At 40.7% G+C, this 57,671-nt stretch carries 49 protein-coding genes and 1 tRNA gene (2 of these 50 cut by a window edge); 20 read left to right on the plus strand and 30 right to left on the minus strand.

What is annotated here, in order from left to right:
* Positions 1-827: the 5' portion of a NarK family nitrate/nitrite MFS transporter gene (locus DABAL43B_RS04270; RefSeq protein ID WP_079691219.1), read on the minus strand. It extends 553 nt beyond the left edge of the window; only the first 827 of its 1,380 coding nucleotides appear in the window; its start codon is at positions 825-827; its stop codon lies off the left edge, out of view.
* Positions 828-1,196: 369 nt separating this feature from the next.
* Between DABAL43B_RS04270 and DABAL43B_RS04275 the strand changes: the two genes are divergently transcribed.
* Both DABAL43B_RS04275 and narL read left to right on the plus strand, forming a co-directional pair.
* Complete coding sequence (locus DABAL43B_RS04275; protein ID WP_227516768.1) at positions 1,197-3,236, plus strand: histidine kinase; 2,040 nt, start codon at positions 1,197-1,199, stop codon at positions 3,234-3,236.
* A gap of 100 nt (positions 3,237-3,336) precedes the next feature.
* Entirely contained in the window at positions 3,337-3,996 is a 660-nt protein-coding gene (gene narL / locus DABAL43B_RS04280; protein WP_079691221.1) for a two-component system response regulator NarL, read from the plus strand.
* Between the two features lie 118 nt (positions 3,997-4,114).
* Here narL and DABAL43B_RS04285 read toward each other — a convergent pair whose 3' ends face one another.
* Positions 4,115-5,596, minus strand: a complete 1,482-nt coding sequence (locus DABAL43B_RS04285; RefSeq protein ID WP_079691222.1) for an MFS transporter — start codon at positions 5,594-5,596, stop codon at positions 4,115-4,117.
* 372 nt (positions 5,597-5,968) lie between these two features.
* On the opposite strand from DABAL43B_RS04285, the gene DABAL43B_RS04290 reads away from it, so the two are divergent.
* From DABAL43B_RS04290 to DABAL43B_RS04305, 4 genes are all read left to right on the plus strand, one after another.
* Complete coding sequence (locus tag DABAL43B_RS04290; protein WP_079691223.1) at positions 5,969-6,370, plus strand: DUF1971 domain-containing protein; 402 nt, start codon at positions 5,969-5,971, stop codon at positions 6,368-6,370.
* A 606-nt stretch (positions 6,371-6,976) separates the two neighbouring features.
* Positions 6,977-9,091, plus strand: coding sequence for a nitric-oxide reductase large subunit (locus DABAL43B_RS04295; RefSeq protein WP_413771841.1), 2,115 nt, complete (start codon positions 6,977-6,979; stop codon positions 9,089-9,091).
* Positions 9,092-9,353: 262 nt separating this feature from the next.
* Positions 9,354-10,382 carry a hypothetical protein gene (locus DABAL43B_RS04300; RefSeq protein ID WP_079691224.1) on the plus strand — a complete coding sequence of 343 codons (1,029 nt, stop codon included), beginning with the start codon at positions 9,354-9,356 and terminating at the stop codon, positions 10,380-10,382.
* A gap of 294 nt (positions 10,383-10,676) precedes the next feature.
* Positions 10,677-10,913, plus strand: a complete 237-nt coding sequence (locus tag DABAL43B_RS04305; protein ID WP_079691225.1) for a hypothetical protein — start codon at positions 10,677-10,679, stop codon at positions 10,911-10,913.
* Positions 10,914-11,010: 97 nt separating this feature from the next.
* Here DABAL43B_RS04305 and DABAL43B_RS04310 read toward each other — a convergent pair whose 3' ends face one another.
* Positions 11,011-11,526, minus strand: a complete 516-nt coding sequence (locus DABAL43B_RS04310; RefSeq protein ID WP_079691226.1) for a hypothetical protein — start codon at positions 11,524-11,526, stop codon at positions 11,011-11,013.
* 326 nt (positions 11,527-11,852) lie between these two features.
* Here DABAL43B_RS04310 and recJ point away from each other — a divergent pair, with 326 nt between their 5' ends.
* Positions 11,853-13,679, plus strand: a complete 1,827-nt coding sequence (gene recJ / locus DABAL43B_RS04315) for a single-stranded-DNA-specific exonuclease RecJ (protein ID WP_079691227.1) — start codon at positions 11,853-11,855, stop codon at positions 13,677-13,679.
* A gap of 104 nt (positions 13,680-13,783) precedes the next feature.
* Here recJ and DABAL43B_RS04320 read toward each other — a convergent pair whose 3' ends face one another.
* From DABAL43B_RS04320 to DABAL43B_RS04405, 18 genes are all read right to left on the minus strand, one after another.
* On the minus strand, positions 13,784-14,605 hold the full coding sequence (locus tag DABAL43B_RS04320; RefSeq protein WP_227516739.1) for a trimeric intracellular cation channel family protein: 822 nt from the start codon (positions 14,603-14,605) through the stop codon (positions 13,784-13,786).
* Between the two features lie 73 nt (positions 14,606-14,678).
* The gene (locus DABAL43B_RS04325; protein WP_079691228.1) at positions 14,679-15,314 is read right to left on the minus strand and encodes a trimeric intracellular cation channel family protein; all 636 of its coding nucleotides are present in this window, start codon (positions 15,312-15,314) and stop codon (positions 14,679-14,681) included.
* A 15-nt stretch (positions 15,315-15,329) separates the two neighbouring features.
* Positions 15,330-16,499 (minus strand): multidrug resistance efflux transporter family protein, encoded by a 1,170-nt coding sequence (locus DABAL43B_RS04330; protein ID WP_079691229.1) that lies wholly within the window; start codon positions 16,497-16,499, stop codon positions 15,330-15,332.
* Between the two features lie 86 nt (positions 16,500-16,585).
* On the minus strand, positions 16,586-17,308 hold the full coding sequence (gene queE / locus DABAL43B_RS04335; RefSeq protein WP_079691230.1) for a 7-carboxy-7-deazaguanine synthase QueE: 723 nt from the start codon (positions 17,306-17,308) through the stop codon (positions 16,586-16,588).
* Between the two features lie 277 nt (positions 17,309-17,585).
* Positions 17,586-18,407 (minus strand): 2,3,4,5-tetrahydropyridine-2,6-dicarboxylate N-succinyltransferase, encoded by an 822-nt coding sequence (gene dapD / locus DABAL43B_RS04340; protein ID WP_079691231.1) that lies wholly within the window; start codon positions 18,405-18,407, stop codon positions 17,586-17,588.
* 215 nt (positions 18,408-18,622) lie between these two features.
* Positions 18,623-18,910 carry a hypothetical protein gene (locus DABAL43B_RS04345; protein WP_079691232.1) on the minus strand — a complete coding sequence of 96 codons (288 nt, stop codon included), beginning with the start codon at positions 18,908-18,910 and terminating at the stop codon, positions 18,623-18,625.
* 2 nt (positions 18,911-18,912) lie between these two features.
* A complete protein-coding gene (locus tag DABAL43B_RS04350; protein WP_079691233.1) occupies positions 18,913-19,854 on the minus strand; it encodes an alpha/beta hydrolase in 942 nt (313 codons plus the stop codon).
* A 693-nt stretch (positions 19,855-20,547) separates the two neighbouring features.
* A complete protein-coding gene (locus tag DABAL43B_RS04355) occupies positions 20,548-21,522 on the minus strand; it encodes a hypothetical protein (protein WP_145952492.1) in 975 nt (324 codons plus the stop codon).
* 91 nt (positions 21,523-21,613) lie between these two features.
* Positions 21,614-22,195, minus strand: a complete 582-nt coding sequence (locus tag DABAL43B_RS04360) for a hypothetical protein (protein WP_079691235.1) — start codon at positions 22,193-22,195, stop codon at positions 21,614-21,616.
* Positions 22,196-22,384: 189 nt separating this feature from the next.
* On the minus strand, positions 22,385-23,062 hold the full coding sequence (locus DABAL43B_RS04365) for a hypothetical protein (protein WP_079691236.1): 678 nt from the start codon (positions 23,060-23,062) through the stop codon (positions 22,385-22,387).
* A gap of 121 nt (positions 23,063-23,183) precedes the next feature.
* Positions 23,184-23,366, minus strand: a complete 183-nt coding sequence (locus DABAL43B_RS04370; RefSeq protein WP_079691237.1) for a hypothetical protein — start codon at positions 23,364-23,366, stop codon at positions 23,184-23,186.
* A 183-nt stretch (positions 23,367-23,549) separates the two neighbouring features.
* Positions 23,550-24,242, minus strand: coding sequence for a hypothetical protein (locus DABAL43B_RS04375; protein WP_079691238.1), 693 nt, complete (start codon positions 24,240-24,242; stop codon positions 23,550-23,552).
* A 9-nt stretch (positions 24,243-24,251) separates the two neighbouring features.
* On the minus strand, positions 24,252-25,628 hold the full coding sequence (locus DABAL43B_RS04380) for a hypothetical protein (protein ID WP_079691239.1): 1,377 nt from the start codon (positions 25,626-25,628) through the stop codon (positions 24,252-24,254).
* Complete coding sequence (locus DABAL43B_RS04385) at positions 25,628-25,888, minus strand: hypothetical protein (protein WP_145952493.1); 261 nt, start codon at positions 25,886-25,888, stop codon at positions 25,628-25,630. The genes DABAL43B_RS04380 and DABAL43B_RS04385 overlap by 1 nt, the downstream gene beginning before the upstream one ends.
* The gene (locus DABAL43B_RS04390) at positions 25,888-26,463 is read right to left on the minus strand and encodes a DUF2345 domain-containing protein (RefSeq protein ID WP_079691241.1); all 576 of its coding nucleotides are present in this window, start codon (positions 26,461-26,463) and stop codon (positions 25,888-25,890) included. Before DABAL43B_RS04390 ends, DABAL43B_RS04385 begins: the two co-directional genes overlap by 1 nt.
* A 117-nt stretch (positions 26,464-26,580) precedes the next feature.
* Positions 26,581-27,687 carry a hypothetical protein gene (locus DABAL43B_RS04395; protein ID WP_079691242.1) on the minus strand — a complete coding sequence of 369 codons (1,107 nt, stop codon included), beginning with the start codon at positions 27,685-27,687 and terminating at the stop codon, positions 26,581-26,583.
* Between the two features lie 113 nt (positions 27,688-27,800).
* Positions 27,801-28,841 carry a DUF2515 family protein gene (locus tag DABAL43B_RS04400; RefSeq protein ID WP_145952494.1) on the minus strand — a complete coding sequence of 347 codons (1,041 nt, stop codon included), beginning with the start codon at positions 28,839-28,841 and terminating at the stop codon, positions 27,801-27,803.
* Positions 28,834-30,174: a DUF2345 domain-containing protein gene (locus DABAL43B_RS04405; RefSeq protein ID WP_079691244.1), complete on the minus strand. Its 1,341-nt coding sequence runs from the start codon at positions 30,172-30,174 to the stop codon at positions 28,834-28,836. Before DABAL43B_RS04405 ends, DABAL43B_RS04400 begins: the two co-directional genes overlap by 8 nt.
* A gap of 683 nt (positions 30,175-30,857) precedes the next feature.
* Here DABAL43B_RS04405 and DABAL43B_RS04410 point away from each other — a divergent pair.
* Positions 30,858-31,610, plus strand: coding sequence for an IS5 family transposase (locus DABAL43B_RS04410; RefSeq protein WP_079690684.1), 753 nt, complete (start codon positions 30,858-30,860; stop codon positions 31,608-31,610).
* 18 nt (positions 31,611-31,628) lie between these two features.
* Here DABAL43B_RS04410 and DABAL43B_RS04415 read toward each other — a convergent pair whose 3' ends face one another.
* The 7 genes from DABAL43B_RS04415 to DABAL43B_RS04445 all read right to left on the minus strand — a co-directional run bounded on the left by DABAL43B_RS04415 (position 31,629) and on the right by DABAL43B_RS04445 (position 43,934).
* The gene (locus DABAL43B_RS04415; protein ID WP_079691245.1) at positions 31,629-32,105 is read right to left on the minus strand and encodes a hypothetical protein; all 477 of its coding nucleotides are present in this window, start codon (positions 32,103-32,105) and stop codon (positions 31,629-31,631) included.
* Positions 32,105-33,349: a hypothetical protein gene (locus tag DABAL43B_RS04420; RefSeq protein WP_079691246.1), complete on the minus strand. Its 1,245-nt coding sequence runs from the start codon at positions 33,347-33,349 to the stop codon at positions 32,105-32,107. Before DABAL43B_RS04420 ends, DABAL43B_RS04415 begins: the two co-directional genes overlap by 1 nt.
* 9 nt (positions 33,350-33,358) lie before the next feature.
* The gene (locus tag DABAL43B_RS04425; RefSeq protein ID WP_079691247.1) at positions 33,359-36,055 is read right to left on the minus strand and encodes a DUF2345 domain-containing protein; all 2,697 of its coding nucleotides are present in this window, start codon (positions 36,053-36,055) and stop codon (positions 33,359-33,361) included.
* Between the two features lie 78 nt (positions 36,056-36,133).
* A complete protein-coding gene (locus DABAL43B_RS04430) occupies positions 36,134-36,925 on the minus strand; it encodes an OmpA family protein (protein ID WP_171996322.1) in 792 nt (263 codons plus the stop codon).
* Between the two features lie 179 nt (positions 36,926-37,104).
* Positions 37,105-38,085 carry a type VI secretion system-associated protein TagF gene (gene tagF / locus DABAL43B_RS04435; RefSeq protein ID WP_079691249.1) on the minus strand — a complete coding sequence of 327 codons (981 nt, stop codon included), beginning with the start codon at positions 38,083-38,085 and terminating at the stop codon, positions 37,105-37,107.
* Entirely contained in the window at positions 38,082-42,152 is a 4,071-nt protein-coding gene (tssM, locus tag DABAL43B_RS04440; RefSeq protein ID WP_079691250.1) for a type VI secretion system membrane subunit TssM, read from the minus strand. Before tssM ends, tagF begins: the two co-directional genes overlap by 4 nt.
* A gap of 102 nt (positions 42,153-42,254) precedes the next feature.
* Entirely contained in the window at positions 42,255-43,934 is a 1,680-nt protein-coding gene (locus tag DABAL43B_RS04445) for a hypothetical protein (RefSeq protein ID WP_145952495.1), read from the minus strand.
* 401 nt (positions 43,935-44,335) lie between these two features.
* On the opposite strand from DABAL43B_RS04445, the gene DABAL43B_RS04450 reads away from it, so the two are divergent.
* From DABAL43B_RS04450 to icmH, 4 genes are all read left to right on the plus strand, one after another.
* Complete coding sequence (locus DABAL43B_RS04450; RefSeq protein WP_197684669.1) at positions 44,336-45,292, plus strand: M15 family metallopeptidase; 957 nt, start codon at positions 44,336-44,338, stop codon at positions 45,290-45,292.
* A gap of 41 nt (positions 45,293-45,333) precedes the next feature.
* On the plus strand, positions 45,334-46,056 hold the full coding sequence (locus tag DABAL43B_RS04455; RefSeq protein WP_079691252.1) for a hypothetical protein: 723 nt from the start codon (positions 45,334-45,336) through the stop codon (positions 46,054-46,056).
* 9 nt (positions 46,057-46,065) lie between these two features.
* Entirely contained in the window at positions 46,066-47,412 is a 1,347-nt protein-coding gene (gene tssK, locus DABAL43B_RS04460) for a type VI secretion system baseplate subunit TssK (RefSeq protein WP_079691253.1), read from the plus strand.
* 184 nt (positions 47,413-47,596) lie between these two features.
* Complete coding sequence (gene icmH / locus DABAL43B_RS04465; RefSeq protein ID WP_079691254.1) at positions 47,597-48,409, plus strand: type IVB secretion system protein IcmH/DotU; 813 nt, start codon at positions 47,597-47,599, stop codon at positions 48,407-48,409.
* A 155-nt stretch (positions 48,410-48,564) separates the two neighbouring features.
* On the opposite strand, the gene DABAL43B_RS04470 is transcribed toward icmH, so the two are convergent.
* A tRNA-Asn gene (locus DABAL43B_RS04470) sits at positions 48,565-48,640 on the minus strand.
* 403 nt (positions 48,641-49,043) lie between these two features.
* Here DABAL43B_RS04470 and DABAL43B_RS04475 point away from each other — a divergent pair.
* The 8 genes from DABAL43B_RS04475 to DABAL43B_RS04510 all read left to right on the plus strand — a co-directional run bounded on the left by DABAL43B_RS04475 (position 49,044) and on the right by DABAL43B_RS04510 (position 57,313).
* Complete coding sequence (locus DABAL43B_RS04475) at positions 49,044-49,781, plus strand: SDR family NAD(P)-dependent oxidoreductase (RefSeq protein ID WP_079691255.1); 738 nt, start codon at positions 49,044-49,046, stop codon at positions 49,779-49,781.
* Positions 49,782-49,850: 69 nt separating this feature from the next.
* Positions 49,851-51,509 carry an NAD(P)/FAD-dependent oxidoreductase gene (locus DABAL43B_RS04480; RefSeq protein WP_079691256.1) on the plus strand — a complete coding sequence of 553 codons (1,659 nt, stop codon included), beginning with the start codon at positions 49,851-49,853 and terminating at the stop codon, positions 51,507-51,509.
* A gap of 80 nt (positions 51,510-51,589) precedes the next feature.
* The gene (locus DABAL43B_RS04485) at positions 51,590-52,675 is read left to right on the plus strand and encodes a DUF1365 domain-containing protein (protein ID WP_079691257.1); all 1,086 of its coding nucleotides are present in this window, start codon (positions 51,590-51,592) and stop codon (positions 52,673-52,675) included.
* 114 nt (positions 52,676-52,789) lie between these two features.
* Positions 52,790-54,181, plus strand: a complete 1,392-nt coding sequence (locus DABAL43B_RS04490) for an SAM-dependent methyltransferase (RefSeq protein WP_264753834.1) — start codon at positions 52,790-52,792, stop codon at positions 54,179-54,181.
* Between the two features lie 83 nt (positions 54,182-54,264).
* The gene (locus DABAL43B_RS04495) at positions 54,265-54,675 is read left to right on the plus strand and encodes a DUF2177 family protein (RefSeq protein ID WP_079691259.1); all 411 of its coding nucleotides are present in this window, start codon (positions 54,265-54,267) and stop codon (positions 54,673-54,675) included.
* 96 nt (positions 54,676-54,771) lie between these two features.
* Positions 54,772-55,320: an acyl-CoA thioesterase gene (locus DABAL43B_RS04500; protein WP_079691260.1), complete on the plus strand. Its 549-nt coding sequence runs from the start codon at positions 54,772-54,774 to the stop codon at positions 55,318-55,320.
* A gap of 156 nt (positions 55,321-55,476) precedes the next feature.
* Complete coding sequence (locus DABAL43B_RS04505) at positions 55,477-56,577, plus strand: cation diffusion facilitator family transporter (RefSeq protein ID WP_079691261.1); 1,101 nt, start codon at positions 55,477-55,479, stop codon at positions 56,575-56,577.
* 25 nt (positions 56,578-56,602) lie between these two features.
* Positions 56,603-57,313, plus strand: coding sequence for a DUF2059 domain-containing protein (locus tag DABAL43B_RS04510; RefSeq protein WP_079691262.1), 711 nt, complete (start codon positions 56,603-56,605; stop codon positions 57,311-57,313).
* A 154-nt stretch (positions 57,314-57,467) separates the two neighbouring features.
* On the opposite strand, the gene dps is transcribed toward DABAL43B_RS04510, so the two are convergent.
* Positions 57,468-57,671: the final stretch of a DNA starvation/stationary phase protection protein Dps gene (gene dps, locus DABAL43B_RS04515; protein ID WP_079691263.1), read on the minus strand. The gene runs 294 nt beyond the window's last position; the window shows 204 of its 498 coding nt (coding positions 295-498); its start codon lies off the right edge, out of view; its stop codon occupies positions 57,468-57,470.

Genomic DNA, 57,671 nt, shown 5'->3' on the forward strand with positions numbered 1-57,671 from the left:
GGGAACGCTGCTGAAAAGCCAATGAATGACCCAAACGTCGCCATATAAAGAATACACATGATCCAGTTGTGTTTACGTTTAAAGATAATGGATTGGTCTTTAAAAGAGGCTTTTGCGGTAGCAATGTCATTCATGCCAAACCAAGCTAATGCTGAAAATAGCAGGATAAAGGGCACCCAAATAAAGCCAGCGTTTTGCAGATAAAACAATTTGCCGCTTGCAGAAACTTGTGGATCGCCGCCCAAGCTACCAAATGCGGCAACCAGTATAATCATCGGTACGACAAACTGCATCACCGAGACACCAAGATTACCAAGACCCGCGTTTAGCCCAAGCGCAGTGCCTTGCTCAGCTTTTGGATAGAAAAAAGAGATGTTAGACATGGATGACGCAAAGTTACCACCACCGAAGCCGCAAAGTAGCGCAATAATGGCAAATATCATAAATGGCGTATCAGGATTTTGAACGGCAAAGCCCATCCACAGTGCTGGAATTAATAAAGAGGCTGTCGATATCGCTGTCCAACGTCGTCCACCGAAAATAGGCACCATAAAAGAATAAAAAATCCGCAGCGTCGCACCAGATAGACCGGGTAGCGCGGCGAGCCAAAATAACTGTCCTGCATCAAAATCAAAACCAATTTCTGGTAAGCGCACGATGACCGCGCTCCATACCATCCATACCGCAAACGCTAATAGCAATGATGGAATGGATATCCATAAATTTCGACGAGCGACTTTTTTACCACCGCCTTCCCAAAATTCTTCTACTTCAGGACGCCAGTCAGTAATGAGCTTACCACCTTTGAAGTTGTAATGACTGCCCATACGATTCCTCACTTAATATCGTCTATGCTTAGTTATAATTGGTGTTTTTATCACGTTAAGTCGCTATTGAAATCGCCATAGACTATCGTTTAGATTGCCAATAATCAGTCAGTAAACTTGAGCAATGACGGCATAGCACTAACGGATTTATTCACAGGCATTTGCTATATTTGTTGCAAATGATGACTTACGGTACTGTGATATGGCGGTTATGAGTATTCATACATAGTGGTATACTGATGGCTAAAAGGGGTAGGAGGCAGGCAAAAATTTAGCGTCTAAAATAAGATTTGAGCGCATAATTTTTGCTTGTTGGTACGCTTTAATTTGCAGTTGAGATGGTTTAATTATAGGTAAAAGCCACAAATGATGAATAGCTTGCGAAGACACTCTTTATCACTCCATGCTTGGGGCGCCGTCCTTATCGTCGCTATCTTATGCTTCATGTCAGCGATAGGAAGTGGTACGCTTGCTTGGGTAGCGAAGTCAGATGCTGAGGCTATTAATACGGCAGGCTCGATACGTATGGCAGCTTATCGTATAAGTTTTCAGCTTGCGACGGATTTTTCTGATGACAACCCTTTTAGCTCAAGTTTAAATATTCGGCAAGACAGCCTTAATCTTACTCATGACAAGCAAGTTGAAAAACAGGGTAAATTGGATTTTTCTAATAAAGACACCTCTGAAAAGGTCGAAATTCTTATCGAAGATATGGAAAGTCGGCTGGAAGAATTGCAGACGTACCAGTTGACAAGTGCTAACAGAAGTACGCCCATTACCAATCAACTCAATCAGATAAAATCCCAGTGGTTTCAGGCTTTAAAGCCTGCGTTACTAGGGCAAGATAAGCAGGCGTTTTATCGCGTTTCAGTCAAGTATATTGACGATGTTAATCGCTTGGTTAGCGAGTTGCAGTACAGAAACGAACAGCGTCAGACATGGCAGCAAAACCTACAAATATTATCACTGATATTAACCATCATTATTATGCTGATTGGCATGCGCCGACTGCATCAAGCAGTGCTAACGCCTATCAAGCAACTCATCAAAGCCAATAACCAATTTAAAAGAGGTAAGACCAATACCAGAGTATCTATAACGGGTTATAGAGAATTTGAGGTGCTTGGCAATTCTTTTAATGACATGGCAAGTACGATTGAGACCTATCAGCGCTCGCTTGAGAGTGAGGTGCAGATAAAAACCCAACATCTGACAAAAGCCAATCACGTACTGTCGCTGTTTTATGATTTTTCCAAATCTATCACCACCAACCAAGTCAGCTTGTATCGTCTCGATAAGTTGGTTGCTGATTTCAGTAAGACTTTGCCGCATTTAGAATTCACTTTATGTATACAGAATAAATATATAACCAATAAAAACGCCATCGTTCTACATGGCGAAAGAATGAAAGAGCTGTGCAAAAAACTTAATTGCGATAACTGCGTGACCAAAAATGGTGAGTTCACTAAGTCTTATCCTATCAGCCATCAACAAGAAGAGTTTGGTGAGTTACGCGTTAGACCAAAGTCTATGCTAGTAATGAATCGTTCTTTTATCTCTGATGATGACAGTAGCGAGATAACGGCTTCACAGCGTATTCAGATGACAGCAACAGGCAGTATTTTCCCGTTTTCGAGTGTTGAGTTGGATGCCCAAAATGACGAGTTAATCGTTGCGTTGACCAACTTAATCAGTGCGGCATTATCGCTGCGCAAACAAAGACAGCAAGAACATCAGCTTATTTTATTTGAAGAGCGATCGACCATTGCCAGAGAGTTGCATGACTCTTTAGCGCAGTCGTTGTCCTATTTGAAAATCCAAGTTAGCGTCTTAGAAAGGCATCTTAAAAATGCTGCCAGCGAGCCAGTTGAAGCGCCCATCTATCAAAATATCGAACAGATAAAAGTGGGGCTAGGTTCGGCTTATCAGCAGTTAAGAGATTTATTGGTGACGTTTCGCCTAACGATTGATAACGACAATTTTGATGAAGCATTACACGAAGCTGCCAGTGAATTTGCTTTAAAAGGCAGTTTTAATGTGACAGTCCACAATCGTATTATGACGCTTAATTTAAGTGCCACCGAACAGATAGATTTGATTCAAATTGCCAGAGAAGCCTTGTCAAATATTAGCCGCCATGCCCAAGCACAAAACGTAGAGATTCAGCTTGGCTATGAGGATAGTGATAAACATATCGTGATGAATATTATTGATGATGGGGTTGGGATGTCAATGCTAGGCAGTGTCGATCAGACACAGCATCACGGTTTGATGATTATGAAAGAGCGTGCCCATGATATCGGCGGCGAATTGATCGTGACTGATAACCAACCACGCGGCACTATTATTACTGTGAGATTTGAACCCAACTTCTTTGATGAAGATAGCAATAAAGACGCTTATTTGTAATCAAAAAAATGCTAGTTTTGAGCAATTAGCTGGTTATTTTTGAATGTATCATTTTCGGGTAATTAAACTCTTGTACCATTTTTTTATTTGTGAGTATGTTATGAGCACCAAAGTTTATACCAGTACGTCTCCAGCTAGGTTATTATTGGTCGATGATCATCCTATGCTACGTCGAGGCATCTTCGAGTTATTAAGTCTTGAGGACGATGTCAAAGTCGTTGGTGAAGCCAGCAATGGTCAAGAGGCGCTAGCATTTTTAGAAAATAATGAAGTGGATTTGGTGATACTCGACCATAAAATGCCGGTACTCACTGGTATTGAAACCTTAAGAGAAATCAAAGCAAGAAATATCAGTACCAAGACCGTTTTGTTCACGGTTTCTGATAGTGGTGAAGACGTACAAGAAGCTTTAAAATTAGGCGTCGATGGTTATCTGTTAAAGGATATGGAGCCTGAGTTGATTATTATTGATATTAGAAAAATACTACGCGGCGAGCTGGTCATCAGCCCAAATCTGGCTTCGATATTGGCACAAACGCTACGCACGCCAAGTATTCAAGATATTGCTAGCAATCTGACCACCCGAGAGCTACAAGTGATTCAAATGATCGCTGAGGGGCTCAGTAATAAGATGATCGCCAATAGTTTAGATATTGCCGAATCGACAGTGAAGGTACACGTAAAGCATATTCTTAATAAAACAGGTCTGCGCACGCGTGTCGAAGCAGCGGTTTGGACAGTAAACCATTTGTCTAAATAGCGATCTCTTAAAATAATGTTCACTAAGCTAAAGGTATTTATAGTCTAAACATAAAAACCCACCTAACTTTCGCTAGGTGGGTTTTTATGTTTAGACAGACAGACAAAAGGTCTGCATTTTAGCTTTGACTTTCTGCGGCAATCTGCCGATCGACCGATGACATTTTATACTCATCACCAAAGGCATCTTCAGGCTCTGCTAGCCAGAAATAGCACACAATCCACGCAATCAGCGCACCGATAGCGATAATATAAAAGAACTGATTGGGCTCAACAAAGGTATAAATGAATAAGTAGAATACCGCCCCAACGTTACCATAAGCGCCTGTCATCCCTGATATCTGACCAGTCAGACGACGCTTAATGGAAGGGATAATACCAAAGGTTGCGCCTTCTGCACCCTGCACAAATACCGAGCATAAGATGGTGAATACGACGGCGATAAACAGCGGCCATTCGGCATTGAGCAAGCCCATCAGCACAAAGCCAATAGCGATACCAAACATATAAACCAACATCACTAAACGACGATTACCGACTTTATCAGAGATATAGCCGCCAAGTGGACGCGCCCATAAATTCACAAATGCAAACGTTGACGCAATCAAACCTGCTGCGGTTGGATCCAATTTCCAAGTTGCCGCAAAGAACATCGGTAGCATGGAGACAACCGCTAGCTCTGCGCCAAAGTTAGCAAAGTAGCTCACATTCAAAGCAGCAACCGATTTAAAGGGGTATTTATCATCTTCTGGAATACCGGCTTTGATTATAGGTAAATTCACACTGATGGCTTTATAAATTTGATAAACAATCATCAATACAAGCACGCTGTAGCAGACGATAGCGCCTGTCATACTTAAAAAATTCATCGCTTGGGTACGATAAACCAGCAATCCCAATACGCCATATAATGGAATAATAAATAGGCAATATAACCACAAATCTTTCCAAGTAGATACTTCTAAAGCCCCTGATTTTCGTGCTTTTTTATGCGTACCAACCTCTGGTCCGTCAGTGATTAAAAACCAATAAGCTACGCCATATACAGCTAATAGCAAACCAGATAACGCAATTGCCCAGCGCCAGCCATCGTCACCACCAAAAAACTGTAAGGCTACAGTGGGTATGGTAATAGCGGCGGCAGCGGAACCAAAGTTACCCCAACCTGCATAGAAGCCTTCGGCAAAGCCAATGTCTTTTGGCTTAAACCATAAAGCTGTCATATGAATACCGACGACGAAACCTGCGCCAACGATAGACATGAATAACCGCGCGACGAATAGCTGCATGGCAGAATCACCAAAAGCGAAGAACCAAGTCGGTATTGCCATCACTACCATGAGTATGGAAAAAACGCGCCGAGGACCAAAACGGTCCAACGCCATTCCAACAATCACGCGACCAGGAATGGTCAAAGCGACGTTGGCAATCAGGAATAACTTAATATGATCAGGGGTCAAATAGCTTTCAGTCTGTAGCATCGACGTGGCAAGCGGCGCCATATTGAACCAGACATAAAAGGTCAGAAAAAAAGCAATCCACGTATAGTGAAGTGCTCTGATATCACGGCGTTCAAGCTCAAGTAATTCTTTTGCATGCATAATAATGTCCCCATTATAAATTCTGATGCTGGTAATGGGCACAAGATAGCAATAAGGGGGCTACATAACTATTGAGCGAAAGCAGTATAAGTACTCCTTTCCCTACTACTTAATAGGGAGTAATAAGTGGTTTTAGCTTTTTACCTATTCGTTTTACCTATTCATTTTACTTATTCATCCATAGTCACGAACACATGAGAGTAGCAAAACATTTCAAAAAATGTTATTTTGTATAAACGATAATTATTATCATTAACGGTTTTGTCTTTATCTATAAGACCTTTTTTTAAGACAGCTAAAGATAAAAAGTACTAAGATAAATAACCCTAGGATAAGCAAGCCTAATATAATTAAATAAACCAAGGAGCTATCATGAGTGACGCCACCACCACCAACCCAGTCGTTCCAAGCCATTGGAAAATAAAACGTTCGACCCATTTCTTTACCAAGGGTAAAGTCCCCTCTGCCTTATTGACCCATCACAATACGGCAGAGGGTGTATACGGGCAAATCTGTGTCATGCAAGGCACGGTGACCTTTTATGGGTTTGCTGATGAAGCTGCCACTGAACCCGAAAAAACCATTGTCATCAAAGCCGGACAATTTGCTGTCAGCCCACCTCAATATTGGCATCGTGTAGAGTTAAGTGATGATGCCCAATTCAATATCAACTTTTGGACAGAAGGTGATACAGGCAACAAGTCGATGTTCAATAGCTCAACGATACATACCAAACCTATTGAAAAGTTGTTTGATAAGCCAGATGAATCCTAATCTGGCTTTATTATTTAATAACCAATATTTAAAGCAAATTTTAACTTTTACGTATTGATTGGCAAGAAAGCTACCTAAATAGGTGGCTTTTTTGTTAATAGTGAACGCTGGAGTTTATAGTAATGATAATAATAAATAGAAATAATCATTAACATTCATATTAAATGAATGTTATTATGTTTCCAATTTGATGCTATATGTAAATTATCGTCAAATGAATTTAACCAATTAACCAATTAACCAATTAACCGATAAAGTCTACTTAGCTGCCAAATCCCTAATCTCAACCTTGATGCTAATCGGCAGAGAACTTTTAGGCAGTTATTAATAAACTTATATCAACGGGCAGTATTATTGTTAATTTTGGAAGCATGATTATATTTACAAACATTCATTTTAAATATACCTTTAAGGGGTTCAATCTATCTAGCCAATAGGAGCAAGATATGGGCGAGTATAAGAAGTATTGGTTCGGCTTACTTGCCGTCCTCATCATTACCTTTACCTTTCTAGGCTGGGGCGGCGTAGAAATCTATCGTACCGCACCCCCCCATACCTGATCAGTATATTGATACTAATGGGAAAGTTTTAATCACAGAAGAAGATATCTTAGATGGGCAGTCTGCTTGGCAGCGTACTGGTGGTCAGCAGCTTGGTTCTGTACTGGGTCATGGCGCTTATCAAGCCCCCGACTGGACAGCGGACTGGTTACACAGAGAGCTTGTAGCATGGTTAGATATCAGAGCAGAAGAGCTCTATGGGCATGATTTTGCTGCTGCTACTGACGATCAAAAAGCGGTGCTAAATGCGCAGCTGAAGAAAGAATATCGTGGTAGTGCTGTCAATGATAAAGACCAAGTGGTGTTATCTGATACTCGGATCGCCGCGATGAATGAGATTGCACCGTACTATATAGGTTTGTATGGTAATGAGCCTTCGTTACAAAAGTCGCGTGAAAACTTTGCAATGAAGAACAACACTTTGCCAAATCTTGAGGACAGACAAAAGCTCACCAATTTTTTCTTTTGGACGACTTGGATGGCTTCTACTAACCGTCCTGGCACTGATGCCACGTATACCAATAACTGGCCACATGAGCCACTTATTGATAACGTTCCGACATCAGAAAATATCATGTGGTCTATCGCTAGTGTGGTATTTTTAATCGCTGGAGTAGGTTTTCTGATTTGGGGTTGGTCTTTCTTACGTAAAGAAGAAGACGTGAAGCAAGTAACACCCGATACTGATCCATTAACTAGGATTGCGTTAACGCCTTCGCAAAAAGCGTTAGCAAAATATGGGGTTTTAGTCGTCGCATTGTTCGTCTTTCAAGTATTTATTGGTGGCTTTGTCGCGCATTATACCGTCGAAGGCCAAGAGTTTTATGGTATTCCAGTTGCTGACTTCTTCCCTTATTCACTCGTACGTACTTGGCATATTCAGGCCGCATTATTTTGGATAGCCACCGCTTTCTTAACGGCAGGGTTGTTCTTGACACCATTTATCAATGGCGGTAAAGATCCTAAATATCAAAAATTGGGCGTTGATATACTGTGGTTTGCGCTCATTATCGTGGTCGTTGGTTCGTTCGTTAGCCAATACTTTGCCATTGCCGGTATCATGCCAGCAAAATACAACTTCTGGTTTGGTCATCAAGGCTATGAATTTATTGATCTTGGTCGATTCTGGCAGATTCTAAAATGGGTTGGTATTTTATTCTGGTTGGTATTAATGACCCGTGGTTGTTTACCGGCATTTAAACAAGAAGGCGATAAGAACTTACTGGCGATATTCTTTGCTTCTGTGGTTTGCGTCGGTTTATTCTACGGTGCTGGCTTGTTCTATGGCGAACGTACACACTTAACCATTATGGAATACTGGCGCTGGTGGGTGGTACATTTATGGGTAGAGGGCTTCTTTGAAGTATTTGCTACTGTATCGCTTGCCTTTATTTTCTATAACTTAGGTTTGGTAAATAAAAAGATTGCTACTGGTTCCGCCATTGCTTCTGCGGCACTATTTATGCTCGGCGGTGTACCCGGTACTTTCCATCATTTGTATTACTCTGGTACTACCACCCCAGTGATGGCAATCGGTGCCTCATTTAGCGCGCTAGAAGTTGTACCCTTAGTCGTATTGGGTTATGAAGGTTATGAGCATTGGTCGCTACAGCGTCAAGCGCCATGGATGAACAAACTCAAATGGCCTATCATGTGCTTCGTTGCCGTTGCATTCTGGAATATGTTGGGTGCTGGTGTGCTTGGCTTTATGATTAACCCACCGGTGTCATTGTTCTATTTACAAGGGTTAAATACGACTGCCGCTCACTCTCATGCTGCATTATTCGGGGTTTATGGATTCTTAGCGATTGGTTTTATCTTACTGGTCATGCGTTATATTCGTCCAGATTATATCTTCAATGAAAACCTCATTAAAACGGGCTTTTGGGCGCTAAATATAGGCTTGGTATTGATGCTTGTGACCAGTTTATTACCCATTGGTATTTACCAAGCTTACGCTTCAATGACGGAAGGTCTATGGTACGCTCGTAGTGAAGGTTTCTTACAGCAAGACTTCTTACAAACACTACGCTGGATTCGTACCTTTGCTGACGTCATCTTTATCGTTGGTGCCGTTTGTGTGGCGTTACAGGTGGTCAAGTTTGCTTTTGCAAAGCCATCACATTCAAACTACCAACCTGATAATCCCGTGAATGATTAACAAAATGTGAATTAGTAGAGTGCTGATTCATAACATAGCGTAACAGTAAAAAAGCCCTGATAATTCAGGGCTTTTTTATTGGCTAGTTAAAAGTCTTTTCTATTAAAAATATTTGATCATTGAGTCTTTTGAAGGTTCACTATTTTTTGAAAAGCTATATCGTTTCCTTCATTCGATGTCGCTAGAATGAGCTATATTTATTATTTATTTTATACAGCCATGCTATTCTAATTTTATTGCTCACAGGCTTAAGGAGATGACCATGTTACGTTATGTAGGGTTACGCTATTTAGGTGTTTTACTTTTGCTATCGATAATACCGCTATCGCTGGCTGAGGCAAGTACTAAAGCTACTAGCAATAAGACTAATAATATTGTGCTACCAAAAAAGCTCATTGTTGAATTGGTAGAAAAACGCTGCTCTTCACCAAAGCCTAATCCCAAAGTAAGTTCTGCTCTTGAGTATCGCTGTTCAGATAAATATGAAGATGCTGATGGTGACGAGCAGAGCATGGATTATAGTCTGCGCTTACTACCATTGATAAAGGAGGATTTTAATCGCGATGGCATTGAAGATATAGCTTTAGAAGTCGAATCTATGGGTCCATTGGGAGGGAGTGTTTATTCCAATAGTACGATTTATTATCTGCTATTAAATCAGAATAAAAGTATTATCAATGAACATGAAATATTGCTCTATGCACCCTTTAGCGAGCATATCGTTGAGTACGAGGTGAAGGGTAAACAAATTTATTATAGCGCAGTGCCTAACTATCGCTCGCATCCTGAAGCATATGAGGATGGTGAGCTGCTAGAGCCGGTAATTGAGTTTACGGTAAATTGGGAAAAGAGCAGTCCTGTTAGTAGTTATTATCGGGATAATTGCCGACTATCTCGTATCAAAAATAAGAGCTTGTTAGACCTTAGTCTTGGTGGGACGAGTCATGAAGATATTGATATACATGACTATACCCAAGTGATTACTGAATCCATTCAGGCAAATGGACTCAGTATTGAAGCGACGTTATCGGGATGCGACTTAAGTAGCGTTTCATACAATATTAAGCCACAACAAGGCAAGTCATTACCGGTATTTTCAGAAGTTTTAAAGACTCTCATACCTGTAGCGCATCATACCAAGCAGCTAAAAACGCTACAAACGTTAGAAAAACGCTCGTCACTAAAATTTGCTGAGATAATACCCTTATATAGTGGCTGGCAAGCTATCGTGCATGTTGATAGAGAGGATAAAACACCACACATACTTATTGTGATTGAACAAACTGAATAGATTGCTCTCTTAAAAGATACGTGAAAGAAAGCATTTATCGATATCTTGTTATGCTTGAATAACAAAGAGAAAACCCATCTATGACAGTTGGTCTTAGCTGGGTGTTTATGACATGACTTTTAACAGTTTTGATCGTGTTACTTTGTTACCATCGATATTCACGACGATATAAGATGAATGATTAAAAATGTATTTTTACCAGAGATTAAATGTCACATGAATCGTAAGCTACTTATTTTTTGTATCTTAATTGCTTTGATACCCAGTCTATTTTTTATAAGGAGTGTGTATGTGATGTCTGATTATCACGTACAGCAGTGTCACTGGAAAGGCTCTGGATCAAAAATCATGGGGGATGGGTTTAGTTTTGATGACTATGTTCGGCTCGAAGATGGAGTGATTCTCATTGATAAGCAGACAACTGCGCAAATAGTGCTTAGAAAATATCGTCCTTATGCGGATAATATTATTATAGTTGGGGATATGAAGTTCGTTGAGTTAGAGATGTATTATGAAAAAGGCTGTCATTAAGCAGTAAAGTGCATAGCTAGGTTGAAATAAAGAGCCCGTTAAGATAGTTGTTCTTAGCGGGCTTTTTTTATGACATGATTCTTAATGTCTAACAGTTTTAGACATTTTTACCGTGTTGCTTTTGTTGAATATCTTTTGCTAAGTTATAGCATTCATTGATATGGTCAGTCGCAATCTTCTTAAAAATCATATAGCCCATTGTGCCCGCGACCAGTTGCCCACCGAGTGGGATGAACTTGGTGACTTGCTTCGCAGCGATACGACCACCAAAGCCTTGAACGGTCTTTTTAACGATACCACGAGTTGCCATCAGTCCTGCAAAATCAACGGTACGATCTTTTAGCGCACTCCAGTGAATAGCGCGTGACTCTAGATCTACAGCAGCCTTACGGTCTTCGAGCAAACCAAAGCGCTCACTAATCTCAGGTAGCAGCATCGTCAGCATGCCAGCGTCAACTGCCACATCAAAAAATGGCACAGGAACGATGGCAACACCAGCAGAGATTCTGGCGCGTTTTTTGACCATAGCGATACATTCTTTTTTGACTTGCTCAAGATCTAAATTTGGATCAATAGTATTGGATAGTTTTTCAGCAGCGGGGGTGGTTTTCATAAAGTATCCTTAAAGTAATTAAAAGAAGAAGCAATTAAAAGAAAAACAGTGAATAATAAAGCATCAAATATTAAATTAGATGGCAAGCATCTGATGTGCTTATAAGATGTTTACCATTTTATGGATTTATAAGCGCCATACAATCATTGCTTTGTAGCAAAATGCATAAAATTACGGTCAATATGAACAGTTTTTGTAAATGACGCGATATGCTTAAATTATGCTATAAGTTACGTCATTGTGACCGCCTAAATAATTAATAACTCTATACTGACGTGCTGAAAATTAACATTGTGACCGCCTGCCAAAGCCAGTAGAATACCGATATGCTAAATTTAACCCCCCGTTATATCAGCACTCGCATCGACGAGTTGCCCGCCGCGTTGCAACCACTTGCCGCCCAATCCTTCACCCTTGCTCGCCTATATGCGGGTCGAGGGATCGTGCAACCTGATGAACTTGAAACTCAGTTATCCGGTTTGTTACCTGCTGAGAGGCTAAAAGGTATTATTGAGGCGGTAAATCTCTTAGATGTCGCCATCGATGAAGGGCAACGTATTCTTATCGTTGGTGACTTTGATTGCGATGGGGCCACCAGTACTGCGCTCATGATGCGCGCGCTGACAGCGATGGGTGCTAAGGTAGACTTTTTGGTGCCGGATCGCTTTAAATACGGTTATGGTCTGACGCCAGAGATTGTCGAATTAGGTATTGAGACTTATCAGCCGCAAATGATTGTCACGGTAGACAATGGAATCTCAAGCCATGAAGGTGTTGCACGTGCGCAGGCTGATGGTATCACCGTCATTATCACTGACCATCACCTGACGACTAAAGAGACGCCACCTGCGGAAGCCGTGGTCAACCCCAATCAGCTCGATTGTAATTTTACCAGTAAAGCGCTCGTGGGCGTTGGCGTGGCGTTTTATGTACTGGGGCGACTTGCGAAACTACGCCGCGAAGTGGGCAAGTCTACTGTCCAAGTAAGTCAGTATCTGGATTTAGTGGCGCTTGGGACGATTGCTGATGTTGGTGTCCTTGATAAAAACAATCGTATTTTAGTACATCATGGGTTGAACGCCATTCGTCAGGGGCGCTGCTCTTTGGGTATATTAGCGTTATTAGAGCAAGCAGGTCGTGATCCCAAAAAACTACAGGCGCAAGACTTTGGTTTTGTCTTAGGGCCGCGTATCAATGCCGCTGGTCGTATGGATAATATGCGCATCGGTATCGAGTGTTTACTAGCGGATGACTGGCAAACCGCGCAACGATTGGCGCAAGAGCTTGAGCAGCTCAATCGTATACGTCGTCAAGTAGAAGGCGAGATGCGTGAGCAAGCGGATAGCATCGTCCAAGCGTTAGCTACTGCTGCTACAGATATTGATGACAATGCTAATGCTGACGAAAGCGCTGATATGATTATTCAGCATAAAACTGAGAAACAGGTTGTTAATAATCACGATCGCAGTATTGTGTTATATCAAGATGACTGGCACCAAGGCGTGATCGGTATCGTTGCAGGTCGCTTAAAAGAAAGCCATTATTTGCCTAGCATTGTTTTTGCGCCAGCGGATACTAAGCGCACGGGTGACGATGATGCTATTAAAGGCTCGGCGCGTTCTATCGCAGGCGTGCATATTCGTGATGCGATTGAGCAAGTTGCCGAACGTCATCCTGATTTAATCAGCCATTTTGGTGGTCATGCGATGGCAGCAGGATTGACATTGAAACGGGGTAATTTTGATGGCTTTGTGACAGCTCTTAGCGACGTACTGGCACAGATGGATGATGAAGTATTTGCTGAGCAGAAATTTACCGATGGTCCTTTGCAAGCGGGCGACTTTAGCTTATGGCTCGCTGAGCATTTAGCGGATGCCAGCATTTGGGGACATGGATTCGCGCCCCCGATATTTGATGGTGTATTTGAAGTCTTAAACTTTAAAATACTAAAAGACAAACATCTTAAGTTATCTCTGCGTTATCCCGATGTGCAGTACCCAATTGAGGCAATTCAATTTAACTTTGATAGCAGTGCTTGGGATTACCGCGCCGAAAAAGTGCATATATTGTTTGAGTTAGATATCAATGAGTGGAATGGCAAACAAAGCTTGCAATTAATGGTTAAGGATTTGGCGGTTATTACTGAGGTCTAAAATTATTTCTTGTCGCTATTGAGCTAAAAAGGGCGTTAATCATAAAGATTAATGCCCTTTTTCTGACTTTACGTTTTGTTGTTTTTGATATAAAACTAATTATATTAAAGCGAATGCTTTTTCATCAGACTAATATCTGGGAAGTGCCAATCATAGCGTACTGCCATCATGCGAATCACAAAAATAGTCATCATCGTTGACGCTTCTTTTATCCAAGGCGTAATGCCCATGCCTTCCATGACAAAATACAATATCCCACCGATAATCGCTGCGGTCACATAAATCTCACGCTGCAATACTAATGGAATCTCATTACATAGCATGTCACGAATGACACCGCCGAATAAAATATTCAATACCCCAAGTAAGATACAGATAGGAATATTTGCACCCATTTCTTGCGCCACTTGTATACCAATTAAGGTGAAAATTGCTAGTGCCAAGCCATCAAAGAGCTTTAATAAGCCATCCACATGGCGGGCCTTTGGGTTACAAAATATCTGAAAGCCAACGGAAGTAATAGTAATGATTAATAGATAATTCATATTGACCATCCAAAATAATGGATAGCGATCAAGAATAATATCACGCGCGGTAGGGCCGCTGATAGCTGCAATCATAGCCACTAGAATACAGCCGAACACATCAAAGTTTTTATGCTTTGCTAAAATCGTTCCTGAGACGCTACAAGCAAAAATGCCGAACATTTCCAGCCAAAACATAAATGAAGTTGGCTCAAATCGCGTGACAAACTCAGGTGTTAGAGCTAGCGGATTTTGCGTTACTGCATTAACAGCCGGTCCAACAGAGGCAGCAATGTTAGAGGTGGCAGTCACGCTTAAGGGCGCGGCGAACAATAGATCAAAAGGTTGACCAAATAAAGTAATACAGCAGGCATTCAGCCACGCATAGACATTGACACTCATAATACTGATCATAAGGATTCACACAGAAAATTCGCTTAGTAAGTTAACAGGTGGCTAAGCGTTTAGTCACCTGTTAACTTACTAAGCGAATGGAAGGAAGATGCCAATCAAATCTCAATGCCAGCATGCGCACGGCAAAGATGACAAACAGCATAGTAAATTCGTTTGCTATAGCGTCAAGACCCCAGTAGTCGAGCACCAAATACGTCAATGACCCTGCGACACTGGCAGTGATATAAATCTCACGCTGGAGTAACAAAGGTATTTCATTACAGATAATATCACGTAATAAGCCACCGATAATGGCAGTCCAAACTCCCATCATGACAGCGATAACTGGTGACATATCTTGCGCCAATGCCACTTTAAAACCGATAACGCTGAATGCTGCCAAACCAATGGCATCAAAGAGTTTGAGCGCATTATCAATCTTATGATACAGATGAAAAAATATTTGTAAGATAAGCGAGGTGAGGGTAATAACAATCACATAGTTAAGATCGGTCATCCAAAATAATGGATGGCGATCGAGCGCCATGTCTCGTAGCGTACCACCGCCAATGGCATTGACCATAGACACTAGGATACAGCCCGCAACATCAAAGCCTTTATGCTGAGCGAGCAACGTACCAGCGATAGCGCAAGCAATCACCCCAACCATATCTAATAAATATAGTAGAATATCTGGGAAAATGAAACTATTTATCATTGATGTTTTTTAGCCTCACCCATCTTTTGCAAATAATATCAGCCCTAGCATAATCAGCCCGATACCGACTAAGCCCAATGCCGAAGGTATCGCATTATTTAGCAGTAATATACCGCCAATTAAAGCAAATATGACCTCGCTGGCTTGGGTAGAGTCCACGCCAGCGACTTCACTTGACGTCACTGCTTGCTCACGGGCATATAAAAATATACTTGTCGCGGCAACGCCTGCCAATAAAGCCACCAGCAAAGTATTGAATAGCTGCGAGGTAGCAGGTGCTTCAGGGCGCACTATCAAGCCTAAAATTAGCCAAAATGGTAAACTACCAAGGGTCATTAGCCATATTTTATTAAAGGCGTTTTGCAGTAAGGTCGTCTCAATAGCAGGAATACGAGCGATTAGGTTTTGTAATGCAGAGGTTGGCTGAGTAGTGGTCGTGCTATTTGCATTTAGCGTGTTGTTTGGCACATCATGAGGGCGTGTATCGACAGCTTGTGTGGCAACAGAGAGCACTGGCGCTTCGGTGATAAGTTGTTGTGTATGCGTGTCGATATTATTTTGATGGTCGGCGCTTTCTCTTGCTTGTTGTCGCTCAGCAGTATGTTTGCGAGAGTTGTGGGAGACTTGCCAAACCAGTTGATTACCGATGGGGTAACTAAACGCCGCAACCAGCGCAGGCAGAGCGCCATATAGCAGCATATCAGCCATTGGAACGGTATTGATATCTGCTAGGGCAGAGGCACGTAATCCCTCGCTGACGTTGACGAGTACCACGCCAATAAAGACCAGCAGCGCATAAAGAATGAATTTTTTATCAAAGCGTTGCCCAAATGCCAATAATACCAACAGACTGGTAACTACGGTAAACATAAAAGTCGCCGCGACGACCCAGCCGGCAACGTGGTCACCAGCATAGCAAATGCCAGTATAAAATACACCAAAGCCGATACTACCGGTAGTGCACCAAAATCGCCAATGCTGAAAGAAGATAGCGCTCAATTCTTTAATGCGCCCAAAGCCATGCTGCATCGTAATAATGACGGTGATGATTAACCACATAAATAAATAGCGCAGACTCGCTGACCAAAACCAATGGCCACCGGCACTACTCATCAGCTCATTTAAGATAAACGTGGAGCTAAAGAACGCACCGGCCAATAAGCCCAATAAAATTAGTTTGACCATCCATGTGTCCTTATAGCTGCCTAGCTATTTATTTATATTATCCATACAGATTATTTATTTGGAGCATTTATTCAGGTTTTCGGATGTTATTTACCTTTAGCATCCGCCCAAATAATTTTGTGTAATTGCAACTGAAAACGTACCGGCAAGGCATCGCTTAATATCCATTCAGCAAGCTCTCGCGCTAATACAGGCACATCAGGGCTACTGTCATTCTCAGCGACATTGAACATTGGTGAAAACCAAACTGTACCGACCAATTCATCTAGCTTATATTCGATAAGTTTGGCCTTTGCCCAGTCATAGTCTTTACGGTTCATAATCACAAACTTAAGCTGATCGTGCTGAGTCAGATAATCAAGATTTGACCATAAATTTTTATCAACTTCGCCTGAGCTTGGGGTTTTCAGATCCATCACCTTGCTGACCGCTGGTGGGACGTTTTCGACCGTCAGTGCACCTGCGGTTTCAAGTGAGATTTCATAATCGTCATTCAGCAAACGTGTCATCAATTCAATGGCATTTGGCTGCGCTAAAGGCTCGCCACCAGTTAGACAAATGCGCTTACACGGGAAGCTTGCGATAGTCGTCATGATGGTCTCAAGCGACTGACGCTCGCCGCCACTAAAAGCATATTCGGTATCGCAGTAGACGCAGCGCAGTGGACAGCCAGTTAGGCGGACGAATATGGTCGGCAAACCTGAGGTCAGCGCCTCACCTTGCAAGGAATAAAAAATCTCGGTCAAACGTAACCCAGCTTCTGGATCAGTAACAGGAATCGCAGAAGTGCGTAAAGATAACTCACTCATAATATTTCAAATACAATTAGATGTTGATAAAGTGATTAAACCTTTATCAATCGTAATAAAAAGGCGGTTTGTGGTACGTGTCGCGTTATGTCTGAATAAGGCTAAAACAAGAGATGGATTATAACGTAATGTCTGTTATTAAGCTGCTATTAAGCTGCTATTAAGTGACAAAAAAAATGCCGGAGTAAACCCCAGCATCTTTTTATTATTCAAAACAGCGAATGTATTGAATAAATATAGTGACTAAATGTAGTAACTAAACATAGTAACTAAGCATTTAGGCTAAACGTAATAACTCATTTACTGATGTTTTAGCACGGGTTTGTGCATCGACTTTTTTCACGATAATAGCTGCATATAAGCTGTGTGTGCCATCTTCAGACGGTAAGCTGCCCGGTACAACGACTGAGCCAGCTGGTACACGGCCGCGATGGATTTCACCTGTTTCACGATCATAAATGCGGGTAGATTGACCGATATAAACGCCCATAGAAATGACAGCGCCTTCTTCTACGATAACCCCTTCAACGATTTCAGAGCGTGCGCCGATAAAGCAGTTATCTTCAATGATAGTTGGGTTGGCTTGTAGCGGTTCTAAGACGCCACCGATACCAACACCACCAGATAGATGGACGTTTTTACCGATTTGGGCGCATGAACCAACCGTCGCCCATGTATCTACCATTGCGCCTTGATCAATATAAGCACCGATGTTGACATACGACGGCATCAATACTGCACCGGCTGCAATGTATGAGCCTTTACGAGCAACCGCTGGTGGCACAACACGTACCCCTGCTTCTTTAAATTGTGCTTCAGTCCAGTCAGCAAACTTAGTCGGAACTTTGTCATAAAACTGCAGGTGTTCGCCAGCTGCTTGAATGTAGTTGTCATTTAGGCGGAAAGATAGCAGTACGGCTTTTTTTGCCCACTGATTAACGACCCATTCGCCATCCTTTTTTTCTGCAACGCGCAATGTACCGTTATCTAACTGCTCAAGCACTTGCTCAATAGCATTACGTACGTCTTGTGGCATAGTACTTGGGCTGTATTCGTTACGGTGTTCAAAAGCTTGTTCGATGGTCTGTTGTAATGACATAAAAATCCCTAAAATTGATGAAAGGTAAATAAAATGGTGGTAATGAGTGTGGTCGGCTATAAGAAGCTTACCGTATTGTTAATAATTTAGCGCTTATTTCACAGTTTTTCTTCAGTTTTATGGGCAATCATTGAGATGGCAGGTTACCTTTGAATTCATAACAATGTTTTATCAGATAGATAAAATACTATCATTACTGAATAATTACCTGCTTTTTAACTATCTACTTTACTGCTCATTTTTTTAAGATAATCTACAAACGCTAAGGTGGCGGCTCTATTGCCGTCACATCCCATCTCCTGAACTTCAATTTTCCATAAGTAATCAAAAATTATTTTCCCATCAGCATTTTTACAGATCAGCTCATATAGTTCAGGTACATAAGAATCGTACTCTCCTATCGAATGTGGAACATCTGAAATACCTATAGGATCCCATTTATAATGCAATGCTTCTGCTATAAATTTATAGAGGTTCATATCTATTTTGTTTGCTATAAACACTTTCAGCCACCTGCAGTATTACTATTTATCCAGCCTAATATGTCTTGATAAACCTGCTCTTTATTTTGTTCATGGAGTGGTTCATGGCGCATGTGAGGGTAGAGTTGTACAGATACATTGCTGAAATGCTGTTTCTCTAAACGGCTAGCAATTTTGCGAATGCCACGGCCCATATCACCGATAGGATCATTTTCTCCACTGATAAATAGTATCGGAAAATCCTTAGCAATCGTCGTGGCCCAGTTTTTATTCAATCCTGCTTCCATCAGAGTAAATAAAGTCATAAAACCGTTATTGGTAAAGGTAAAACCGTTTAATGGATCGGCTTCGTACGCTTCGACAGCGGCGGGGTCTTCATTTAGCCACGCAAACTGTGAAGAGGAAATACGATTGTTAAGCTTACTATTGAGTACCTTATTCATCGCATTAGCAAGTATGGTGTTTGGCTTTTTAGGCGCGGCTTTTGCCAGTAGCTTATTAACAGGCAGTAATACTTTGGTCAATGGATTGGCAGCCGCTGTGCCCATTAGGATTGCGCCCGTAAAGTCTCGCGCATGGTGCTTGAGTACGTTGCGTACAATAAACGAACCCATAGAATGACCCATCACAAAGTGCGGAACAGTCGGATGACGAGCTTTTAAGCTATCTGCCATGATGATGACATCTTTTAATAGCGACTGTACAGGATGCTCATGCCCAAAAAACCCCAAGTCTTTGGCAGATTTGACGGTTTTCCCATGCCCGAGCTGATCATAAGTCGCGACGGCAATACCGTGATCGGCTAAAAACTGTGCGAAATCTGCATAACGACCGCTATGTTCTGCCATGCCGTGAACTATCAGCAGGGTGGCGGTAATAGTGGTATCACTATCACTTGGCTCAAAAAAAGTGTGATGTAGATAATGAGTATTGTCAGAGGAGGTGATTTGTTCAGAGTTACTCATAAGAATCCAGTCCTTGAATGGTTAAGAATACGATGAGATAGATTATATATATTTTATGGCGTCATTATAGGGGTAAGTTATAACCACAACCAATTTAATCACAAAGCTTTTATGTAGTGAGATTTATTTTCAGTGATTATATCTGGGGCGACTATCAGAATATCAGACAGCATTCTTTTAATAAACATCTGGAACCAGTAGAAAAAGAGAAACGATACTTTAATAAAAACCTCTTATCAGGTGTCCTAAATTAGTTGACCACTACAGCTGAGCTATCGATCAGCGTGTAAGGTGTTTGCTGATGAGTTGTAGTTTGCTGTTCTTCTGCAATAGTCTCAAGTTGCGTCTTAATCGCGTTATGGTCATTCACTTGTCGACCAAGGCCCCGTTGCCAGTTGCGTTAATCGCTCAGTTAAGTGTTGGCCACCTAAGGCAGTCTGGGTCAGAGTCGGGGTATGCTGTTGATAGTTGTGCTCTACAGATTGCGCATGAGTTTGCGGTTGAGTGGAGAGGACTAGAAATAAAAAGCCACCCAAGGGTGGTTTAGAACGAAATATAAAAAACTAACCTTCTTCCCCCTCAAACTGCCAAATAACCTCACCCCAATTATTGTTAGGATAATCAGGCATGATATCGCCTTGTTTAAAGTAAGCACGGCTGTCAGGTTTTGCTTGCGTGAACCAGTAGCCTGACTTAGGGCTGACCAGCTAGGCAACGGCCTCTTGCTTGACTGGTAATTTCAGGTTTGTTGGCTTTGGTTTGATTCTCATAATAAGGCGTCATGTCTTCATCCGCCTCGGAACGTTTAATGAACTCTTCGTAAGTGATTTTATAAGGGTCAATAGATACAGACTTGCTGGTATCTATGCCTGTTTCTTTGAGTATGAGTGGTAGCGTATAGTCAGGTTGATTTTGCTGAATTCTTAGACCCATATTGATGGCAGAAGTTTCATTCTCTAATCTCCAAGAGACTATTTCTGGATAGGTTTCTGGATAGGTATCTTGCCATCTGATTCTATCCTCAGAGTCTAAATTGGTTTGAATTTTTTCTAATTCGTCATAGACATCTAAACTAATTAGATAATGACGATTACCAGTAGATGGATCTGTTTGTCTATTTATCCTAATGTCCATATAGATTTCTGTGCCATATCTTAATCGCCATAGCTGTAGATCATTAAGTTGCATCCATTCTTTAAAAGTAAGTGGGTAACTGTAGTCAAGATATAATTCTGAACCTTCATCTGTCGTTGCAAATGTAAAACTATCTTTGGCAGTCAACCTAGGAGCACTATTTGAATGCGCATAAGTCCAACCTTTATCTTGTAGTTCTTTAAAGAAAGCCATCATTTTTTTGTAAGCATCTTCGTCTGATATACCGTTGTCTGTCTTATCGAAGAAAAAATCAACTGTAATTTTATTCAACCCTCTCTGCTCGCTAGTTACCTTATCCATAGCTAAAATAGTGACAACTTGGTCAATCTTGAAACTATCATCAGAATAATGGAAAATTGCTTTCCCCATGTTGCTTGTTGAAAAGTCATAACCTTGAAAAGTAACGCCCATAGGCTGAGCGTCGCCTTCTTGAAACGCTTTATACTCAGGGTTGGCATCGTATAACTCTTTAGCAGTCATGTTTAATGAAATTTCTAAAGGTTTATCAGGCATAGTGCTCTCTTTTTCTGCTTGGCAGGCAGTAGTTAGAAGCATAAAACTAAAAAAGAACCAATTGCTAAATGTTTTTTTAATCATAAACTACTTATCTAACCATCATCCCAGCTTCGTAATCGATAACTAGAGGCTCATGCAAAGTATATTGTTGAGAGTTCAGCATTATTTTTGAAGTCATAAGTACTTGCGCATACTCATCATTTACAGTTAGCCACTTCATTGGCGTAGTTTTAGCTGAGTCGATAGGATTGCCTGGAGAAGTTAGTTTACCTTTGTTTTGGCCTTCAACTTGAGAAATGTCATATTTAAAGAACTGGCTATTACGTACTCCTTCAATATAGCATTCAGACCTTACGTCATGATAGCAGTAAGTCAGCAACTCATCAGTCGGATGAATCAAGTAAACTACTTCCCTAGAATCACCTGAATCTAGTATTTTGCCTAAAGATTTTTGTGCATCATAGTCTTGAGTATCATCATTTAGATCAGATGTTTCTGTTTTATTAGATAGAAAGTTATCTGAATCAACTGATGAGTTGGAAGTGCTTTCAGTATTAGACTCAGTTGTCAAATCATTGCCATTTCTATCAGTACTCAACTTTTCATCTATAGATTCAGCTGCTCCGCATCCAAATAATAGAATTGATGATATTAATATTAAATTTTTCATATATTATCCACAGTGACACTTTCTGGTAGGTAAAAGCCAAATATCTCCAAGGTAACCCAATGCATAATCATCCTGATAATCCATTGTAACCACAGTGGCATGTCCTGATTTAGCCATAATAAAAGCTCTAATAAGCCGTCCTAAATTAGTTGACCAATACAATGACTGACCCATATGGTGTTAACTGCTTCAACTGCCACCTAACGGTCTAAAATCTTTATTTCTATGAATTAAGATAAGACTTTGGTTTTGCTCTGACGTTAGATGTTTTAGTCTTCGAATATCGCCTTCTAACAGCTTTTCAGAGTTTTTAAGCTGCTCATAAGTGTAGGAATCATCAATGTAATTAAAGTCCTCAACATTGAGCGGATAAATTTTATACTTAGCTTCATTAGGATCATAATAATGCAATTTTAGTAAATTTGTTCCTGCTAGATATTTGGCTTTAGAGAGAATAGGGCTTTTTCCATTTTTAATATCAACAGACACATTATAAAACTCAGAACTAAATTTAAAATTCTCAAAAGTATCTACACCAATATTTGCATATACGTTATCACTATCATTCTCATAGTGTAGTGACTGTTTAGGGTTGAGAACCTCAATTGAAGTGCGCGCAACATTCGGTTCATTAAGATTGTGAACTAATAGTTTGCTATTATACATAATGGTTATTCTTTTTTGATAGGGATACCATTGTGAAGCTGAATATTCACTAAAAAATGTGAGATTAACAGAGAGATCGCTTTCGTTTTCAAGACTGTCTGCCTTAGAGAAAGTAAGGTGCATAGAGTTGCTCTTGTCCGTACTACAGCCCGCAATTGTTAGTAAAATCAATGCGAAAATAAAATATGCTATATCTTTCAACTATATAACCTTAACCATCGTTTGACAGCACTAAGTTCAGAAAAAGAGTTGGGTAGTTTCGGGTTTATAATCTCCTGTTTATTATCGTCGTAAGCTAAAACTGACATAACACCATTAATACTTAACTCACCATTAGGATATTTAGTAATGACAGTAGGCTTTTATATCTTGGAAAGACATGCCCCTGGAATGTCACACCCATAGGCTGAGCATCACCTTCTTGAAATGCTGTATATTCAGGGTTGCTCTCATAAAGCTCTTTAGTAGTCATGTTTAAAGTAATTTTTAGAGGTTTGTCAGGCATAACAACCTTCTTTTCTGCTTGGCAGGCAATAGCTAAAAAAAATGAGAGTAGTAAGAGATTGTTTAAACATAATACTAAACTTACCTTGGTTGCTTTGGTAATAGGATGCTATATCCTTATCCTTTTTCACCACTAAACTGCCAAATGGTTGGTGTAGCTAGTTTGGTATGATGTTGCCTTATTCTAAGATTTAGATTTATATAAAGACAAATCTGTTCTATTGTCAAACTCACATGATGTCAAATCCACCATCGCATACTTCGATTGTTTTTGTTGTACAGTACATCCTTTGTATTTAGTAATCTTAGGGCTACTTATGAGCTCTTGAAAAAATATTTCAGGGTCATCTGCCCCGCTTATATCTAACATTTTATATACGGCATCTTTATGGATGTTATTAAACGGTTCATGTGGTTGATAGTGACCTCTTAAGTTAGACATCTTGACAAAGTATTTATTATTCACTTTATCCAACGAGTAATCTAAGATAGTGTCATCATAATACTGAATGACACTAAAAAAACCATATGCAGTTTCCTCAAATTGTTTGTTTTTTATTTGTTTTTTATTTTGGTTCTTGTTAAAGAAATTTCTAATCTTTTTTACGTTTTCGTCAGGTAGGAAAAATGGTTCATGAGCTTGTTTTGCAGGTGTTTTAGTGATATGGGGGGCCCAGTCTGTTGTATTGAACTCCTGTTGTATGTGGGGTTCAGTCTTAGAGAGTGATACGCTCTCAGCGCTATTCTGTTCATCCAGTGTTACAGCAGATTCGATTACTTTACCTGAATCTAGAGTGAGTGAGTCAGAAGAGGTGGCGTCACAGGCAGCAAGTAATGTAGTAATCACTAGAGTAAGTGCGAGCTTTATTGTTTTCATATAGACCTCTTATAGTTTGTATATACTGGGATCTTTTTGCATTAGATACCACTGATACCTTGCAAGTGAAATACGTGAATTTGGATTATCGTTTCCAGTACCAAGTTGCCAAGTATAATCCATCACTTTATCACTAAACCCTTGATAGAATTTATATTGGTTAGCAAAACTAGGCTCAAATATGTGGGGTACTCCCAGGCTATGGGCTATTTCATGAACTAAAGTCTCATAATTGCTTAGACTTGATTTGAAAATTAAAACAACGTTGCCAAATGCAAATTTCCCAGTAGAATAATCTGGAGGTGCTCGACCATTTAAGCCTGTTATATCAAAATCTAATAAAAAAATGTAAGTTTTTTTATGACCTTTTTGATTAATGGATAAAGTATTACCACTCTTATCTTTATGTTTTCCCAGCCCATACTTATCATATGAATTAATAATTCCGTCACTTGCTGATTTAGGAGTATGACTATTTTTATTTGCACGCTTTATATAAGATTCTATATCAGTGTTGGTATCAAATTTGTTCAAATCGAATGGTTCTTCAGTTTTAATCTCTGCTCTTATGAGTGCTTGGTTGAATGATTTGTATTTTAAATACCATTCTATAGATTCTGAGGCTTTTTTGTTTATACCTGTAGATGTTTTAGTAGGCACCAATACTAAATCGGCTTTGTATGTCTGACTGTTTTTATGTACCATCAACTCTCCTACTAAGTCTTTCGAGTTAGCAGAAATAGCATAAACAGCGATACTTTCATGCTTGCTAAGTGGCTGGTTTTTTACCCCCTTAATCAATATCGCTCTTTTGAGAATATAATCCTTCCGAGCTTTCTTATTAGCCCTATCAACTACGGTAGTTTTATGTCCTCGATTGATAAAGTCTTTAATTGATATACTTGAAGGCGAAGCAGTAAGCTTACTTGGGTTTGAAGATACAAACTCTAGCTTCGTACATTTACTGGCTGATAGTTTAGAGGTGTCTCCAATTAGTTGCTGAAGCTCAATATCTAGTTTTACTCCATCTTTATGCATGGATGAGCCGCCTCTATAAACACTGTTGGTGGTATAAGGAAAGATAGCCAACCATGCAGGTAAATAATTGTATTTATGTAAAAGTGGTGAGTACATAGTATCTTTAAGGTAAATATCTTTAAAATTAGAAATATTACCTCTAAATAATGCTTTGTGAGTACGTTTACCTGTTGTGGGTTCTGTTACCTCTTCTATTGGATATCTGTCAGCATCTCGTGGATAGTCAAAGCCATAACGTCCAGCCATGTCGGTTGGCTGTCTAAAATGAACCGTAAACTCACGACGGCTGATCCTAAGCACTTTAAAAGGATCAGAAGGACCAGTATTACCATTAGATTTTTGACTCATTATTCTGCACCTTTTAATTCATCATCCTGCCAATCCAGCTCTAGATGAATTTCAATCTCATCCTCACTATCAGAATGGAAACGTTCTGACCATCCGTCTTTATCAGTGACACCTTTGAACTCTTCGCCTGTCTGTTTATTAACAGCAACATAAGAAGTATTGGCATAAGGCTCATCATCGTCATCCAAAAACTGATACGCTAAATTATAAACCCCATCCATTAGCGTCTTTTTATCAGGGATAATGTTAGGTAACCCCACTAATCCCAACCACCCCCAGCCTTACTATGCTTACCAGCCTTCTCCATAAATTGCTTAGCCGATATCATAATATTTGCGCCATCAAGCGTAATACTCGCACCACCAGCGGTCAGCGTAATTTTATTGGCCACCACCACCTCAACCTCTTTAGTCGAAGAGGAGATGTTTACATCCTGCTTAGCCGTGGCTTCCAGCTTGCCAGTATGGGCGGAGAGGGTGATGTTGTCTTTAGCATTGGTGAAACTCATCTGATCATCGGCTATTATATTGAGTGACTCGCTACTAATTTGATGATGACTATCGCCACTACTGATCATCATGTCCGTTTGCGTAGTATTAATCATCTCACCCATGCTTCTGTGAATCAGGGTATCAGTACCGACATAGCTGCTGTCTGCTGCGCTATCTATAAGAGTGTAGGGCGTTGTTTGATGGGTATTGCTTTGCTGTTCTTCTGCGATAGTCTCAAGTTGCGTTTTAATCGCGTTATGGTCATTGACTTGTCTACCAAGTCCTGTTGCCAGTTGCGTTAATCGCTCAGAGAGGTTCTGACCACCTAAGGCAGTTTGGGTCAAAGTCGGGGTGTGGTGCTGATAATTGTGTTGTCCAGATTGTGCGTGGGTTTGCGGTTGAGTGGAGAGTAATAAATATTAAAAACCACCCGAAGGTGGTTTAGATCGAAATATTAAAAACTAACCTTCTTCACCGTCAAACTGCCAAATCACTTCACCCCAGTTATTGTTTGGATAATCCGGCATGATATCACCTTGTCTAAAGTAGGCTCGGCTATCTGCTTTAGCTAAGGTATGCCAGTAGCCTGACTTAGGGCAGGGTTTGTTGGTTGGACAACGTCCACGAGCTTGATTAATAATTTCAGGTTTAGTCTCTGGTTGATCTTCATAGTAAGGGGTCATGTCTTCACCCGCCTCAGAACGTTTGATAAACTCTTCCTTAGTGATTTTGTAAGGGTCGATAGAAACAAACTTACTGGTATCGATACCTGTTTTTTCTAGTACAAGCGGTAGAGTATAGTCAGGTTGATCTTGCTGAATTTTTAGACCCATTTTAATAGCAGGATCTTCTGATTCTAGTCTCCATATGGGTATTTTTGAATATATCTCAGCGTAAATTTCTTCCCAGTTATGTCGATTATCTGGACCGACTATTTCTTTAATTATTTCCACTTGATCTCGAATAGTAAGGCCCATCAAATAATGGCGTTTACCTGTATCTGGGTTCGTATCTCTAATAAAATCTATATCCATAAATACATTGGAGCCATAACGTAACTCCCATTTGTGAATATTACTCAGTTGCATCCATTCATCGAATGTCAGTGGATACTTGAAATCTAAATAATACTTACTACCTTCATCATCAATAGTAAATTTAAAGCTATCTTTAGCAGACAAACGTGGGGCACTTATGTTTTTATTAGATACCCAGCCTTTACCTTGTAATTCTTTGAATAGTTGCATAGTTTTATTATAGGCATCTTTATCTGTGATGCCATCAGAATCTTTGTTGTAGATAAAAGTAACATCATAGCTTGTTAATAAACTGTCAGTTTTTTTTACATTATCATATGAATTAATAGACATAACACCGTCTACTTTAAATTCCCCATCAGGATATTTGAAAACCATGTTACTTTCTTGAAAGCGGGGAAAGTCATAACCTTGGAAGGTCACGCCCATAGGCTGAGCATCGGCATTCTGGTATTTTTTATATACAGAATTATTCTTATATAGTTCTTTAGCAGAGATGTTTAGAGATATTTCTAACGGTTTATCAGGCATAGTGATCTCTTTTTCTGCTTGGCAGGCAGTAGTCGAAAAAATTAGTATGAAACATACGAAGGAGAAGCAAAGTTTTTTTATCATGGCAATCTACTGTTTGTTTTAAGATGAATTTATGAGTCGGCCTTGTTATACCATCCAGCCATAGTTGTTAGTTCATCATGCATATAAACTTTCTCATCTTGCATCAATTGATGAAATTTCAGAGCAGCATTTTTTATCCACTTCATACGGCTATCATAGTTATACAGCACGATATTTGAATCAGGTCTAGACACATATTCATCAACATAATCGGGATCATCTACTTTTTTAGGTCTTTGAGGAGTCATGCCGGTCGCTAATACTTGTGGTATTGAGCATGAGCTTGAAAAAACAAGTTGAACATGAGGAGCTAGTGGACCAGCTAGTTTCATAGCTTTTATTTCAACCTGATGTTTTTTGTCTTCATAGATCAAAGGTTGTAAAATCATTTTTTGCTCATGGTATGCCGTTTGTAATAAGTTATCATACTGTGCATTTTTCTTTTTTATGCCATTACTAGAGTTCTCAAACACTTTTACGTATTCAAACCCCTTAATTAAAAAACTATTGCTTTTTAAATTATTTATTTTAGGTAAAGACTTTGCTGCCCAAGGAGCTTGATTAATAGCTGTTTTCATTTGTGGTACAAGGTTGTTTGTATTCCTATCATTGATACATTTAAAAAATACAGCTGACCCATAGCAACTGTAATAATGATGCCATCCAGCAATATCTTGAAATAACCAGAAATTACCTTGTCCAAACCAATCTTCTGCACTTACTGCCCAGTTGACATTTTTAGAAATCCGATTCAGTGTCCAATGTTCTAATGTACATGCTACTGTTTTACTTGCAAAGGCACCTAATGCCATCCAGTAGAACCTACCTTTCTTTGATGGGTCACCAATTTTTCTAGTCCCATCTCGCTCAATCTCTAAATATAATCTCGCATAAGTACCTGTAATACGTCTTGCTCTCACTTTCTTATTCTTAATATAGCTATAAGTATTATTGTCAGTTGGACTTGATAAACGTTGTAAGCAAAATTTCTGTGAGATTGACCATAAATCCGTACATGAACACGTTTTCGGTGTGCAGCTGTTTAGTTGTGTGGTAGTTTTATTACTCATCAGAATTCTCTTCTATCTCATTATTTATAAATTTAGGCCAAGCTAAATCAACCTTAAACGTATCTTCTTGATCGCCTGAGTCTACTCGAGGCGTTTTACCATCTCTATCTGACTCTGCCTTTATATTAATATTTTTTCCAGTTAATAGGTATTGTATATCGGGTAACGCATTACCCATAGGATCAACAAACTGAATTTGCTCATCAAAGAACTCTTTTTCTAGCAGCTTATCGAAAGGCAGTCGCGATAAATAATTACCATCCATCCCACCTCCAGCCTTGCTATGCTTTCCAGCCTTCTCCGTAAACGATTTTGCACTGATGGTAATATCACCACCTTCTAATACAATACTCGCACCACCAGCCGTCAGCGTAATTTTATTCGTCGCCACTATTTCAACCTCTTTCGTCGAAGAGGCGATGTTTACATCCTGCTTTGCCGTGGCTTCCAGTTTTCCTGTATGGGCAGAGAGGGTGATATTCTCAGTGCTATTGGTCATACTAAACTGACCATCGGCTACTATATTGAGTGACTCGCTACTCACTTGATTATGACTATCGCCACTGCTGATCATCATGTCCGTTTGCGTAGTACTAATCATCTCATCCATAGTTCTGTGAATCAGGGTATCAGTACCGACATAGCTGCTGTCTGCTGCGCTATCGATCAGCGTATAGGGTGCTGTTTGATGAGTCTTGGTTTGCTGTTCCTCTGCGATAGTCTCAAGTTGCGTCTTAATCGCGTTATGGTCATTCACTTGTCTACCAAGTCCTATTGCTAATTGCGTTAACCGCTCTGCTAAGTGCTGACCACCTAAGGCAGTTTGGGTCAGAGTTGGGGTATGCTGTTGGTAATTGTGTTGTCCAGACTGTTCGTGAGTTTGCGGTTGAGTGGAGAGGACGAGTGCTTCGCCTGATTTGATATTGATTTGGGCGTTAGTAGCCGTATTGATACCTTGGCGTTTAGCACCATCTGTAGCAGGATTTATAATACCCATCTTTAGGCTGGCACTGATTTGTCCATCATCGACGTTGAGCTGTGAGTAAGCTTGTTTGCTGCGGTGATCAGTCACCCATTCTGATAAGCCGTTGTCGGTATTGCGATAACCGCTTTCAATGGCTTGTTCGTTATTAGTGGCAAATAAACTAGGGCGAGACGATGACAATAGACTGCCAGTATTGATCAGATGCTCGCTATCACCAATGGCTTGTACGAGGGTTTGATCATTCGCTCTATGGGTGAAGTGTGTGCCATAGTTAGCACTGGCTTGTGCCTCAAGGCGATTGATAGGCTGGGCTGGACTATTCAGTAAGTAGTTTTTGGTTGGGGTCATATGGTTGCGACTGTCTGTATCGCTTTGGGTTTCGGTAAAGTTGGACAGAATAAGTCTGCTATAGAATGAATTATTTCATGTAAGGTTTAACTTCACTCTCAAAGTAGTCATCGGCTTGATTAGCGGGGATAGCGCAGGTAGTATTGAATGTCAAACTCTGTCCTGTTGATTCGCAGTTATTAACGCGATATGAAGTCTCTTCATCGCAATATCTATGTCTAGCATTATTTGCAAGCTCGATATCATATACGAAATATACATCATCATTGTATTGCATTTTATATGCATGGTTTGGAACTAGAGCATTTCTATCATCAAAATAAACAACTGTATAACCATCAAAATCAATAATATACTCCTGTTTAAAGCTACTAATGCTTCTTCAGTTTTTATCGAATGTATAGAAAAGAGCTTTACCATTCTTAGTCAACTTCTGAAAGTCTTGTAATTCAATTGTTGGTTGAATAGATGATGAACATACGTTAGTTTTAGTAAGACAGCCAGTCAATAAAATGGATATAAGTATTGTAGAAGGAATATTTTTTATTAATAAATATACTTCTTCATATTGGTTGTTATTGACTGAAAGATTAGGGCGTGTTGAACATTGGCGATAAAGTGTTGGCAAAAAAAATAGCGAACGTCTAATCTTTAAGTTCTCACACCAAAAGATCACGTTCGCTATGCCTCGTACCATGCTCAAAGATGAACACTGGACTAGACTAAGACCTATCTTACTAGAACTGAATATTTATGACAAAGGAAATCTAAGACAAACAGTTGAAGGTATACTTTATCGAATGCGCGTTGGTTGCCCTTGGCGTGACTTACCCGAGAATTTTGGTAAGCCTAATACCATCTACAAAGCTTATCAACGCTGGTTTCGCAGTAATAAGTTGATTGCGTTGTTCGCTTTATTAATCAAAGATTCAGACCTCGAATGGGTATTTATCGATGGTACTCATATTAAAGCGCATCAGCATAGCAGTGGTGGTAATGAGAACCTGCAAGGTATTAGCAAAAGTGTGGCAGGACGTGCCACTAAGATCCATTTAGCGGTTGATGCTCATGGTAACCCAATCACTTTTATCTTATCAGATGGCACCACTCATGATGTGAAGATAGCACCAGACTTAATTGATAACATAGATTTGAGCGCAACAGTGACCGTATGCGCCGATAAGGGTTATGATTCTGAGGCACTGCGGGCGCATATTAAACAAGCAGGGACGCGTGATAACATCCCTCGAAAACGAAACACGAAGTCCTCTAACGACCATATGGATTGGGACTTGTACAAAGTCCGCCACTTAGTAGAAAACGCTTTCGCTAAACTAAAAAACTATAGAGCAGTTGCCACAAGATTTGATAAGCTCAAGCAAAGTTATGAGAATACGGTGGCTCTTGCTTGTGCTTATCTCTGGTTGAAATTATGAATGTTCAACACGCCATAGTTACATAGTTGGTTTAATTTTATTTTTAAAATAGCTATCAGCTTGGTCAGCGGGAATAGCACAGGAGGGGTCTATATCTAAAATATAACCTTGAGATTGACAATCGTTTACATTATAAGTTGTTTCATCGCTACAATATCTATATTTAGTGTTGTTTGCTATTTTTATATCATGTATGAAATATATGTCATTATTATATTTTATTTCATACACATTATTTGGAGTAATACTTTCTTTTTTATCAAAATAAACTACAGTGTAATCTTCAAAGCTTTTAATATATTTAAAAACATAATTTGAAACCATTTTTCTATCTTTATCTATCATTAATAAGCTAGCTTCATCTTTATCAGTTAACTGTTGAAATTTTTGTATGTTAACTGTAGGATTTATGGTGTTAGGACAGATATTACTATCACTTAGACAACCAGTTAGTGATATAGATATAAAAATAAGAATGCAAGTTCGTTTATTCATTACTTTACCTCAATGTGTCCATAGTAATTATTCGAAAAGTTAGTAGCACTAATCCCTTGCTTTGAAATAATTCTTGGAGAGTTTTTGGGGTTGTATCCCCAAGTAAATATATCAAACTTTACATTTCCAATATGCAAAGAATCACTTGCGACATTACGTCCATCACCATCAAAAAACTGTAAACCACCTTCATAGACTACCCAATGAATTGAGTTTATATCTCTATCACCTTTTTTGTCATCAATCATTTTTGGCTGTATCATCATTATTATTTTTTTACCAGATTTATATTTTTTATCCATTTCAAATAATTTATCTATACTAAAGTTTCTCTTATTAATTATTGTCTTTCCAACATCTAATAAACCCAAATCATTACTTTTTGCACTGCTATAGCCTGCCACCTCTTTACACATGCGAGTAAGCATTCCCATCCAGTTCACAGCGCCTAATTGGTCAAATGACCCAGTTTCGATACCATCGTATCTTAGATTACTTTCACTACTACGTGTAGAGGCTAACACTATCCAATCAACTTCATCCATTTTCATGTTTTTGTAGTCAGAATCCTCAGGCTTTATGTCATACATTGAGCTTTTAGGCTTAATAGTATAACCATTACTTAGTTCGTAAATACCTGTTCTATGCAGCTCTATCGCTATTTTTTTGTATAAGCTACTACTCCGTTGTATTAAAATATAGTATAGGCATGCCATACCACAGAGTGATGAAGCACCCTGATCTATCATCCAAGGATACATCATTCTTTGTTTCACTTGATTAAGTACCTTGCCACTATCAAAGTACATGAAACGATTATGGACAAAGTATTTATTACTAACAGATTTTTTCGGTCGTGCTTGCATATGGCAACTTATTTCGATTTCACAACCTGCCATATCTTTATGTTTGTCTTTCAAATCAAGCTCAAATTCAGGACCTTTTATTATCGCTTTTAATGCCATGAGCTTGTTTTGAGAAGTACTGGGACTCGTGTATCTAATGACCCAAACTATCTTCGTACTTTCGATACTATTCTTCGAGCCTGCTAACTTAGCTAAGAACTTATAAGTTTTATTAAATACTAAGCCCTTTTTGTCAATTACGCCCGTTCCTTGATTATTTGCACCTATTGTAAGATCGGTTGTTAATTCAAAATTTACTAGCGTCGGTACGCTAATGCTTTGATTGTAGAGATTAAGCGTTCCTAATCTTGAAGAGGCTTTTGTAGTTGTTTTACCCATTTTTTTGTCCTAAATGCTATCGTCAGTTATTTCATGCAACTCAACTACGTTATCGTCTTCATCAAGCTTTAAATAAACTTCAATTTCTTCAGGGTTATTTGAAGAAAAACGTTCAGTTCTACCATTCTCATCGGTCTTTCCTGATTTTTGCTCTCCAGTATTGAGATTAGTGGCTTCATATTCAACAAATGCTAATGGATTGTTTTCATCATCTGTGAACTTGTATGCGATACTATAAAGAGTGCTTAATATTTGTTTGTTAGGCAACCCCGCCAATCCCAACCCATCCAAACCACCCCCAGCCTTGCTATGCTTACCAGCCTTCTCCGTAAACTGCTTTGCCGCTATCGTAATATTTGCGCCATCTAAAGTAATACTCGCGCCACCAGCCGTTAGCGTAATTTTATTAGTTGCCACTACTTCAACCTCTTTGGTGGAAGAGGCGATGTTCACATCTTGCTTAGCCGTCGCTGCAAGTCTTCCTGTATGGGCAGAAAGGGTGATATTCTCGGTGCTATTTGTCATACTAAACTGACCATCGGCTATTATATTCAGTGACTCGCTACTGACTTGATGATGACTATCGCCACTACTGACCATCATATCTTGCTGCGTGGTGGTGATCATCTCACCCATGCTTCTGTGAATCAGGGTATCAGTACCGACATAGCTTGTATCTGCTGCGCTATCGATCAACGCGAATGGCATTGTTTGATGGGTGTTGGTTTGCTGTTCCTCTGCGATAGTCTCAAGTTGCGTTTTAATCGCGTTATGATCATTCACTTGTCTACCAAGTCCTATTGCTAATTGCGTTAACCGCTCTGCTAAGTGCTGACCACCTAAGGCAGTTTGGGTCAGAGTTGGGGTATGCTGTTGGTAATTGTGTTGTCCAGACTGTTCGTGAGTTTGCGGTTGCGTTGATAGCACCATCGCTTCGCCTGATTTGATATTGATTTGAGCGTTAGTGGCCGCATTGATGCCTTGACGTTTGGCTGTGTCTGATGGATTGATAATACCCATTTTTAGACTGGCGCTGACTTGTCCATCATCGACGTTGAGCTGTGAGTACGCTTGTTCTGTACGGTGATCAGTCACCCATTCTGATAAGCCGTTGTCGGTGTTACGATAACCGCTTTCAATGGCTTGTTCGTTATTAGTGGCAAATAAACTAGGGCGAGTCGATGACAATAGACTGCCAGTATTGATCAGATGCTCGCTATCACCGATAGACTGCACCAGGGTTTGATCATCTGCCCTATGGGTGAAGTGTGTGCCATAGTTAGCACCAGCTTGTGCTTCTAGTCGACTAATAGGCTGGGCTGGGCTATCCAATAAGTAGCTTTTGGTCGGTGTCATATGATTGCGACTGTCTGTGTCGCTTTGGCTATCTGTAATCCCTGTCATTGGCGGGAGAGCACGTCTGCTGTATAGAGATCCGACCCATGGGGTATCAGCGGTAATGAGGCGTAACTGAGTCAAATGAATGCCAGCTTCCAAAGATGAATCATGACGCTGATGATGGCGTGAGCTTTGGGTCAGCCCTGTCACATGTGCCAGACTATTGCGTGCCAGATGCACGATATGGGTAGCGCGGTAGTGCTGATTAAGCACACTATGATCGGTAAGGCTAAAGGTATCGGCAACGTTTAAGTCAGTAGCATGGGCTAGTGCATGATAGACGCTATAGTTACTTTGATGGCTGTTAGCAATTATGCTGGCATCATCAATACTCTCGGTATCCGTTACTGGAGCTAAGGCGGCTGGGCTGTCTAAAGTGAGTGAGTGGCTACTCGTCTGATGGCTGTTTTCATCAGCAGTATTGCTCATCGCAATATCGGCTGACTGGGTTGGCTGTGCGACGCTGGCGCTATTAAAGCGCTGCATCGTTACTGAGTTTGGTTGGGTGATGACCTGCTCACTGATGGCCAAGACAGGCGCATGGACACGATCATGTAATACTTGTTGGTAGCGCAGTGCGCCAATGTTCACGCTGATACCATCGCTATCGCTTGGACTATGCGATGTAATAATGAGCTTTGGTGGACTGTGCTCATCCGTTTGCTCATGGCGTAAGTAAGCCGTCAGTCCTTGACGCGAGAGCCGCTCGCAAATATGTGTCCAGTCGCTTATTTGCCATTGGGTCATACGAGCTGGTGTCCAGCTAGCACTACCTTCATCGTTGCTACTATCATCAATTATTTCTATCTCAAGCGCGGTCGTGCGCTCTGCTACCATCGCTTGTACGGTCAAATCAGTATCGATATGACAGCGTAAATGTTGATGTAATCGATAGGTGATCGGCTGTGCGAGCAGACGGTAATAACCATAACTGCCATCATGATCCAATTGCTGCACGGCCGTTAGATATAGATGGCGAAAGCTTAGACCACTTGGAGTATCGAAGCTTAAGGTTAAAGGGCTGCCGATGAGATTGGTTAGTGGCGTAAAGGGTGGATGATGGCGCTCATGGATATAAACATGCAGCACATAGGTGTCGATACCGTGCTGTTGGTGTTGGCGACTACCATTGGGATTTAGTTGAGCAATAATATCGGCTTCATCAGAGTTATGCATGAGCTTATCTTGCCACGCTTGATGAGCACAGATATCTTGCTGAGCACTCGGATAGGGCGATTGAGTACAACCTTCACTGGCATAGAGCCTATCAGGGTGCATTGGCAGCACGGTATTGGTTAAGCGTAACATAGGGGTAGTCCCTCTTGTGTCAGAGACGGCATCATAAGCATCAGTGCTTAGCTGCCATTATCAACGTACATAGCAGCGTTATTCACCAAGGTTAAATTCGATACGGCGGTTACGAGTGCGACCCTCTTCGTTGTCATTACTCGCGATAGGATCAGCGTCGCCTTTACCAGCGGTACTTAGACGAGCCGCATCAATGTTACGACCTATGAGGTATTGCTTGACCGCTTCGGCACGCTGATTTGATAATGTTAAATTGCCACTAGGATTGCCGACATTGTCGGTATGTCCAATGATGGTTACTGGCTTATCGCCAACTCGCTGTAATACACCCGCCATGTCGTCTAAAATACCAAGCCCCATAGGCGTCAAGTTAGCGCTACCGGATTCAAACTCGACAATACGGTTGCCTAAAGTGTCGTCTAAGAGATGTTGTTCACCTTGGGTGACGACCAGTTGATTCTCTAGCTGATAAAGATCAGTCAAACGGGAGTGAATACGGTTTTGAATGGCTTGTTTTTGTTCAACGCTACTGACTTTGCCATGTAAGCTAATGGTCGTACCATGAATATCGATACGGCCTTGGCGAATATTAGAGATGTCGCTATCGATAATAGCCGTTGCTATCTGTTGCCAGTTGGTTGGTATACTGATGTTCGAACGCACTTCAATTTCATCTCTGACGGGTTTATTAGGATACTGTGCTTTTAGCTTTTCAAGAAGCTGCTGTTTGTCTGAGCTGGTAGCGACCACACCTTTTATGACGACAGGCACATTTTGTGCGTCATTGGTCACATGAGCATCGTTATGTGCTGCAAAGACAACGGCGCTGATAGGGAAGGTCATAGCGACGGCTAATAGCAGGTTTTTCATGCGATTTGTTGGCCTAGGTTTGGATGTTTTGGAGAGGACTTTCATCAAAGTACCTTTTTTAAGCTTGGTATGATTGAGCAGTGACTAATTACAGGCTATGACACATAGCTACTACCATGAGTGGTTTTTAATAAGTAACGTTTAATTAGTGGCTTTCAATGAATAATAGTTATAAATAGCTATTGTGCTAAAAAGGTTTTTTTAAACAATTGCCTAGTATCATACAGGTATAGATTGTCTTGTAACAATATTTTATTAAAACGGGTTAGCCCAATATCTTCATTAATATAGCCTTGTGTCCAGTCGCTATCAGCGATGACTACCCAATCTTCAGGATAGCTATTTTCACTCTCTGATATTTGCTCAAGTATGTGTCCATCTGGCTTAGTGAAGCTCAACAGTAAACGATAGCAATTAGCAACACGGTATAGATAGGTATTCAGATAGAGCTGATGCGGCTGGTAGAAACCATTGATGAGATCATGCCAAAAAGTTGCCATGTGTATCGAGTTTTCTCTATCAGACGTGAGTGACCAGCAAATGGCTTTATTGAGCCCATGAAAGCCTTTAGTAAAGGTAGGTAAAAATAACAAGCCAGTAGCGATAATTTGCTCTATCAGTTGCGACTTATCGATGTTCATTAAGATCGCTATATCTTGCAAAGTAGTGGTATTGATAAAGTCATAATAGTAAGTACTGGCACTGTTATTGATCGTCAGCTGACTATGATTGAGATATTCCATAAGATCAGTATTGTCAGTTTTAGACTTGGCCACGCTCAAAACTTCATAAGTGTCATTCCAAAGGGTCGACGACTTGACTGGTAGATAGTTCATCCAGTTTTTTGGTTTATCAGCATGCAGTACGCCAAAACCTATCAGCGGATAGTTTCTATAGCTACTATCGTGACTGGGAATAAGAACACCGGTGATAATTTCATTAGATCTGGTATCTACATGACTAAAGTTTAAAAAGGCAATGTTATCGATGTGCGCTTTATCTATCACGCTTTCACTAAAGATTTTTTCCGAAATGGTTAGGGCTTGACTGACCCATTCATCAATGGCATTGGTTTCGGAGATATGAGCACGCGCCCGTATAAAATCTCCGCGAGCAGGCAGTTTGCCAAAATATACTAAAGGTAAGGATTTAGGCATCATGGCGTTTGCTCCTGCTGCTCAGCGACGGCCGAATTATCATTAGTAGCAGCAGGAGGCTCCGTTTGTGTACGGCTATCATTATTAGCACTAGCGGACGAGTTCAAGTCGCTGGCTGATTGCGCGCGGTTTGTACTGCTTTGTTCATTACTGTGTTCATTGCTTTGTTGACGGCCTTGTTGATGGTTTTGAGCGGTCGAATTGGCTGCCGAGTTATTGGTGGGAGAGCTGCTAACGACTGTATTGTCATCAGTAATTGGCCTTGCTGTGCGCGTGACACCAAGAGCGATAATCTCATCCGGTAATTTCATACCGGTAAATGGATTGGTAGAGCGGCCTTGAGTAGCGGTACTGCTACTACCACTGCCACTGATGATTCTAAAGCGTACAGAAACAGTGATACCGTCACCTGACCATGCCATTTCAAAAATATCATTACCAAGTTCAGTACGGCGTGCACTATTGATCAGTTTTTCTACCCCGAAGCTACCTGCCTCTTCAAAGACCGTAAAGTCTCTGCCATCGTAATCTTTGGCTCTGATGCTCGCCCCAGGCTGGCTACTCGGATTTGGCCATACAAAGGTTGTCCAAGCTTGGGTACCCATGCGATAGCGCAGCTGTTGACCATCAACCACAATCGTATATTCGGTCAGACCGCTAACAGGCAATGGCATGATTTGGAATGTAGTTTGATTGGCAGCGCCGCTAGCGCCGCTAGCGCCAGCGGCACCAGACGCTCCAGCACTATTGCTACCAGTATAGTTAACAAAGTAACGACCGAAGTCAGCGACAAATTTAGGGCTCAATCCTAAACCTGCACCATTCCAAATCTTACTTGAGATTTGATCACCGCGGCGAATAATAAAAGGTGACAAGGTCTCGTTGACAAATCTTGCCACATAGCCGTCTTCGCCAAAAAACTGGCCAATCTCAGCAGGAGTGGCTTCTAAGTTGGCATTGGCAGTAAACGGATATTTATTACCCAAATTATCAAGAAAAGGCTTATAGACTTGCGCCTTCCAAACTTTATTAATCTCTGCCTTAGTTGGTGTCAGCAGCATATTGAATGAGCGGGTCAGTGGCTCACTTAGTAAAGGGCGAACAAGTTGCTTGATTTCAGAGTTGGCTTGGCTCAGTATCTGCTCATCTAATATCTGCAGAGATTTGGTCAATTCTGAGCCTTCAGGGCTGAGGGTCTGCGAGGCAAACAACAAGGCATCAGGGCCAATGTCATCACTACGCACGATATTATTAAAGCGCGTTCTAATATCTCCTAAGCTTGCCAAGTAATTGTCTAATAGCGATAGATTCTGATTGTCTTCTCGTGGCGTCACCAAGGCATGTATAGAGGAAAACTCTTGCGCAATCACACCTGAGCGTGCTTGCGCTGTCGGAGCAGTATTAGCCGAGGTACTACCGCTGCCGAGCGCCGCTTCTGCTTGCCGCAGCTCAGCGGGGCTTTGACGCAGGATGGTTTGCTTGAACCAATTGACAAATGAGCGTCGAGATTGGCCGCCATCAGTTGAGGCTTGGTTAGCTGCTTGATTATCCCACTGAGTTTGACGATCTACCGTCTCAAACAAAGTCTTTAGTGGTGACTCTGTTGTATTAGACAACTGGTTTAATAAGACAGCATGGTCGTCAAATCCTTTACTATCACGAATATACACTTGTGATAAAAAGCGTTTCCATTCGCTGATATATTCTTGCTTATAGCGATTGACCAGATATTGTCGTATTTGTTCAGGGCTACCGGTCAAGGTAAGGTCATCTTGGCTATTGGTTGCCAGCACCCAATCATCTGCAACTACTTTGGTAGTGGCGGCTTTATCAATCTCATCACTGACGAAAGACTCCCATGCTTGCTTGGTAAAAGTGCCGGAAATAACATAGCTACCGAGTAGTGCTTCATTGGTCGTGTTTTGAGTCATCTGGGCGACTGTCACTGATGGAAAGCGGGCAGATGAGCGCATTTTAATTTCAGAGTAGACGCGTTCTCGTGCAGGCTGCCCCTTACTGACTTTTGATAGATTACTGCGAGTTTTATCTATCAGTCCTAAGTCGTTTTGGATAAGTGGAAAAGCAGGATCATCGACGTGAGCTAGGCTAAAGCTTAAGATACGCTCAGCTTGGCGAATCATCTTATCACGCGGCATATCGGCGCGATTGGCTTCAAGCCAGTTACGCCAAAATCGCGTCATTTGATCACTTAAATGACTGTTTTCTAAATGGTCATGGTTGCCAAGCATGAGATAAGCTTTGAGGGCATTATAAGCGTCTTCGACATCGGTTGGATCCGACTGAATATAGGCATTATTAGTGGCAGTCTCAGCCGCATCGTCAGAAGCCGACGCCTCTGTGCGCACTTCCAACTGAGCGGCGTTGGTGTTTACCTCGGTCAAAAATTTTTCTATATTTTGTTTTGTGGGTGCCAAAACAATGATGCCAATACCATTATAGTATTCAGATAAGAGTTTTTCTTTGAGTTTATTGCCTTGATAGAGACCAAAGCTTAACGATAATGGGCGATTATCTTCATATTCTTCAAGCTGCTCTATCCGACTTTGTAAGATACTCAGCGACTCAAGTTGAGATTGCAGGTCACCGTTAGTGTTTTTCTGTAGTTCTGCGACTTGTTGTAAGTCAGCCATGACCCGTTCAGTCAGCTGTTTATTATTGGCATATGACCATGTCCACAAACCGACAGCCACGCATAAACTAACGACAGCGGCTAAGGTCGCAAGCGCGCGATGACTGCGTTTGTTACGATTTTTGTGCTGCTTAACCAAATGCTTGTCTTTTAAAATAACTTTTGAAAATAGGTCTTGTAAGAAATAAGGCTTGTCTGTGGCTTCTTGTTGCGCATTAAGTGGTACCGCTGGTGTGTGCAAGTCATAATTTTGCACCATTTGTAGCGTCATCTGACTGCTTACTTGTCCATCTTGCAAGGCACTAGTAAAGTAAAATCCACGTAGTATGGGCTTAAATTGAAAAGGGTTGTCTTCAAACAATGCATGCATAAGTGTCCGTATCATCGGACGTAACGACTGGAATTCCATCGGAAAAGTCATGAGACTCGGAGATACTGTTCGCTGGTGACGCAAGGAGAGTTTAGTGGTACTCAAGTCTTTTAGACCATTGACCAATATGCCAAAGTGCTCTTCAAATACATCCGTAATATTAATATTGTCGAGGTCTTCAGGGTAGGGAATAGTCGCGCCCCATACTTGACTGCGATCTTCTTGTTCATAGTCATGAAAGAAATCACGAAAGCCTGAGACCAAATCCATCTTGGTAAAAACCACATAAACAGGAGCATAGACTTCTAATTGCTCAGTTAAGTCTTGCACACGACTGCGTAAGTTTTTGGCCAAATCCAAGGCATAGCTTGGATCGTTTTTGGTGAGCTCGGCGATACTAACAGCAATGATAATGCCATTAATAGGCGCTTTGGGGCGATTCTTTTTGAGGAGGTTTAAAAATGACAACCATTCTGAGCGATCGTCTTCATAGGCAGAGTAGCGTCCTGCAGTATCGAGCAAGATGCCTTCGGTTGAAAAGAACCAATCGCAATTACGCGTACCACCTACGCCTTTGACGGATAGCTTGTTGGACTGCTCCATAAACGGAAATTTTAGCCCAGAATGGAGCACCGCTGAGCTTTTACCTGCTGCCGGATTGCCAATAACCATATACCAAGGCAACTCATACAACGCTGCTTTACCGGTTTGATCGCCAAGCTTTGATTTGCGAATGGTTTTAATAGCATCTTGCATTTGCTGACGTAATGCTTGAACTTCTTGGGCATTTTCATCTTTAGCGATACTGTCGTTATCATGCTCATCGCTACCATCTTCTACTAAGTTTGCTAATTCTACTGAGGCAAGTTTACGTTTTTTCCAAAAATAATAGCCAATTGAAGCTATTAGCACAAAGGTTATGACAATCCCAAGGATAATAAGAAAGGTTTTAAGGGTCACATAATCATAAAGTAAGACCAGTGCGACGATAACCCCTAAGCTCAATAACACTCTTGGATTATAAATAAGATGAAAAAACCTTGAAAACATGCCTGCTACCTAATGTAATCGTAAAATAATAGAGAATTATTGGGGTGTCAAAACAGCAAGTAAGATGCTTATTGGCGGAGCTAAAGCCGAACTTAACGATGGTTAAGGAGCGTTAGCCAAGTCTGTCAGCCATAGAATACAATCGTGCTTATGTTTGGTTACTAAAAATACTTCTTCTAACTCTTGTTTGCTATTGTTAGCTTTGTCGATAAGTAATGTTAGGCTTATAAATAGCGTCAACCATGAGTTATTTGGCATATAATGCCCTAAATAATAGTCATTTACCAGTAGGTCTTTCTTTATAAATGAATCGATAAATGTTATAAACTTAGACATATCGTAAGGTTGTGATAGCGGATTAATGTCTGACAAAGCAGCGATAGTGCTATCAGGTAGAATTGCTTCTATGCTTGGTTTAGCGTTGGCAGGTTCAATCTGCTGTTTTGTTGGTATTTTTATTTTGCGCTCATCTTTGGATGTTGGAGTTGATGAGCCATTCAGCAATAGGTGCTGTATCGTTTTTAGATGGTTTGCGTAATGCTGGCGGGTGCTTGACTGAGTAGGGGTAGAGAGGTTATTGGTAGCAGCATCAATTTGATGGGGATAGTCATTAGTAATCTTAGTCAATAAAAAGCTGGTATCGTTATCCAATTTAAGCAGCTCTTGGGCAGCTTTATTAGAAAAAAGCAGCAAGGTGCCAGCTTCAGTGGGTACAGTACTGTCAGCAATATTTGTATATAAAGATGACTCCAACCATGCCTCATTAATTTGAGAGTCTATAGCAATGAGTAGACAAGCTTGAGGGTCAGTCGCATTGGCTATCGTAATAAGATACTCGTTTATAAATTCTATAGGCTGATAGGATTCATCATCAGCAATGATAAGAGTAATAGTAAATACTGACTCAGTAATGCCATAGCCTGCTAATTGTTGCTTGAGGAATTTTATTAGAAAGTCAGAGTCAGCGAGGCTTGGAACACACAAATAAATAGGCAGCTTTGACAGCGTGTGGGCGGGCAGGTCAGCAGCATGAGACTCTTTAGCATCACCATCACTATCATTAATGCCTGCGATATAATGCGCTTGCCAATCAGGATGAATATGGATCGCTGAATTCGGTTCATCATTCTGTTGTTCAATACGCTCAAAATGTTGGGCGAGTATCAATAAAAAACTGTCACTCAATAACAGCTGCTCATCAATCAATGCGCACAAACGCAGGGTCAAATCATCTGCAGATTGTGTTTGCTCTTGCGCATATTCTGTGACGCTTAAATCAGTAAAATCATCTGCCTCACTATCATCATCATAAACATCATCATAACTATCATAAACATCACCATAACTATCAAAATCACTATTATCTTCGTGATGATACAAGGGTGTTTGCGCGGTAATAACTCTATCAATAGGTTTGATTAATAAAGGTAAACCATCGAAATCTGATAGTGATTCACTTAAATGAGTCAGATCGTCATGGTTGTCTATGATCTCAGACCAGCTATTTCCTTCCGGCAAACTCATACTACTATTGATAAACAATTGATAGCTATCAGGCAGAATAATATCAATTTCTTTGGTTGTATCGAGCGGATTTTTTGTTTCTTTGCTCTCTAGTTTTTTTCCATACCATCTTATCATTAATATTAAACCAAACAAAAATAACGGAATAATGATAAACCAAATTAAGAGCTGATAAGAGGTAAGTTGTAGTGTATTGTCTCTAAAGTACATCCAAACGAGAAGTAGATAAACAACAAAAATAACCGTAAAACTATACATAATATAGCTTATTATTTTTTTTGAATGCATTAACTATACCTCTATCCGAACAAATTCTTGAGAGGCAGTTTATGGTATTTTACTGATGATGGCTACTATATTTATTTACTTTAGTTTGTTTTATTGTTTCCTGTTTTTTCTTTGAGTCTATTTTTTATTCTCCCGCTTACCGCTACTAAATAAATAAAGGATATAATTAAGTTTGGTTTTTATTGGTAATAACTGCCAGTTTATCTATATAATAGCTGGCATATTTGATGCAAGCAGCTTGTAAATAGATTGTTTTAAACAGATTTCTGCGCTCCTTGCTTGTCCTACAAGTTTTATAAGATGATTTATTTGAGCTTATGATTTATCTGATAATCACGACATTTACGCTTGTTTCTATTGTAGTGATAGTCATGCTTTTTGATCGTCAGCTGTATGGTCATTTTTACCGTCAGGCTGACGTTACTTTTCAGCATTTATTGGTGTTGAAGAGCAAACGTCCTCTGATAAAACCTAAAGTTAAGCTCAAAATATCAGGTATTAGAATTGCTATTATCCCTGCTTTGTCCGTATTAATAATCATGACGACGACAGCGCTCTGCTATTTCTTAATGACTCATGATTCTCTTGAAGTCTATCGCACTCAAGATGATTCACCAAATACGGCCAACGTCCAAATCAATCAATTGTTAATAGGGGAGCAATTGCGGCCACCGCCATCGCCGTCAGCAGAGTTGTTTGCCGAGCTTGAAGCAGAGGTTGCCAGTTATCAAGCCACCCAAATTGAAGAAGGATATTGGCCTGAGGCGGCGGCAGACGCGCCATTAGCAGCCACACCGCTTATATTACCCGAACCAAATATTTCTGATTTACAAGTTCAAGATCACACGACTGGCTATTCAGGCGATATATTGGCATCACATATTACAAATGGTCATATCAATATCAAAAATGCTGACCGTAATTGGAATAAGATGAATTCTGAGTTTGTTCAACGACTACTGGCTATATACAAGGTTATGAGCGACCAATATGGCTATGAAATGGTGCTTTTGGAAGGTTATCGCAGCCCTGGGCGACAAGCGAAATTGCTGAAACAGGGTACGCATGTCACAAAGGCAGGTTCTTATAAAAGCTACCATCAGTTTGGTCTGGCAGGTGACAGTGCTTTTATTAGAAACGGTAAGATTGTCATTACTGAAAAGGATCCATGGGCGATGCAAGGTTATAAGTTATATGGCCAAGTAGCAAAATCTGCGGGTCTAGTATGGGGTGGTGACTGGCGTATGATGGATTTAGGGCATGTTGAGCTACGTAAAAAAGGAGTGTTGGGCCGTCCACAAATGGCTGAGATTTTAACCAGCCAATAGTGTCTATTAATGATTGCAATAAAAAAATTATGGATAATTATATGGTAGTAATTTTAGTAAGAGCAATGGTCTGTGGTGTTTGTAGTATCGCGCTGTTTGGTTGTAGCAGCGATAGATTGAGCCGATCGAACCAACAAACAACTCCTAATAAGTTGACCTCATTGGTGGATAATTATTCCCATGGGCAGGCTCATGACGTTAGCAGCGGTCATGAAGCAAGTGTCAATATCAAGGCTAATGCTAATGCTAATGCCAACGAAGATCTGGAAAAATTAAAAGCGCAATTTGCGCAGCAGCAACAGCAGCTTGAGATAATGAATAATGAACAGCAAGCACTACAAGCGCAATTAAAGCGTCAAAACCTTACTTTGCAAATACTGCCTAGCATCAATGCAAACGCCGGTCGTTATCAGCAAGGTACGGCCAGCATCGCTCACATCGCTTTTTTGGAAGATGAGAGTCAATTTGTTGAGCTTACGGAGCTGGCTGTTAAAGAAATAAGCATCATTCCCAGCCGTCAAACGACGCTGAAGCTGAATATCCCGCAAGATGCTCGTTTTATTGCCATCAAAGTTGGGCTGCGATACACCAAAAAACGCTCTCAGCTGCTGATTCCTATTAGCAGTATTGATTTTGAGAAACCGCTAACCTTGAATGTTGGCGCGTGTGATGTGAATATCAAAGAAGGTATCACGCCAGAGTTAGCACCTGTTTTTGCTACCAAACTTAAATATTATCAGCAACCATTGGTTGCTTGCTCGTAGGAGACAGTCTTGAGTAAACACAGCGTATTATGGGGCGAAGGTCTATTTTTAAGACCTCAGCATTTTCAGATTCAAGACAGCTATCACAACTCGCAACGCGCCTTAAGTATGATGCTTACGCATCCTTACGCTTACGGTATCTCTGATATTCAAATTGATAGGCAACTTCTGGAAAGTAGTCTATTAAGCTTTGAGAGTATTTATGCTGTATTACCCGATGGCACGATATACCATGCACCGCGTACAGATGCGCTGCCAAAATCCATCGCGCTCGATAGTCAAGAGCATAGTGATGATATTTACGTATTTTTAAGCTTAGAGATTATTCGTCATAGCGGTAGTAATATACAGACAGAACATAGTGATAATCCTGCGCGTTATGTAAGAGACAGTATCGATGCGCAAGACCTATATAGTCAAGCTGCCGACGCGGTCATCGATGTGCTAAGGCTATCACCGAGTGTGCAATTAAGTCATTCATCGCAAGCGCCGAGTCAAGATACTGTCTCATTATTAGTGGCAAAGCTGACTCGTACCACTCAAGGTGTTTATCAAGTAGATGATGAGTATATGGTGCCTAGCATTCATATTATGAGTAATCCTGCGCTGTTAAATCAGGTCTATCGCTTGATGACGATGATTAATACTAAGTCCAGCTCGTTATATGATCACCATCGCCAATCCAATAATGATTTATTAGAATTCCGCTCATCTGATATTGCTTCGTTTTGGCTATTACATACGCTTAATACTGCTTACTCACAGTTGAGTCACTTATACAATAATGCAAAACTGCACCCAGAGCGCCTTTATGAGGCCCTATTAAATGTCGCCAGTCAGTTGGCTACTTTTAGCTCGTTATACAAGGTAGGCGATTTACCGCAATACCATCATAATCAGGTGAATGATTCATTTACCAGTATTATTAGTATCATTCGTGAGCTCCTCAATACCGTTATTGCCAGTAACTTTATCTCTATCCCATTGCGGCAAATCAAACCCTCTTATTATATGGGTGATCTTAGCAGTGATAAAATCACTCGTAGCTCGCAGTTGTATCTGTCTGTGAGCTCGTCGCTACCGATGCATGAGTTGGTGAATTTGGTACCAAGACGCTTCAAGGTTGCAACCCCAGATGCCGTTGAGAAGCGAGTATTGTCAGCGCTACCAGGCTCACCGATTGCGCACATTGCTCAAGTGCCAAGTGCTATTCCCGTTAGACCTGGATTTGGTTATTTCACCATCGAACCAATAGGTGATTTATATGATGAGATGATTAGGTCTGAATCTATTTGTATCTATGTACCGAACGGTTTTGATGATTTAAAAATTGAGCTGATGGCTATCGTGCAATAGTTTTTTAAGTGTTTCTTTAATGGTTTTTCGCTGTATATTGCTTGATATAGTTCGTTCAGAATAAAAGAGACACATTTGTGGCAACGTGCTACTGCTATCAATTTTTATAACTATTTCTCTTTCTATTATCATCTCACCATTTTGTTAGATAGTATATTTAAGACAATAAATATTAGGAATAATCATGCTAGGAAATCATTCAGCTGGCTCTGCACCGTCACTATTAGATTCAGGTGAGGTTGCCTCAAAAGTTTCAACCGAAGGGCTTAACAGGCGTATCAGCAGCCAGTCGCTCGTTGATATTATGTATGACGGCTTTTACTTGGTGTTTTTATTACGCAACCATTATTTCAGCACTGAGCCACGCAGTTTCCGCCAAAAAATATATGAATTTTTAGATAAGTTTGAAATCAATGCCCGCAAAAAAGGTTTTTTGTCAGAAAATATCCATGAGGCAAAGTACGCTTATTGTGCGCTGATAGATGAGACGATCATGACCTCGCAAGAGCCAGCGTTTCAGACGCTAAAAGATGCATGGGAGCTAAATCCTTTACAGTTAGACTTATTTGGCTCTCAAATCGCTGGCAATGAGTTTTTTGAGCGCTTAGATGGCTTACGTGAACAAGGAGAAAAGCGCTTACCGGCGCTAGAAGTTTATCACTATGCTATGTTGCTTGGTTTTCAAGGTAAATATCGGCTTGAAGCCACTGAAAAGATTCGCTATCTGATCTCACGTTTGGGTGATGAGATTGAGCACTTACGTGGTAATAAAAATGAATTTTCACCATTTTGGGCGATTCCTGATCAAATCAAGCATACGCTCACTAATGAAACACCACTATGGGTGATTCTTGCGGTGATGGCTGTGTTATTGAGCACGATATTTGCAACCATGTGGCATTTTACCAATCGTTTTTCTGATCATCAGTTGTCAGCGTATAGCAACGTCATTCAGGAAAACAAAGAACAAGCACATATCTCAATTTTCTTACCTTAAATGCGCTTATTTTAAGTGCGTTTGTCTTAAATTCCTTCCTCAGCACATCGCTTTAAAAAACAGCCGCCATAAAAAAACCCTCATCAAAGTGATGAGGGTCTTGGCAAATGCCATAATCGAATCAAAGATGACTCAAAAAATTTACTACTAAAATATGGCTCTCCAACCTGGGCTCGAACCAGGGACACACGGATTAACAGTCCGTTGCTCTACCAACTGAGCTATTGGAGAATAAGCTGTAAGTGTTTAATTGCTTACAACGAGCTTAGGAAGTCTCTAACGAGTTCTTGCTAAGTGGGGCGTATTCTAGCAAAGATAAAAAATAGGTCAAGCTTTATTTTCATATTTTTTTATAAAAACGTCGATACTGTGATAAACGATGACAAAATATTTTATACACCAAATTTGTCTACCGTTTTATCTATATGCCCGTTTGCGAAGTAACAACAAATTGAGATGCTTAGTTATACTATAATTATTTAGATTTGATAAATAAACGAAGCCATTGGTTAATTAAAAAGTGATAATTAATTATTCTTGATCGTCACTTTTTAATGACTAAAGATAGATTAAATAGGCGTTTATCAAAACCAAATTGTATACAAGACAGCAAGCCAATAAAAGGATCTTTACGATGACAGCGACGCTTAAAAAACAACACATTCTTATTACTGGTGCGACCTCTGGCATTGGTTATCAGCTGGCAAAAGACTATCTGCAAGAGGGGCAGCATGTTTATGCCGTTGGTCGTGATGATGATGCATTGTCTGAGCTAAAATCATTAGGAGCAGAAACCATAAATTTAGATCTCATGGATCGAGATAAAGTGATTGCCGCTTTTGACAAAATTAGTGACGTTGATTTGGCAATTTGTGGTGCGGGCATGTGTGAATATTTGGATATGCCAAACTTCGATAGTAGTGTTTTTATGAACGTTATGTCAGTGAATATGGGTACGTTATCACATGCCATTGAAGGGGTGTTGCCAAAGCTAATTGCCTCACGCGGTCGCTTGGTGGGGATGGGTTCCGCATCGGCCTACGTGCCCTTTGCCCGTGCTGAAGCTTATGGTAGTTCGAAGGCGGCCATCCATTATCTAATGAAAACCTTACAGATTAGCCTTGCACCGTATGACGTGTCGGTCAGCTTGGTAGTGCCCGGTTTTGTCGAAACCCCGATGACCAAACAAAACGACTTTCCGATGCCATTTATCCAAACGCCAGAGCAGGCAAGTCAAGCGATTCGAGATGGTATAAAGAGCGGTCATGATGTCATCGAATTCCCCAAAAAACTCACCTTACCCTTAAAAGTATTAGGGACGTTACCAGATTTGGTCTGGAAGCAAGTCAGTGAAAAAATGAATAAAAAATAATAAATCGTGATAGAGCCCAGAACATAGTAAAAAAATAACGTAATAAAGAAAACAACAAGGAACGCCTTTATGTCGTTTATCCACCGTAAACGTAAAAATACAGAAATAATGGCTAAAAAATCTAGCAGCGTTTTACAAGATTCTTCCAACGTTCAAGCGAAAAAGCGTATCGCCATCATCGGCTCGGGCGTGTCAGGACTGACTTGTGCTCATTATTTAGCGCCACAGCATGATGTCACAGTATTTGAAGCCAACGATTATATTGGCGGACACGTGAATACTATCGATGTGACGCTACAAGAGGGCAAAAAGGCAAAACCAAGAAAAGTAGAGAAAAGTGCTATAGATACTGGCTTTATCGTCTTTAATGAGCGTACTTATCCTAACTTTTTTCGTTTACTTTATGAGCTACAAGTACCGTTTCAAGCAACGGATATGAGTTTCTCAGTTAAAAATACCGCGCGTAATTTTGAATATAATGGTCATACACTCAATACTTTATTATCGCAGCGCAAAAATATTCTTAACCCTAAGTTTTGGGCATTTATCACTGATATTTTGCGGTTCAATAAGCAGGTTCGTCAGCTGCGCCAAGATTATGATGCGGCTCGCGCGCAAGGACAAGATGTCAGTGTCTTTACCGAGCAAACGCTAGGTAATTATCTTAATAGTAGTAAATACGGTGATCTGTTTACCGATAATTATCTATTGCCAATGGTGTCCGCTATTTGGTCAACCAGTTTGAGCGAGGTACAAGACTTCCCCTTGGTTTTCTTTGCTCAATTCTTTGATAATCATGGTTTGCTCGATGTGGTCAATCGTCCGCAGTGGTTCACGATAAAAGGCGGCTCTAAGCAGTACGTGAATAAGCTGGTAACACGTTTTGTGAAAGCTGGCGGCAGCGTTCGAGTCAACAGTCCGGTGCAATCTGTTATTCGTCATGATGAGGCAGTCATTTTGACCGTCATTGATAGTAATGAAGCCGTTACTAAAGACAATAAATCTGCGCAGCAACTGGTTTTTGATGAAGTTATCTTTGCTTGTCATGCGGATACGGCGCTTAAAATCTTAAAAGATACCAGTCCTGCTGAGCAGGAAGTACTGAGTCATTTCAAGTTTACAAGTAATACCGCTGCCCTGCATACCGACACGACCGTCTTGCCGAAAAAGCCACTTGCATGGGCAAGTTGGAACTATTTAATTGATGATAAAAATTCTACTCAAAATAGCAAAGGACAGACGCAAGCTTCAGTGAAACCAGTATTGACCTATCATATGAATATTTTGCAGCGTTTAACCAAGCAGCATAATTATTTAGTGACGCTAAATCACGAGGTAGATGAGAGTCAAGTTATCAAGCGGATTGACTATAGCCATCCTGTATTTAACAACGAGACGATTGACGCGCAAGCTCAGTGGTCGCGGATTTCTGGTATTGGCTTGCATACTCATTTTTGTGGTGCTTATTGGTTTAATGGTTTTCATGAAGATGGGGTGCGCAGCGCTCTGCGTGTTTGTCAGGCATTAAAATGCAACATTGATATTAAGGATAGCGTTGACCAAAGCCATTTACCGGATGCCGAGAGTGCGCATACATCGTTTCGCTATAAAGACTTGCCGATAAAAGCAGACAAACAGTCGCGTAAACTCAAAAAACGTCAGGTAATGACTGCCACTACTAATCAAAAATTGGTGGAATATATCGCGACTTTACAGCCAGATGCCTAAGCATTTGATGGGAAAAAACTGGGTTGTTTTGCTCGTCGTAAAGCCAAAAATATATAGTAGAATTAATGGGAGAGAGCACTATGACTGGTTCAACGCCTCCGTCTGACAGGATATTAAATCAAGCGTCGCCTGATAGTTATAAGAGCTTGCCGCACCAACTGTTTCATGGAACGACATGGCATAGTCGGCTGTTACCGAGTATGCATAAATTTGCTTATCCTTATCGCTATTGGGGTGTCAATATTAGTGCGTTATTAGCAGGGCGAGCACTTCCAGAAGTAGAGACGGAAATCCTTAGCAATAATAAAATTCTAAGAAAATTACCATTAAAAAGAGTGTTATCCAAGAAGGTTTTCTCAAAAGGATTGCAATTATTCTCAGCAAAGAAAAAAGCTTTGCAGCAGTTCTGTCCTGATGATTATCTACAAGGACTAAGCTCGCAAGAGTTAAATAGCCTAAGTAAAAATAAAGATTTGAACAATGAAAGCAAAACTTCAGATAAAAAAAGTACTTTAGATAGAAATGAATCTTTAATAGATGTCCAAGCGCTTGAACAACGTTTGATTCAAGCCTTTACAGAAAGGACAGGTAGTGCGCCAACAGGCGATATGATTGGTATGGTTGTTTGCCGCAATGCTGGTATCTATTTCAGCCCAGTGAATTTCTACTTGGGTTTTGATATGGAGCAAAAGCCAACCCATTTATTGGCTGAAGTATCGAATACGCCGTGGGATAAACGTCATTATTATGGGTTTTTATTAGATGGCGCGAATACTGAGTTTTGTCACGATAAAGACTTTCATGTGTCACCTTTTAATCCCATTGACCAGCAGTATTGCTGGCAAGTGGCGATAAAAAGTGCAGTAAAAAATGAGGATAAAAAACAGTCAGATAACGGCTTGCAAGTTCGTATTGCTATTAATATCAGTGATGAACGCGGCGAAGTATTAAAAACCGGCATAAAAATGTCAGGCATACCAATGACAGCGACGACGATTCGCGAGAGCTTGCGAAAAAATCCACTGATGAATGTGACTTCTTTAATGCGTATTTATTGGCATGCTTTTAAACTCTACGCCATTAAAAAAGTACCTTATATTAATTACGATGAAAAGTTAGCTGATAGCCAACAGCAAAATGAGAGTACTCAAAAGGATATTTCTTGATAGTTAGAGTTTCAGATAATGGTTAGATAACTATTTCAACAGCTAGCCACCGCCAGCTCAATGCCAAAATTTAGAGCGCTTAATTTAGAGTACTTAGACAAGGATGAATAAATAATGTCAGCACGACCGACCGACCGAGCACCCGCTTCAAAACTAGGAAAAATGACCGCGAGCATGCGCCGAACGGTCAATGACAGTACGATTTTGCAACCAGTAACCAACAGCGTGGATTATTTGGCAAAACAAGCCATATTTCGTGCTCTAAAACATATTCAATTTGGCAGTATCACTATTATTGAAGACTTTGCTGGACAGCCGTCCAAGACTCATCATTTTGGCAGTAAATCTTCTAACACCCAAAGCAGCTCAGCCATTGGTCGTCATCCATTAGACGTGACGCTCATGATCCATGACAGTAGCGTTTATCGTCAATTACTGTTTGGTGGCTCTATTGCGCTAGCGGACAGCTATATTAACGCTGAATGGGATACGAACGATTTAACGGGATTGATTCGATTGGCAGCGCGTAACTTAGCCGTGCTTAATAAGCTAGAGAACCGCTTTGCTGGGATCAGTAAAACCTTTGAGAGGGCAAATCATAAGCTGCGCAGTAACGATCAGTCTGGCTCAAAGTCCAATATTCTAGCGCATTACGATTTGGGCAATGATATGTACCAGCAGTTTTTAGATGATACGATGATGTACTCATCAGCGGTCTATAAAAACCCAGAGGCGACATTGGCTGAGGCGCAGCAGCATAAATTAGCATTGATTTGCCAACGTCTTCAACTAACGGCTGATGACCATGTGATCGAAATTGGTACTGGCTGGGGCGGTTTTGCTATTTATGCAGCAAAGCATTATGGCTGTCACATAACGACGACTATCTCTGACGCACAGTACGAAGAGGCGCAGCGCCGTGTTGAAGCGGCTGGACTCTCTGATAAAATCACCCTACTCAAGCAAGATTATCGTGAGCTGACAGGGCAATATGACAAATTGGTCAGTATTGAGATGATTGAGGCGGTCGGACATGAATATTTGCCGACGTTTTTTGCTAAATGTAATAGCTTGCTCAAGCCAACGGGGTTGATGGTGCTGCAAGCAATTACTTTTAATGATCAAAACTATAAAAGCTATATAGAATCGGTGGATTTTATCCAAACTCATATTTTTCCAGGTGGTTGCTTGCTGTCCAATCAAGAGCTGAATACACAGTTCACACAACAGACGGATATGGTCATCAAGCAGCTGCACGATTATGGTTTTGACTACGCACATACTTTGCGAGATTGGCGCATAGCATTTATGGCGCAGCGCGAAGAGATTAAAGCGCTCGGTTATGATGAGGCTTTTATTCGCTTGTGGGCGTTTTATTTTTGCTACTGTGAAGGTGGATTCTTGGAGCGGACGATTGGCGTGGTACAAGTCACGGCGGTTAAGCCAGACAATATCGATACACTACATTTTTCTGATTTACCAAGTGCCGAGAGCATCACGGCATAACTGCTTAATCAAACAATAAGTTTGATTAAGCAGTTATGTAACTCATATTTCATATTTAGCGACCATCATAAAAGGATATTATCATGGGTTATATATATATTTATCTTGCTTCCGTTGCTATATTTTTGGGCATTGATGCGGTTTGGCTCAAGACAATGACGGGTCTTTTTTATGAAAAGCGTATTGGGCATTTGCTCGCCGATGAGCCCAATATGATTGCAGCTGGCGTGTTTTATATGTTCTATCTGCTGGCGCTGTGTATTATTATTTTATACCCACAAATCAGATCAAATGCGCCGATTCACCATATTTTCTTATTGGGCGCTTTAATAGGATTGATGGCTTACGGTACTTATGATTTTACCAGCTTAGCGTTATATAAAGGTTTTACTATGGACACCGCTTTGGTTGATTTTGCTTGGGGCGGCATTTTAACGGGTTCAGTGAGTGCTATCGTGGCTTGGCTTGCTTATCGTTTTCATTGGTTAAGCTAATCTATTGGTTAAGGTGAATCGACTATATTTGCGCTGTGGCAATTGCTGCTGTATAAATAACACTTTAAATAGTTTTTACACCCGTTAAGGAACACTATGTCGCAATACAATACCAGCTCCACCGCTAAAAGAGTCCCATTAAACCATGAGCTATATATGTCAGTGCTTATGACGCCAGATATGGCCAATTTTATTGGTAATGTCCATGGTGGGGATTTGCTCAAGATGCTGGACCAAGTCGCTTATGCGTGTGCCAGTCGATATAGTGGTAGTTATGTGGTGACACTATCGGTCGATCAAGTGATGTTCCGTGAGCCTATTCATGTCGGTGAGTTGGTGACGTTTGCGGCCAGCGTCAATTATGTCGGAAAAACCTCAATGGAAGTCGGTATTCGAGTGGAGGCAGAGGATGTACGTGCACGTACCGTTCGTCATACCAACAGCTGTTACTTTACGATGGTGGCGATTGATGAGAATCGTAAGCCAACGCTAATCCCTGAGCTTGAGATTAAAGATGCCTTGCAACAATGCCGCTTTGATGCAGGCTTAGAGCGCAAAAAGCTGCGTATGGAAGGCTCGCAACGTATCAGCTGCGACATCAGTAAATTCACTAATAAAGTAGCAAGTGCAGAGTCTGCTCATTAATGCAGACAATGAACATACTCTCACCAAAACATTACTGATATATACAAGGTTTTTGACTACATTAAATGAAAGCTAAAGTGTCTAATAAAATCAGCTAGCGACTATATATAGCTAGTCTGGTTTTATACCTTAAACCATTCATTTATTGAGGCTCAGATGAGTTTAAAACCGTCAAAATCTGATGATGCAAAATCCGAGCCAATGCCGCGCGCTGATACAAGCGGCATTGGTCGCCCTCGCGCTCCAAATCCTTTCAATGCTCCAGATGACATTCATTCTGACCAACCTAAATCTGCGCCTAACCCTGATGACAAAAAATCGAGCTCATTAGTAACGGTTCTGATTGCAGTTGGTGCCAATCTCATTATTGCCATTGCCAAAACAGTCGCTGCATTTATGACAGGCTCTGCTTCTATGATAGCGGAATCTGCGCATTCTTGGGCAGACGCGGGCAATGGTACTTTGTTGATTATTGCAGAAAAAAAGTCAATCAAGCCTGCTGATAAAAGCCATCCATTAGGCTATGGTAAAGAGTCGTATGTATGGTCGATGATTGCAGCATTTGGCGTCTTTATGGCAGGGTCAGTGGTTTCTATTTATACTGGTATTACCGAGTGGAATGCAGCTGAGACTGAAACCAACTATACCATCGGTTTTATTATCTTAGCAGTCGCCTTTGTACTAGAAGGATTTTCTTTAACACAGGCGTATTTGCAAAGTAAAAAACATGGCGAAGCGATTAATGTCAGTGCCATAGGTTATGTGATTGATACGTCTAATCCTACCTTGCGTGGAGTATTTTTTGAAGATTTGGCAGCAGTCATCGGGTTGGTTGTGGCGGCAGCTGCGATGGCAATGCATGCCTATACTGGTGAGCCATTTTGGGATGCGCTTGGGTCTATCATTGTTGGTATATTGCTTGCCGTTGTGGCAGTCTTTTTAATCAGTCGTAATCGCGATTTTTTAGTGGGCTATAGAGTCTCAGAAAAAATGCACGATTATATCTTAGCAGAACTGCTCAAGCATCCAGATATTGACAGTGTTTCTTACTTGCATTTAGAGTGGGTAGGTCCAAAAAAAATATTTATGGTCGCGGCGGTCGATATTGCTGGCAATCAGCATGAGCAAGAAATTGCGCACAAGTTTGAAAGTATAGAAAATCAGTTTCGTAGTCAGGCGTTGTTCCAAGAAGCTATTTTAACCTTGTCGGTCCCTAATGCCGAAATCTTACGCTTGCCTGACACTGAAAATCCATAATCCATAATAATAATGAGAGTATAATATGAAAATTCCTTTAAAACTTCTAACGAAAAATCCCAACCATCATACACAAATAGTGTCGCCTTTACTGGCGTTGGTAGTAGCAACTCTAATGACAGGTACTGCTGTACAAGCCAATGCAGAATTAATCGTACACAGTGATGCAAATCAAATTCAACAAACAAAAATGGTGACATCAGCACCCTATACCGTCCGTAAGATTGATGATGCACAAAGTGTCAGCAGCCCATTACCCACTGATATCTCTATTATTAAACTCATGCAGGTGATGCATATTGATGAGCAAATAGAGTCTATCGTCAATGGACAGCAAGCTGCTATTGAGGCGATTAATAGTCAAGCTCAAAGCCGTAGTCAGCAACAAGTAAACGATAAGCAGTTAAACAAGCGTCAACGCGAGTTACAAGATCAAATTCAAAACGTTTTAGGTCAGTATGCCAAAATTATGAGCAACGGTATTGGTGACGCGACCGATGCCCAAACCTTGACGCAAGCCTATATCAGTGCAGCCAAAACTTACTATACGCAAGCGGAAGTGGATGCGCAAATCAAATTTTATGACACAGCTGTCGGTCAAAATATCTTAGCAAAACAGCCACAAATTACTGCTGCTTTTTTGAAGCACTCTTTACCTGATGATACTACTGAAACTGAAGCCCAACTAGGCGAGCTATTGCCGCAGATGAAGCAAATCGTGAAAGGTATTTTCTAAGCTTGCTGCTGCTAACCTAATTATTTTCAACTTAGTTATTCTTAAATTCGATATTTTGAAGCCAGCTTAGAAATAAGCAAACATAAAAAAAGGTCACCATAGAGGTGACCTTTTTTTATGTTTAGCAAATAAGTGAAGCTTTTTTATTACAGTCTTATTTTTTAGACGTATCTTTTTTCGGGGCATTGGCACCGATGAACCATGCGTCTTTATCAATGATACGACTTGCTTCGGTGAATAGATCAGCAGTATCCTCATCGCCAGCATCACCTGCAGCTTCAATTGCTTCACGCAATTTAACAGCTACTTTTTTATAACGATCAGTAATCGCACGAACATGATCTTCCACTTCGGTGAT

This window comes from Psychrobacter sp. DAB_AL43B, assembly GCF_900168255.1.
Lineage (GTDB): Bacteria > Pseudomonadota > Gammaproteobacteria > Pseudomonadales > Moraxellaceae > Psychrobacter.

Excerpts from the sequence above, each read along its gene's own strand:
- DABAL43B_RS04275 (WP_227516768.1), top strand. The coding sequence starts at position 1,197 with ATGAATAGCTTGCGAAGACACTCTTTATCACTCCATGCTTGGGGCGCC.
- narL (WP_079691221.1), top strand. The coding sequence starts at position 3,337 with ATGAGCACCAAAGTTTATACCAGTACGTCTCCAGCTAGGTTATTATTG.
- DABAL43B_RS04285 (WP_079691222.1), bottom strand. The coding sequence starts at position 5,596 with ATGCATGCAAAAGAATTACTTGAGCTTGAACGCCGTGATATCAGAGCA.
- DABAL43B_RS04290 (WP_079691223.1), top strand. The coding sequence starts at position 5,969 with ATGAGTGACGCCACCACCACCAACCCAGTCGTTCCAAGCCATTGGAAA.
- DABAL43B_RS04300 (WP_079691224.1), top strand. The coding sequence starts at position 9,354 with ATGTTACGTTATGTAGGGTTACGCTATTTAGGTGTTTTACTTTTGCTA.
- DABAL43B_RS04305 (WP_079691225.1), top strand. The coding sequence starts at position 10,677 with ATGTCTGATTATCACGTACAGCAGTGTCACTGGAAAGGCTCTGGATCA.
- DABAL43B_RS04310 (WP_079691226.1), bottom strand. The coding sequence starts at position 11,526 with ATGAAAACCACCCCCGCTGCTGAAAAACTATCCAATACTATTGATCCA.
- recJ (WP_079691227.1), top strand. The coding sequence starts at position 11,853 with ATGCTAAATTTAACCCCCCGTTATATCAGCACTCGCATCGACGAGTTG.
- DABAL43B_RS04320 (WP_227516739.1), bottom strand. The coding sequence starts at position 14,605 with ATGAGTGTCAATGTCTATGCGTGGCTGAATGCCTGCTGTATTACTTTA.
- DABAL43B_RS04325 (WP_079691228.1), bottom strand. The coding sequence starts at position 15,314 with ATGATAAATAGTTTCATTTTCCCAGATATTCTACTATATTTATTAGAT.
- DABAL43B_RS04330 (WP_079691229.1), bottom strand. The coding sequence starts at position 16,499 with ATGGTCAAACTAATTTTATTGGGCTTATTGGCCGGTGCGTTCTTTAGC.
- queE (WP_079691230.1), bottom strand. The coding sequence starts at position 17,308 with ATGAGTGAGTTATCTTTACGCACTTCTGCGATTCCTGTTACTGATCCA.
- dapD (WP_079691231.1), bottom strand. The coding sequence starts at position 18,407 with ATGTCATTACAACAGACCATCGAACAAGCTTTTGAACACCGTAACGAA.
- DABAL43B_RS04350 (WP_079691233.1), bottom strand. The coding sequence starts at position 19,854 with ATGAGTAACTCTGAACAAATCACCTCCTCTGACAATACTCATTATCTA.
- DABAL43B_RS04355 (WP_145952492.1), bottom strand. The coding sequence starts at position 21,522 with ATGCCTGATAAACCTTTAGAAATTTCATTAAACATGACTGCTAAAGAG.
- DABAL43B_RS04360 (WP_079691235.1), bottom strand. The coding sequence starts at position 22,195 with ATGAAAAATTTAATATTAATATCATCAATTCTATTATTTGGATGCGGA.
- DABAL43B_RS04370 (WP_079691237.1), bottom strand. The coding sequence starts at position 23,366 with ATGCCTGACAAACCTCTAAAAATTACTTTAAACATGACTACTAAAGAG.
- DABAL43B_RS04375 (WP_079691238.1), bottom strand. The coding sequence starts at position 24,242 with ATGAAAACAATAAAGCTCGCACTTACTCTAGTGATTACTACATTACTT.
- DABAL43B_RS04380 (WP_079691239.1), bottom strand. The coding sequence starts at position 25,628 with ATGAGTCAAAAATCTAATGGTAATACTGGTCCTTCTGATCCTTTTAAA.
- DABAL43B_RS04395 (WP_079691242.1), bottom strand. The coding sequence starts at position 27,687 with ATGCCTGATAAACCGTTAGAAATATCTCTAAACATCTCTGCTAAAGAA.
- DABAL43B_RS04400 (WP_145952494.1), bottom strand. The coding sequence starts at position 28,841 with ATGAGTAATAAAACTACCACACAACTAAACAGCTGCACACCGAAAACG.
- DABAL43B_RS04405 (WP_079691244.1), bottom strand. The coding sequence starts at position 30,174 with ATGACCCCAACCAAAAACTACTTACTGAATAGTCCAGCCCAGCCTATC.
- DABAL43B_RS04410 (WP_079690684.1), top strand. The coding sequence starts at position 30,858 with ATGCCTCGTACCATGCTCAAAGATGAACACTGGACTAGACTAAGACCT.
- DABAL43B_RS04415 (WP_079691245.1), bottom strand. The coding sequence starts at position 32,105 with ATGAATAAACGAACTTGCATTCTTATTTTTATATCTATATCACTAACT.
- DABAL43B_RS04420 (WP_079691246.1), bottom strand. The coding sequence starts at position 33,349 with ATGGGTAAAACAACTACAAAAGCCTCTTCAAGATTAGGAACGCTTAAT.
- DABAL43B_RS04425 (WP_079691247.1), bottom strand. The coding sequence starts at position 36,055 with ATGTTACGCTTAACCAATACCGTGCTGCCAATGCACCCTGATAGGCTC.
- DABAL43B_RS04430 (WP_171996322.1), bottom strand. The coding sequence starts at position 36,925 with ATGAAAAACCTGCTATTAGCCGTCGCTATGACCTTCCCTATCAGCGCC.
- tagF (WP_079691249.1), bottom strand. The coding sequence starts at position 38,085 with ATGATGCCTAAATCCTTACCTTTAGTATATTTTGGCAAACTGCCTGCT.
- tssM (WP_079691250.1), bottom strand. The coding sequence starts at position 42,152 with ATGTTTTCAAGGTTTTTTCATCTTATTTATAATCCAAGAGTGTTATTG.
- DABAL43B_RS04445 (WP_145952495.1), bottom strand. The coding sequence starts at position 43,934 with ATGTATAGTTTTACGGTTATTTTTGTTGTTTATCTACTTCTCGTTTGG.
- DABAL43B_RS04450 (WP_197684669.1), top strand. The coding sequence starts at position 44,336 with ATGCTTTTTGATCGTCAGCTGTATGGTCATTTTTACCGTCAGGCTGAC.
- DABAL43B_RS04455 (WP_079691252.1), top strand. The coding sequence starts at position 45,334 with ATGGTAGTAATTTTAGTAAGAGCAATGGTCTGTGGTGTTTGTAGTATC.
- icmH (WP_079691254.1), top strand. The coding sequence starts at position 47,597 with ATGCTAGGAAATCATTCAGCTGGCTCTGCACCGTCACTATTAGATTCA.
- DABAL43B_RS04475 (WP_079691255.1), top strand. The coding sequence starts at position 49,044 with ATGACAGCGACGCTTAAAAAACAACACATTCTTATTACTGGTGCGACC.
- DABAL43B_RS04480 (WP_079691256.1), top strand. The coding sequence starts at position 49,851 with ATGTCGTTTATCCACCGTAAACGTAAAAATACAGAAATAATGGCTAAA.
- DABAL43B_RS04485 (WP_079691257.1), top strand. The coding sequence starts at position 51,590 with ATGACTGGTTCAACGCCTCCGTCTGACAGGATATTAAATCAAGCGTCG.
- DABAL43B_RS04490 (WP_264753834.1), top strand. The coding sequence starts at position 52,790 with ATGTCAGCACGACCGACCGACCGAGCACCCGCTTCAAAACTAGGAAAA.
- DABAL43B_RS04495 (WP_079691259.1), top strand. The coding sequence starts at position 54,265 with ATGGGTTATATATATATTTATCTTGCTTCCGTTGCTATATTTTTGGGC.
- DABAL43B_RS04500 (WP_079691260.1), top strand. The coding sequence starts at position 54,772 with ATGTCGCAATACAATACCAGCTCCACCGCTAAAAGAGTCCCATTAAAC.
- DABAL43B_RS04505 (WP_079691261.1), top strand. The coding sequence starts at position 55,477 with ATGAGTTTAAAACCGTCAAAATCTGATGATGCAAAATCCGAGCCAATG.
- DABAL43B_RS04510 (WP_079691262.1), top strand. The coding sequence starts at position 56,603 with ATGAAAATTCCTTTAAAACTTCTAACGAAAAATCCCAACCATCATACA.